Here is a 57,671-nt window from a genome sequence, read left to right as displayed (position 1 = left end):
GGCAATGCGATCTGCTCCCAGTAAGTGGACAGCGGCATGGGCTCGCTGCGATAGGGAAAGAGGGCTTGATTCGAACCCAACCAGTCGGCAAGTACCGCGAGGCCGGCAAGCCGCCAGGTGTGGGCTTTCAGCGCGGGGGCCTGTTTGCGGGTAGGTACCGGCAGTTCGTCCGGAAGCCAGAGGCGGGCAGCTTCACTGGTGAAGGCGCAGGCGGCATCGACATCGTCGGTCGTGAAGTCCTGATGGGCTTCCAGGATGGTGAGCCCGCCGTTGCCGGCTTCCATCGGAGGCTTGCCGTGGTGGCCCACCGCGCTGCCAATCCAGATCTGCCAGAAGGATGACGTCGATGCCGGCAGATGATTCTCGAGGCGCTCCGCGAGCCTGTCCACCCAGAGTGTCCTGCCCAGGGTGTCGTGCCGGTACTTGTATACCTTGCCCTTGTGGTTCTGGACCAGTTCCGGCGAGAGTCCGGGCGCCAAACCTTGAAAGCTGGAGGCGAACTTGCCGAGATCGTGCTGACCGAGAAAATATGTCGCCAAGGCCTCGATCACGGCGAGCGGCCAGCCCAGGTCTTCGGCCAGCCGGTGCAGCGAAAACTGCGGGAGCTGCAGCAGGAGTTGGCCGCAGGCGGCGACGTCCAGGCTGTGGAAGGCAAGCTGATGATAGCGCGGCCCGTCCAGACAGTCTGGGCGTGCCTTGCCCCAATAGCGAAAATAGGACGGTACTGAGGCTTCGGACATGTGTATGGCGTTGCGCTGCTTGAGAAGCGGACTCGCGATCGATTTCTTCGCTGATACCGTTCGGTGTGATGTGGGATTGTCATTTATCACGCACCTGCGGAGTGTTGTCATTCCGCGTAGTGACACTCATTGACGAGTTTCGCATCTTTTGTGACACTTGGATTCATTCGGCATCATTGCTGTCTGATCAACGGGATGTTTCTCGATGACTTTTGTTTCGATGCTGTTCCCTGCCCAAGCGGCATATTCCACAGGAATTGTCGCCATGGCACGGAGGCTGTGAGTGAATCTCATCACCAGTTCTTGGATACCCGTCGTTCGAAAAAACGGCACCGCCTCCCTAATGTCGGCGCTGGAGATCACCCGGCCCGAACACCTCGACATCGCCGCACCCCGCCCGGACTTCCAGGGCGCGATCTACCAGCTCCTGATCGGCGTATTGCAGCTCGCGTTCGCCCCCGAGGATGTCGAAGAGTGGCGCGAATACCTCAAAGACCCTCCCGATGCCCAAGCGCTCGCGCAACGCCTGGGCCCCTGGCTGAGCGCGTTCGAACTCGAAGGGGACGCTGCCGCCTTCATGCAGGACATGGCGCTGCCGGCTGATGCGAATCACCTGAGCGTGCTCGATCTATTGATCGACGCCGGGTCGGAGAGCAACCGGTTCTTCAACAAGCCGTCCGACGAGCCGGGGTTCTGTGAGTCCTGCGCAGCGCAGGCGCTGTTCACGCTGCAGATCAACGCGCCCTCCGGCGGTCGTGGTGTACGAACTTCGCTGCGCGGCGGTGGGCCGATGACGACCTTGCTGCTGCCGCGCGACGAGGACGCCAGCCTGTGGCAACGCCTGTGGTTGAACGTCATGCCTGCGCCCGCGCTGGCGTATCCGCCCGTCGAAAAACCAGGTTCGGTCTTGCCCTGGCTGGTACCGACACGCACTAGCGACGGCGCGCAGGCGCGGGAAACTCTGCCCCAGCTCGGCGTGCCCAGCCCTGACACCGTGCATCCTCTGCAAGCCTACTGGAGCATGCCCCGGCGCATCCGGCTGGACGCCGCGACGGCCTGCGAAGGCCAGTGTGCGATCTGTGGGGCGGATGGCGTGCGGCTGTTCCGGCATTACCGCACTCGCCATGGCGGAACTAACTATACGGGGCCGTGGGTACATCCGCTGACGCCCTACAGCCTGGATCCAAAAGGTGAATCGCCCCCGTTGTCCGTCAAGGGGCAACCGGGAGGTATCGGATACCGGCACTGGCTGGGGCTCACCATGGGGCGGCCGAACGCCCAGCCCAGGGCAGCCACGACGGTGGCTCACTACCACGCCAAGGTTCGTCGCCCGCAGACGCGTTTGTGGTGCTTCGGCTTCGACATGAACAACATGAAGGCCAGGTGCTGGTATGACAGCACATTGCCTGTGCATACCGTACCCACGGAGATGCACAACACCTTCATCGGGCATGTGCATCTGATGATCGACGTTGCCGCCGATGCCGCCTTCGTATTGCACAGGAACGTCAAGGCAGCATGGTTCAAGGTGCCCGGCGATGCAGCACCCGAGCCCGCGATACCGCAAAGCTTCTGGGAGGCGTCCGAACCCGAGTTCTACCGCTGCATCGATGCGCTCGCTCAGTGCGATCTGGAGGATAACGGGCAGGTCGCCGCGGTGATCCTGCGGTGGCTGCGTGCCGTGCGCGCTGTTGCCATGTCGCGTTTCGAGCACTGGACGCAGAGAGGGCCGGTCGAGGACCGTAACCTCAAACGTGTCGTCGGGGCTCAGGTGCAGTTGAGCAAGGATCTGAACAACGGTAAAGCAGCCAAGGAGGCATGGACGTTCGTGAACAGCCAGAACAAGGAAGCGGCATGAAGGGGCGCACACCGTACCTGACGCCACAGCAGAGCAAGACCGTCCGCGATTGGTGGGAAGCATTGCAGCCCCGGGACATCGATCAGCCCAAGCCTTCAGCCGGGCGCTTTTCGTTCGATCGGGGCGACCGGGCGCGGCTGCGAAGGGGGACGAACCCGGACGACCTGATGCTCGCTCGGGCGGCGTACGTGCTTGCGCGAGAGCTGGATCGCAGCAGTGTCGATTCGGACGGTGCCCTGGCCGACATGGCGGAGTACGAGCGGGTGGCGATCGCCGCCGGGGTGCTGGCTCAAGTGCGCGAAGACGCCAAGGACGGCAAGACATTGCTCTGGCACCTCGGGCTCGCCGCGACCAAGGGCGCGGACGCGCAGCCGCTGCTGAACGAGATCCGCTTCAAGCGTTTGCTCAAGGCGTCCTCTCCCGCGGATGCGCACATGCAGCTCGTGCGGGCCGTGAAGATCGCCGGCAATAAAATCGATGTGGCTCAGTTGGCCAACGACGTACTCGCCCTGCTGGATCAGATGGGAAGTGTGACGGTCGCGCCGGCGCGCAATGTCAAGCTGCACTGGGCACATGACTATTACCTGACCGCCAAGGACCAGAAAGCCTTGGCAACCGTACAAGACAAGGAACCGACGGCATGACCCGCTTCATTCAACTGCACCTGCTGGTGTCGTATCCGCCCGCCAACCTGAATCGCGACGATCTGGGCCAGCCCAAGACAGCGCGCATGGGCGGCGTGGATCGCCTGCGGGTCTCGTCGCAGAGCCTGAAGCGCGCGTGGCGCACGTCCGAGCTGTTTCAGCAGCAGCTCGCCGGCCAGGTCGGCACGCGCACAAAGCGCCTCGGCAAGGAAGCCTATGATGCGTTGATCGCGGCCGGGGTGGCCGAAAAGTCGGCCAGGGAATGGGCCGGGCAGATCGCCAAAGTCTACGGCGCCGTCAAGAAGGACAATCCGCTCGAGATCGAGCAACTGGTGCATGTCGCGCCGCAGGAGCGTGCGACCCTGGATGCCTTGGTGGCGCGCCTGGCCGAAGAAAAGCGTGCGCCTACGGACGAGGAACTGGACGCTCTGCTGCATCGCCAGACCGCGGTGGACGTAGCCATGTTCGGGCGCATGCTGGCCTCCAAACCTGAGCACAACACCGAAGCCGCGGTGCAGGTGGCGCACGCGCTCGGCGTACATGCCACTGTCATCGAAGACGACTATTTCACGGCGGTGGACGACCTGAACCAGGACGATCCCGGCGCCGCGCATATCGGAGAGACCGGTTTCGCGGCTGCGGTCTTCTACCAGTACGTCTGCATCGACCGTGAACTGCTCAAGCGCAACCTGGGCGGGGATGAGGCACTCACCGAAGCTGCCTTGCGCGCCTTGATCGAAGCCGCGCACAAGGTAGGGCCGAGCGGCAAGCAGAACTCCTTCGCAAGCCGTGCGTATGCCCACTATTGCCTAGTGGAGAAGGGCGATCACCAGCCGCGCTCGTTGTCGCTCGCGTTCCTCAAGCCGGTCGGCGGTGCCGATTACGCGAGCGATGCGGTGGCGGCGCTCGAACGTGTGCGCGAGAACATGAACCGGGTGTATGACGCCGAAACGCTGTCCCTGAGCCTCGACGTCATGAAGGGCGAAGGCAGCCTGAAGGCCTTGATCGATTTCGCTGTGGCGGAGTGAGGTATGGCGAGCTACCTCGTGCTGCGCTTGTACGGGCCGCTGGCGAGCTGGGGTGAAATCGCCGTCGGGGAGGCGCGCCCGTCTGCCGTCCACCCTTCACGATCCGCACTGATCGGGCTGCTGGCGGCGGCCCTGGGCATCGCGCGCGATGACGAGACGGCGCAGAGCGCCTTGGCGCAGGGCTACCGTTTCGGCGTGAAGCTTGCCGGGGTCGGCTTCCCATTGCGGGACTACCACACCGTGCAGACAGGCGTTCCCGCGCGCAAAGCGCGTTTCCGCACCCGCCGGCAGTCGCTGCTGGATGCGCACAAGCTGGAGACCTTGCTGTCCGCGCGAGAGTACCGCTGCGACAGCTTGGCGATCGTCGCTGTCGAAGCCCTGGCCGCAGCTCCTTACGATCTGGACGTGCTGGGTGCTGCGCTGGCGCGTCCGCGCTACACCCTTTATCTCGGCCGCAAATCCTGCCCGTTGGCTGCGCCGGTAGGCGCCAGGGTGGTCGAGGCCGAGACGGTCCGCCAGGCCCTCGACGGGACGCCGATGCAGTCCCTGGCAGGGCTGGCGCAGAAGGGTTCGCCGGGGGACAGTCGGGAGGACCGGCGGATCTTCGATGTTGCCCCTGCCCGCTATTATTGGGACGAGGGCATGGCCGCCGGCATGTCGGCGAGCTTTACGACCGTGCGCCATGATCAGCCGCTGTCGCGGCGACGCTGGCAGTTCAGGACGCGCAAGGAACATGTGCACGTGTCCGGGGGCGGCGCATGACGACGCACTATTTCTCGCGCGCCCGCCTGGTTGGAACGATGCGCACCGAGCCGCAGTTGCAACGCTGGGCCCGCCAGGGGGAGGCATATCGCGATCACAGGTTGGTCTGGCAGTTGTTCGCCAGCGATCCGGCCGAACGCGACTTTCTCTTCCGCTCCGAGCGATTGCCCGGCGGGGAGCTCGTTTACTACGTGGTTTCCGCGCGTGCGCCGCAAGGCGCTCCTGGGCTGTTCTCGGTCCAGACCAAGCCGTATACCCCCGTTTTGCGCAGCGGGGAATGGCTGCGTTTCGATCTGCGCGCCAATCCTGTCGTCAGCCGCAAGAGCGAGAACGGCAGGGCGGTGAGGCACGATGTCCTGATGGATGCGAAGCATCGATCCGACCCGCAGTCTCGGCACGAGGCCATGGAGGCCGCCGGGCTGAACTGGCTGATGACGCGGGCCGAACGGTGGGGTTTGAGTATCGACCCAGGCACCGTCATTCAGTCCGGGTATCTCCAGCATCGTTTCGAGCGCAAGGGAGAACGCCTGAGTTTTTCTTCCCTCGATTATCAGGGATTGGCGAGGGTCGAGGATGCCGATGCGCTGGCGCGGACGCTTCTGCATGGCGTCGGCAGGGCCAAGGGATTCGGCTGCGGCCTCTTGCTGGTGAAGCGGGTGAGCTGATGCTCCCGCCGTTGAAACCCTTGCCGATGAAGGACCGGGTGTCGATGGTCTTCGTCCAGTACGGTCAGATCGACGTGCAGGACGGCGCTTTCGTTGTCGTCGATCAGACGGGCGTGCGCACCCATATTCCCGTGGGCTCGGTCGCCTGCATTATGCTCGAACCCGGTACGCGAGTCTCGCATGCCGCCGTGCATCTCGCTTCGGTGGTGGGAACGCTGCTCGTCTGGGTGGGCGAAGCGGGTGTTCGCTTGTATGCCAGTGGCCAGCCGGGCGGTGCGCGTGCCGATCGTCTGCTGTATCAGGCCAAGCTGGCACTGGACGACGATCTGCGGCTGCTCGTCGTCCGCAAGATGTACGAGCTGCGCTTCGGCGAAGCCGCTCCGGCGCGCCGCAGTGTCGAGCAATTGCGCGGGATCGAGGGCGCCCGGGTTCGGGAAACGTACAAGCTGCTGGCCCGGCAGCATCGGGTGGATTGGCAGGCGCGCAACTACGATCGGCAGCAATGGGACGCGGCCGATGTCCCCAACCGGTGCTTGTCTGCCGCGACCTCTTGTCTATACGGGATAACCGAGGCCGCCGTGTTGGCGGCGGGGTATGCGCCCGCGGTGGGCTTCATCCATACGGGAAAGCCCCTGTCATTCGTGTATGACGTGGCGGATCTCTTCAAGTTCGAAACCGTCGTGCCGCTGGCCTTCCATATCGCGGCAAAGAACCCACCGCAACCCGAGCGCGCGGTGCGCCTGGCCTGTCGCGACCTGTTCCGCTCGAGCAAGCTGCTTGCGCGCATCATCCCGACCATCGAGGAGGTCCTGGCCTCAGGTGGTATCGACCCGCCGGAGGCCCCACCGGAATCCGTGCCGCCCGCCATCCCGAACCCCGAAAGCATCGGCGATGCCGGGCACAGGGCGCAGTGATGGCGTTTCTCGCTGTCGTCACGGAGAACGTCCCGCCGCGCCTGCGCGGTCGCATGGCGATCTGGCTGCTGGAGGTTCGAGCGGGTGTCTATATCGGCGACGTGTCCCGACGTACCCGCGAGATGATCTGGGAACAGTTGTCCGAAGGCCACGAGGACGGTAGCGTGGTGATGGCCTGGGCGAGTTCGCACGAGTCGGGCTACGAATTCCAGACCTTGGGCGAGAATCGTCGAGAGCCCGTGGAGTTCGACGGACTTCGGTTGGTGGCGTTTCGCCCGCTGGAGGGCGGCGACAGTTGAAGGCCTGGACAGGGCGGGCTGTAGCGTATCGCTAGCTGGTGCGCCCAAGCATCGCAGCCAGCGCCTCTGCCCACCTACAGGCTGTCGCGGTACCAGCCGAATGCAGAGCCTCGTCAGCAGCGCGCGCAGGCACCGAGGCTGCGCGGCCAACCAGCCTGCCAGCTCGCGTGTCCAATCCGCCCGGCTGTGCCACGGTAGCTTGCGGCGAGCATCGGTCCAGGAGCTTGTCGGCGATGGGCGCGCCTGACAGGTTGACCACCGCGCCCCAGGGCGGCGTGCCGTCGAGTTTGCGTAGCCGGCCGATGCTTCTGGCTCCTCTGTAGCGTGAAGGAGCTTGTTGCCGACGACGGCTCTTCCTGTTCATGCCGGTGTTGGCACAGGGCGCAGCCAACCAGATAGGCACCGCCAGTGAGCGGAATATGCATGGACAGTCCTCAGTTGACGGACGGGTGACGCGCCCCGGGCAAGGCTGCACCCATCGCGGGCTGAAAAGTATCGACTCCCTCGACGTTGTGTTGATGTTCGTGCGCTTGTGGCTCTACGTGGCGAGACATGTTCTAGTCATGTATACGCGGGCAGATTTTCGATGCCGTAGTGGACGCAGAGGGGATGGCCTTTGCAGGGCCAGGATATGGACGGCGATCCAGCCGATGCATGTCGCCCGGTGGTACGCTTTTTCTTCGCCTCGGTGCTGGATTGCTGCAGTGCAGCAATCGGTGGAAATTTAGGGGTCGATTTTTTCTTTTAAAATCAAACTGTTGCATTAAGAGTGTTCCCCGCGCATGCGGGGATGAACCGGACCGGATGGAGGCCGAGGCATCGCAGAACGTGTGTTCCCCCCGCATGCGGGGATGAACCGACGATCAGAGTTCCCCCGCCCTCGCGCAGTCGGTGTTCCCCGCGCACGCGGGGATGAACCGAACATCCCCCGGAACATGGTGGGGCGCGAGAAGTGTTCCCCGCTCATGCGGGGATGAACCGCTGAAATTAGGGACGGTTCTCGGCCGGATATGGTGTTCCCCGCGCCTGCGGCGATCAACCGCCAGCGTTCGTCACGATCAGTGATTCGACGCTGTGTGTCCGGCGTATGCGGTGCCGTGCCGAGTTCCTTGCCGGAGCGCCAGCTACCTGGCGCCACGGTCGCCAGCCGTGATGGGATAGCGGCGGTGCGCGGCTCTGCGCATGCGCAGGCGTGCCATCAGCGCATCGCGAAACGGCGAGGGCCGTCGTCGACGAATTTCACGTTCGGTCACGCGGTCAAGTACCACAACGCGCCAGAGGACACACCTATCTTGAACAGGCCGTGCCCGTCCTAGCCGCAGAAGGCCGGCTCGATGTGTCCCCGCGCGGTGCGCGGGGCGGCTGATCCCCTCCGGCGCATGCCGTCAATCGGCCTTGACGCCGGCCTCTTTCACCACTTGCGGCCAGCGCGCTACGTCCTGCGCCACCAGTGCGCGGAAATCGGCCGGGCCGCGGTAGACCACCGCGTTGCCGCCGGCGGTCAGGCGCTCGCGCACGCTCGGGTCTTGCAGCGCTTTTTCGATCTCGGCGCTCAGTTTGGCCACGATGGCGTGGGGCGTGCCGGCCGGTACGAAGAAGCCGCCCCAGATCGGCAAGTCCATGCCGGACACGCCTTGTTCCCCGGCTGTCGGGACGTCGGGCAGCGCGGCTGAGCGCTGCGTGTCGAGCACCGCCAGCGGTACGATCTGGCCCGCCTGGATGTAGCTGGCGGCCGTGGGCACCGTCAGCAGCGAAAGCTGGATCTGGCCGGCCACCAGGTCGGTGAGCACGTTGGCGCCGCCGCGATAGGGGATGTGCTGCATCTTCAAGCCCAGGCGCGAGTTCAGCGTCTCGACGGTCAGGTGCTGCACCGAGCCCGTGCCGTTCGTCCCGTAGTCCAGTTCCCTGGCCTTGGCGGCCTTCACGAGTTCGTCCAGGTTGCGCACGCCCAGGCTGGGATGCGCGACCAGCACCATCGGCATGGCGGCGGCCTGCGCCACGGGAATCAGGTCGCGCAGCGTCTCGAACGAGGTCGATTCGTACACGGCGGGCGCGACGGCCAGGCCGCCGGGTTCGCCGAACAAGACGGTGTAGCCGTCCGGGGCAGACTTGATGACGGCTTCGGCGGCGATCCGGCCGGCCGCCCCGGTGCGGTTCTCCACCACCACGGCCACACCCAGGTTGTCGGCCAGCTTTTGCGCGACGGTGCGGGTGATCTGGTCGGTAGCTGCGCCCGGCGAGAAAGGCGCCACGACCTGTAGCGGCCGCTGCGGCCAGGCGTCGGTGCTCTGGGCCGCGGCCAGGCCGGCGACGGACAGGGCCAGGGCGCCAGCCGCGGCACGGCAGACGGGCAGCAGGGCGCGCAGGCCACTCGCGCGGTGTTGGGGATCGAAGGTCGGGGTCATGAGTGTCTCCAGGGTGTTATTGGTTCATACGCGTGCGGACCCGGCGTGAGCCGGAGGCCGGGGCGGCCCGCCGCCGGTCGGTAGCCGATCGGTGGGCTGCGGGAGAATCAGGCCCGCCGGGTGCTCGACAGGCTGCGGTACAGCGCCAGCAACGGATCTAGGGTCTCCCATCCTTGGCCAACGGTGCCGGCCTCCAGGGCTTTCACGGCCTGCAGGACCCAGGCGTTGAGCGGTGCGGCCCGCCCCTGCGCGATCGCCTCGGCGACGACATAGCCGTTGATGTGTTCGACCTCGGTGCGGCCGCGCGCTTCGAAGTCGGCGGTCATGGACAGGCGGCGCGGCCCCAGGGCTTCGCCGTGCGCGAGCAGGCGTGCGTGCAGCTCGGTGTCTTCGCCGGCGTAGGGAGCCAGCCATTGACGGGTGGGCGCGCCCAGCACGGGCTCGACCTCGATGCCTGCGCCGGTCGCAGTGGCGAGAATTTCACCGGCCAGTGCGATGATCGCCCGGCGAACCTCGGCCGACTCGTGCAGGCTGGCTGCGGTCTGGCCGGAAAGCAGCAGGAGCGGATTGCCGGTGGCATTGAGCACCAGCTTCATCCAGCGATAGCCGAGCAGGTTCTGCGTGACGGTGGCCGTGCCGCAGGCCGAGAGCAATTCGGCCAGGCGGATGACGCGTTCGCTTCGGCTGCCGTCCAGCTCGCCGATGCGCAGGGTGTCGGCGCCTTCCAGCACACGAACCTGGCCGGGTCCGGTCAGGCGGGCACCCATGACCATGGAGCAGCCCAGCGTGCGCTGCGCGCCGACCGCCTGCGCGATCGCACCCTCGTTGATGCCGTTCTGGCACGACACCACGCAGCCGTCCGCCGCGAGCAGGCGGCGCACCAGGGGCAGCATCGCTGCGGTCGCATCGCTGCGCACGGCGAGCAGCACCAGGTCGAAGGTTTCGTCGGGCGGTGCATCGGCTGCGAAGGCGCGCACGGGCCAATGCTGCACGACGCCGTCGCGTTCGAACGCCAGCCCCAGGCTGGACAGCGCCCGCACGTGCTCGGGCCAGGCGTCGAACAGCGTGGTGGTAGTGCCGCGTTGTGCCAGGTGGGCCGCGATACGGCAGCCGATGGCACCGGCACCGACGATGGCGATGCGCATATCGGGGGTGTGCATGGGGTCTCCTCGCGAAAGGCGCTACGATACGTCGCCACAGGCTGCCGTTCTGCATGGATTTCAGATACCGGTATGCCGCACCCGCATGACCGGGCCGCGACATGGAATTGAGACAACTGCGCTATCTGCTGGAAGTGGTGGCCGCCGGCAGCATCAGCCGCGCTGCCGAGCGGCTGCACATCGCGCAGTCGGCGGTCAGCCGCCAGATCGCCGACCTCGAAGACGAACTGGGCACGCCGCTGCTGCAGCGCCGGCGCGGCGGCGTGCAGCCGACCGAGCAGGGCCTGCGTTTCGTCGAGACGGCCGGCGCCATCCTGCGCGACGTGGCCGCGCTCAAGCAGCAGATGTCCGCCGCGACTGCCGAGCCCCTCACCGTACGGCTCGGCCTGCCGCCCACCGTCAGCCCGATGTTCCTCGAGACTGTCACGCGCCACTTGCCGGCCGCGCCGATTCCCATGCGCGCCAGCATCGTCGAGGCATCCAGTTATTGGCTGCAGCAGCGCCTGTACGCCGGCGACCTGGATTGCGCGGTGCTCACCAACCCCTCGCCCACGCGGGTGCTGCACATCGAGCCGCTGTGGACCGAAACGCTCTGCGTGATCGGCTCGGCCGATTCGCCGCTGCGCGGCATGGCCACCTGCACGGTGGCACAGATCGCCGATCTGCCGTTGACGCAGACGCCGTTGCCGGACAATAGCCGGCAGGCGATCGAGGCGGCCTTCGAGGCTGCCGGGCTGTCGCTCAACGTACGCCAGGAACACGAGGCGCTGCAGTTCCTGAAAGCCCAGGTGCTCGAAGGCGAGCATTCGATCCTGCCCCGCACCGTGGCGCGCTCATTGGCCGCGGCCAGGCAATACGTGGCCGTACCCTTGCCTGAGGTGACCATCCAGCGCGCCTTTGCCGCGCGTCGCGGTGCGATTCCTTCGGATGCCATCGTGTGCCTGGCCGGGGCGCTGCGAGAATGCGCGCGCACGGGCTTCGCCGGCGACCCCTGGATTCGCGTCGCCTGATTCGGCGTCGGCAAGCGCGGGCCATGGGGCTCGCGCCCTCGTCCGCCACCACGGGCAGCCCCGTCGCGTGGGCCGATTCGCGCGAGACCGGGAACGGCGTCCGCTACACGACAGGACGGGAAATGTACAGGGGCCGGGCTACAATCGGCGTAATTTCCCACAAGGTTTCCCCCATGGCTCTGCAATGCGGCATCGTCGGCCTGCCCAACGTCGGCAAGTCCACGCTCTTCAACGCGCTTACCAAGGCCGGCATCGCGGCCGAGAACTATCCGTTCTGCACCATCGAACCCAACGTCGGGGTCGTGGAAGTGCCCGACCCTCGCCTGGACAAGCTCGCCGAGATCGTCAAGCCCGAGCGTGTCGTGCCGGCCGTGGTCGAATTCGTCGACATCGCCGGCCTGGTGGCCGGCGCGAGCAAGGGTGAAGGCCTGGGCAACCAGTTCCTCGCGCACATCCGCGAGACCGATGCCATCGTGAACGTCGTGCGCTGCTTCGAGGATGAGAACGTCATCCACGTCGCCGGCAAAGTGGACCCGATCTCCGACATTGAGGTCATCACGACCGAGCTGGCCCTCGCCGATCTGCAGACGGTCGAGAAAGCCATCCATCGCCACAGCAAGACCGCGCGCTCGGGCGACAAGGAGGCCGCCAAGCTGGTCGCCCTGCTCGAGAAAGTCCAGGCCGGCCTGAACGAAGGCAAGCCCATTCGCGTCCTCGGGCTGGACGCCGACGAGCTGGCGGCCCTCAAGCCGCTCGGCCTGATCACCGCCAAGCCGGCCATGTACGTCGCCAACGTCAGCGACAACGGGTTCGAGAACAACCCGCTGCTTGACCGGCTCACGGAATATGCCGACTCGCAGAACGCGCCCGTGGTGGCGATCTGCGCCGCCATCGAGGCCGAGATCGCCGAACTGTCCGACGAGGATCGTTCCGCCTTCCTCGCCGACATGGGCATGGAAGAGCCCGGGCTGGACCGCCTGATCCGCGCCGGCTATCGCCTGCTCGGCCTGCAGACCTATTTCACCGCGGGCGTCAAGGAAGTGCGCGCCTGGACCGTGCGCGTCGGCGCGACGGCTCCCCAGGCCGCGGGCGTGATCCACACCGACTTCGAGCGCGGCTTCATCCGCGCCCAGACCATTGCCTACGACGACTTCATCCAATTCAAGGGCGAGGCGGGGGCCAAGGAAGCGGGGAAGATGCGGGCGGAAGGCAAGGAATACATCGTGCAGGACGGGGATGTGATGAATTTCTTGTTCAACGTCTGACGATTTTGGCTGGATCTCGGTGGCGCTTGGTAGCGCTTGGTAGACAGATTGTCCCTTTGTAAATCAATGGGTTGCGTAAACAATACGGTCTGCTGAGCGTTCCTATTGTTCATCGAGGTCCAGAAAATTCGGGGGTAGCGTTGGGGGTACTCGTGTTCAACCGTGGGGGTACTTTTCCCCGCAGTGGAGTCCAACGATGCCCGAAAACCTACTCACCGACCTCAAGGTCAGGTCGGCCAAACCGACTGGTCGAGACTGGAAACTTTCAGACGGCGGGGGCTTGTTCCTGCTGGTCAAACCCACCGGCGGCAAGCTGTGGCGGTGGAAGTACCGCCTGCAAGGCAAGGAGAACCTCTTTGCCATTGGCGGCTTTCCTCAAGTAAGCCTCGCAGAGGCACGTGCGGCCCGAGAGAAGGCGCGCGCGTTGGTCAAGCAAGGCATCCATCCTGCCCATGAGCGGCAGCAGGTCAAGCAGCGCAATCTGGAAGCGCTGGAGGAGCGCAAGCGCGCTCGTGAAAGCTCATTCGCCAAGGTTGCGAAAGCGTATCTGGCCGAGATCAAGCCAGTCTTCGCACAGAGTTCCTACCGGACGAAAGAGTCCCGCATCAGGAAGTACCTGTCACCCAAGTTCGATGGAATGCCGATGAGCGACATTGGCGTGAAGCAGATTCGCCCGCTGCTGGAGGATTGCAAGGCCCATGGTGCGTGGGCGGCCATCCATGTCAAAGGTGATCTTTCGGCCATCTTCGAATTCGCGGTAGTGCGTGGCTTGGCGGAGGCCAATCCGATCCCCAGTCTTCGCGGGCTGCTGCGCATGCCAGCCAGCGAAAGCAAGGCGGCGATGACGCGAGAGCAAATCCAGAAGTTCTATCAGGAGTTGCGCAGCTACCGGGGCTATCCGGAAACCTCGTTGTGCTTGCGGCTGATTGCGCTGACCGCCTGCCGTCCAGGGGAAGCGGCGGATGCCGAGTGGGACGAGTTCGACTTTGAGGATGCACTGTGGCGTCGGCCTGCGGCGAAGATGAAAGCGCGGCGCGACCATGTCAGCCCGTTGTCCACGCAGGCCGTAGCAGTGCTGAAAGACTTGCAGCGCATCACGAGTGGCGGGCGCTATCTGTTCCCGCACCGAAGCGGAAAGGGCTTCACTACGCCCAATCGGCTCACCTACGCGATGCGCGACATGAACCTGGGCCGGGGTACGACGCCGCATTGCTGGCGGACGACCTTTTCGACCTGGGCCAATGAGAACGGGTACCGGCCTGATGCGATTGAACGGCAGCTTGCCCACGTGGAAAGCAACAAGGTGCGGGCGACGTACAACAAGGCGTTGCTGCTGGATCAGCGAAGGGCTCTGTTGCAAGACTGGGCGGACTACCTGAGTGCTGCGGAGGGCAGCGGCACGGCATAGGGAAGAGTTGGCTGGGTGTTGCAGAACCAATGGACAGGGCGGCCTTTTCCTTTTCTGGATAGGGCCGTTGTCCCTTGAGTGCCGTTCCCTTGCCATTTGCCTTTGCCCAAAGTTGGGCCTGGGCCTGGGAATGGGAATGGGGTAGTCAGACACTGGTAATGAGGTATTTTTAGAGACAATACCCCATTTGTCGGCTATGATTACCCTATTTAGATCGTCTAGGTTTACATTTTCATGCACTCGCTCACGCCTGAGTACCTTGCCGCGCTTCGCTTCGATGGCACCCAGGCCGCCACGTTGCGCACACTGGGCGAGTACCAGGGGAAGCAGCAACTCTTCGCCGCGCAGGCGCCCGAAGCCCTCAAGGGGCTACGCCAGATCGCGGTGGTGGAGTCCACGGAGTCATCCAACCGGCTGGAAGGTGTTGTCGTAGCGCCCTCGCGGTTGAAGTCTCTGGTCTTCCGCAACACAACGCCAAAGAGCCGTTCTGAACAGGAGATCGCCGGCTACCGTGATGCCCTGGCGCTGATCCACGAATCGGCCGCGCACATGCCCTTCAGCGAAGGCGTAGTGCTGCAACTGCACACCCTGCTGTACCGCTACATGCCGCAGGCGGGTGGGCGCTGGAAAGCCACCAACAACGACATCATCGAGCGTCACCCGGATGGCACTTCGCGCTTGCGCTTCCAGCCGGTGGCTACGCATCTCACGCCGATGGCCATGGCTGATCTGACAGGGCGCTACGCGACCGCACTGGATCAGCACCTGGCCGACCCCCTGGTATTGGTGCCGCTGGCGATGCTCGACTTTCTGTGCATCCACCCCTTCCCCGACAGCAACGGTCGCATGTCCCGCTTGTTGACCTTGCTGCTGCTCTACCACTTCGACTATGCCGTGGGTCGCTACATCAGTCTGGAACGCACCTTCGAGGACACTAAGGAAGGTTATTACGAGACGCTGGAAGCCAGTTCGCAGGGATGGCACCAGGGGCAGCACGACGTAAAGCCCTGGCTTGATTACTTCTGGGGCGCCTTGCTGCGGGCCTGCCGTGAGTTTGAGGAGCGTGTCGGCACCGTCCAGCGGGGGCGTGGCAGCAAAGGCGACCGGGTGCGGGCGGAAGTCCTAGGGCGCACTCTGCCGTTTTCGATTTCCGAGGTTGAAGAAGCTTGCCCAAGTGTGAGTCGGGACATGGTGCGATTGGTGCTGCGAGCGATGAAAGCAGAGGGTTTGATCGAATCAACGGGCAAGGGACGCGGGGCGAAATGGATCCATCTCGTCGACGTACAGGACGCCACAGAAAACAGAGGGCCGGTATCCAAACAAGCAGGCCGGCAACAATGATGGATATTGAAGTGACAAGCACCGAACAGAAGACTGACCGCTTTATCAGCAAGCTCGAAGCCGTGGGAGGTTCCGCTGGGAATCAGCGGCTCCGAGAGGCGTTGGGGTGGCAAGAATCCACCTATGACAGCATCAAGCAGCAACTGATCGAGGAGGGGCGGATCATTCCCGGTCGAGGGCGCGGCGGTTCGGTTGCCCTGGCTACGACAGCCTATACGGCCAACAAAGAATCAGCGACATCGTTGGAAGTAAGCGAAGCCCCCGTGCCGTACCTGAAGACGAAGACGAAGACGAAGACGAAGACGAAAGCAGATTCGTCATCGCGGGACCGAGCGACTGCTACCCCAGCCGCCAAGACGCTTACTCCACGCAACGGTGTGGTCAAGAAATCCGACCTCTACAGCTCCATCTGGGCCTCCTGCGATGAACTACGCGGTGGCATGGACGCAAGCCAGTACAAGGACTACGTGCTGTTCATGCTGTTCATCAAGTACATCAGTGATAAGTACGGCAACAGCGACGACTTCGCCCCGCCGGTGGTCATCCCGCCCGGCGCGTCATTCAAGGACATGGTGGCGCTCAAGGGCAAGGACGACATTGGCGACAAAATCAACACTCAGGTCATCCAGAAACTGATCGATCACAACACCAAACTGGCGCGCAGCGACTTTCCGGACTTCAACGACCCCAACAAGCTCGGCGAAGGCGCGGCGATGGTCGAGCGTCTTGGCAATCTGATTGCCATCTTCGAAAAACCCGAGCTGAACTTCGCCAATAACCGCGCCGACAACGACGATCTGCTCGGCGATGCCTACGAATACCTGATGCGCCATTTCGCGCAGGATTCCGGCAAGAGCAAGGGCCAGTTCTACACACCCTCCGAAGTCAGCAGCATCATCGCCCAGGTGATCGGCATCTCGTACGCTAATACCCGGGGTTCTACCACCGCCTACGATCCGACCTGCGGCTCGGGCTCACTGCTGCTGAAAGTGGCCGCCGAGGCAGGTCGGCAGATCACCCTGGAGGGGCAGGAAAAGGACGTGACCACCGCCGGCCTCGCGCGGATGAACATGATCCTGCACGACTTCCCCAGCGCCACCATCCTCAGCGGCGACACGCTGGTGAACCCCAAGTTCAAGGATGGCGATCGCTCAGGCAAAGAGCAGTTGCGCGCCTACGACTACGTGGTCGCCAATCCGCCGTTTTCCGACAAAAAGTGGTCCACCGGTCTCAACCCGGCCAACGACCCCTACCAGCGCTTCACCTGGGGCGAACCACCCGCCAAGCAGGGCGACTATGCCTACCTGCTGCACGTCATCCGCAGCATGAAAGCCACCACCGGCAAGGGCGCCGTCATCCTGCCGCACGGCGTGCTGTTCCGTGGCAATGCGGAGGCTCACATCCGCAGGCAACTGGTGCGCTCCGGTATGCTCAAGGGCATCATCGGCCTGCCGGCCAACCTGTTCTACGGCACCGGCATCCCCGCCTGCATCCTGGTGCTGGACAAGGAAAACGCCAGCGCTCGCAAGGGCATCTTCATGATCGACGCCAGCAAAGGCTTCATCAAGGACGGCCCCAAGAACCGCCTGCGCGAGCAGGACATCCACCGCATCGTCGATGCCTTCCGCCGTAGCGCGGACGAGCCGCGCTATGCCCGCATGGTGCCGCTGGACGAAATCGCCAGCGAAAAGAACGACTACAACCTCAACCTGCCGCGCTACATCGACAGCAGTGAGCCGGAAGACCTGCACGACATTGATGCCCACCTCAACGGTGGCATCCCCGAGCGCGACATCGACGCCTTCGCCGCCGACTGGCAGGAAATGCCCGCCCTGCGCCATGCGCTGTTCGAGGCCGAGCGTCCCGGTTATGCGCGGCTGCGCCAGCCGATGGCCGAAGTGCGTTCCATCATCCTCGCCCACCCGCAGTTCCAGCAATTCCGCAGCAAGGTGGAAACCCTGTTCGGCAAATGGCAGCAGGCCGTCATGCCGCTGCTCACCGGCATCCAGCCCGGCGACAAACCCAAGGCGCTGATCGCGCAGGTCTCCGAAACCCTGCTCACCACCTTCCACGCTGCACCGCTGCTCGACTCCTACGACATTTACCAGCACCTGATGGACTACTGGGCCGAGGCCATGCAGGACGACGCCTACCTGATCGCTGCCGATGGCTGGGTGGCGCTGCCCCGGCGCATCGTTGAAACCGACAAGAAGGGCAAGGCCAAGGACAAGGGCTGGACTTGCGACCTGCTGCCCAAGCCCTACATCGTCGCCCGCTACTTTGCGGCCGAACAGGCCGAACTGGAGGCAAAGCAGGCCGAACTGGATGGCGTTACCAGCCAGATTGCCGAACTAGAGGAAGAACACGGTCGAGAAGACGGTGCCTTCGCAGGTTTCGACAAGATCAATGCTGCGCAGGTGAAAGATCGCCTCGCCGAAATTGTCGATGACGCCGACAGCGCCGACGAACGCGCCGTGCTCAAGCAGTGGCAGCAACTCAGCGCCCGCGAAGCCGCACTGAAGAAGACCGTCAAAACGCTGGAGGTGGAACTCGACCGGCAAGCCCACGACCACTACGCCACCCTCAGCGAAGCCGAGGTTAAGAAGCTGGTGGTGGAAGACAAATGGCTGGCTCGTCTGCAAGCCGACGTGCAACAGGAGCTGGGCCGCATCTCGCAAACCCTCGCCCAGCGCATCCGCGAACTGGCCGAACGCTACGACACTCCATTGCCGAGGCTGGAAGATGAAGTGGTTGCCCTTAGCGCCAAGGTGGAAGCACACCTGAAGAAGATGGGGGCGACATGGAAATGAAGCCGGGGTACAAGCGGACGGAAGTGGGGGTGATTCCGGAGGATTGGGAGACTTTCCGTCTGGGTGACATCTCAGAAGTTTCAGCGGGAGGAACGCCCAGTCGCGCCAATCCAAGCTACTGGAATGGAGACATCCCTTGGGTTACTACGTCGGAAGTTGATTTTTGCACCATAAGTAGCGCTACACAGTCTATAACTGCGGAAGGGTTGAAAAATTCGGCAGCAAAGCTTTTTTCACCCAGCACACTACTTATGGCTCTTTACGGTCAAGGGAAAACACGCGGAAAAGTGGCAGTATTAGGTATTGAGGCTGCGACAAATCAAGCTTGTGCTGCAATCTCATTGCATAGCACGGACTCACATAAATTCTTGTTTCATTATCTTGTCGGTCAGTATGAATCAATAAGAAGCTTGAGCAATAATGGGAATCAGGAAAACCTAAACTCGTCATTAGTTCGTTCTATCTGCGTCCCATATCCCAAGCCGAGAGAGCAATGCGCCATCACCACCGCCCTCAGCGACATGGACGCGCTGCTGGACGGACTGAATCGCCTGATCGCCAAAAAGCGCGCTATCAAACAAGCTTCCATGCAGCAACTCCTCATCGGCCAAACCCGATTGCCGGGGTTCAGTGGAGAGTGGGTAACGCAAAAACTTGGCAACGATGCCATCTTGAAAGCCAGAATAGGCTGGCAAGGATTAACAACGGCAGAGTATCTGGATGATGGCGATTACTTTCTTGTGGCTGGTACAGATTTTCTTAATGGTCGGATTGATTGGAGAAACTGCCATTTCGTAACACAGCATCGCTACAGTCAAGACCCCTTCATACAGGTTCGTCCGCGTGATGTCTTAGTCACGAAGGATGGCACCATCGGTAAAGTTGCGCTCATCGATGCGATGGAAAAACCAGCCGCACTAAATAGCGGTGTGTTTGTTATTCGTCCTAAGGCAGATAAATTCGTACCAGAGTTTTTCTACTTTCTGCTTGCGTCAAAAGTGTTTGAGGAGTTTTTGGCCCAACTTAGCGCCGGATCCACAATTAATCATCTTTATCAAAAGGACTTCGTAGGATTCGCCTATCAAATACCGCCGACAACAGAAGAACAAACCGCCATTGCTGAAGTCCTCAGCGATATGGACGACGAAATCACCGCCCTCGAAACCCGCCGCGCCAAGACCCGAGCCCTCAAGCAGGCCATGATGCAGGAACTGCTGACCGGCAGGACGCGGCTGGTAGCGCCTAGCGCTAATACGGCTGACAAGGCGGAGTCGCAAACAGAAGGGCGCAAAGCAAACGTCTATTTCCTGAGAAGCGTGCTGGCTGCCGAAATTATCGACCAGTTGCACGACCAACCGACCTTCGGCCACGTAAAGTTCGAGAAGATGATGTTCCTTGCCGAGCATCTGTGTCAGGTGGATACCGGCTCCACCTACCACCGCAAGGCGGCCGGCCCCTATGACAATCGTGCCCTTCGCTCCATAGACAGCCAGTTGCAGAAGCAACAATGGTTCGAGCCGCGCAAGCAAGACGGGCGTTACCAGTACATGCCACTGGCGAAACGTGGTGGTCACAAACCGTACTTCGAGCGGCATTTCTCCGGAATTGGCGAAACTCTTGAGAAGATTCTGAGCACCTTCAAGACTGCCAAAACGGAGCAGTGCGAAATCGTCGCCACGCTGCTGGCTGCTTGGAGCGATTTGCTTCGTGAGCATGAAGCAGTTTCGGATGAAATGATCGTGCACGAGGTGCTGCACAATTGGCACGAAGCAAAGCAGCGGATACCTGAGGATCGCTGGCTGATGGCTCTTGGCTGGATGCGAGAGAAAGGTCTTGTGCCGAAGGGAGCGACATTGCCATGACTGACAAGCCCGCCTCACTAATTCCAGCCCCACAAGGCTACGCCGACTGGCTGGCCGACCTGAAGGGGCGCATTCACACCGCGCAGCAGCGTGCGGCGCTGGCGGTCAATCGGGAACTGGTGGGACTGTACTGGCAGATCGGCCGCGACATCCTGGCGCGGCAGGCAGAGCAGGGTTGGGGCGCGAAGGTGATCGAGCGGCTGGCGCATGACCTGCGTGCCGCCTTCCCGGAGATGAAGGGCTTTTCGCCACGCAACCTCAAGTACATGCGGGCGTTTGCCGAGGCCTGGCCGGACGCCGAAATTGTGCAGCAGGCTGCTGCACAATTGCCCTGGGGTCACAACCTGGTATTGCTGGATCGCCTGAAAGCGTCAACGGAGCGCCTGGCCTATGCCCGCGCCGCCATCGCACATGGCTGGTCGCGCAATGTGTTGAACATCCACATCGAAACCCGCCTGCTTGAACGCACGGGCAAGGCCGTTACCAACTTCGGGCAGCGCCTGCCCGCACCGCAGTCCGACCTGGCCATCGAGTCGTTAAAAGATCCGTACCGCTTCGATTTCCTCGGCCTGGGCGAGGAAGCACAGGAACGCGAGATCGAGAATGCGTTGGTGCAGCACGTCACCGATTTCCTGCTGGAGCTGGGTGCGGGCTTTGCTTTCGTCGGGCGACAGGTGCTGCTGGACGTGGGCGGCGAGGAGTTCTTCATCGACTTGTTGTTCTACCACCTCAAGCTGCGCTGCTACGTGGTGATCGAACTGAAGGCGGGCAAGTTCAAGCCCGAGCATCTGGGGCAACTGGGCTTTTACCTGACGGCGGTGGATCGGCAGGTGAAGCACGCGCAGGACAACCCGAGCATCGGCCTGCTGCTCTGCAAGAGCAAGAACAAGGTGGTGGCCGAGTACGCCCTGGGAGACAAGTCGCAACCCATGGGCATTGCCGAGTACAAGCTGGTGGAATCCCTGCCGCAAGAGCTGCAAACCAGCCTGCCGACGATCGAACAGATCGAGCGGGAGTTGGGCAACCCCACGGATGATGGCGCCGAGGAATGATGCGATGACCCAACCCATGCCGCGCTCCGAGCGCAACAGCCAGAACCGCGTGGCGCGCCTGTTCACCACCCCGGTGACCGAGGGCGGCCTGGGCTACAAGCACCTGGGTAACTGGAGCAAGCGCGACCACAACCGCGCCATCGAAGTCGATCTGCTGCGCGCCAATCTGGCTGTGCGCGGTTACTCGCCGGCCCATATCAGCGCTGCCTTGCAGAAGCTAGAAGTCGCCGTGGATGTCACCGGCATCACGCCCTATCAGGCCAACCTGCGCACCTACCAATTGCTGCGCTATGGCGTGCCGGTGCAGATCGCGGCGGGCCAGTCGCACGAGACGGTGCAGTTGATCGACTGGGCACAGCCGGAGCGCAATCACTTCGCGCTGGCCGAGGAGGTCACGTTGAAAGGCGGGAGCACCCGCCGGCCGGACATCGTGCTGTACATCAACGGCCTGGCGGTGGCGGTGATCGAACTCAAGCGCAGTTCGGTGGATGTGGGCGACGGCATTCGCCAGTTGCGTAGCAATCAGGAGGAAACTTTCAACCAGGGCTTCTTCAGCACCGTGCAATTGTTGCTGGCGGGCAGCGATGCGCAAGGCCTGCGCTACGGCACCACCGGCACACCGGAACAGTTCTTCGTGCAGTGGAAAGACGAACAACAGCAAGCCACGGCAACCGCCGGCGCCCTGCTGGATCGCCCGCTGGGACAGATGTGCGGCAAGGCGCGGCTGCTGGACTTGATCCGCAACTTCGTTATCTTCGATGCGGGCTTCAAGAAGGTGCCCCGGCAGCACCAGTACCAAGGCATCAAGGCTGCCCAGGAACGCATTGCCAGACGCGAAGGCGGCGTGATCTGGCACACCCAGGGCAGCGGCAAAAGCATTCTGATGGCGCTGCTGGCCAAGTGGCTGCTGGAGCACGACCCGCAGGCACGGGTGCTGGTGGTGACCGATCGCGACGAGTTGGACAAGCAGATCGAAGGCGTGATGCGCAACGCCGGGGTGATCGGCGAGGGATCGGCTCCCCCGCGCATCACTTCACGCGCAGACTTCGTGCAAAAACTCATTGCCACCACACCGCGCTTGTTGTGCGCGCTGATCCACAAATTCGATGCGGCCGATCTCAAGGGCGAGCCACCGCCCATCCATGGGCGTTTCTACGTGTTCGTGGACGAGTGCCATCGCACCCAGGGCGGCAACATGAACAAGCAGATGAAGCGCTGGCTAGCCGATGCCATCTTCATCGGATTCACCGGCACGCCACTGCTGCGTAAGGACAGGCAAACCACTCGCGATGTGTTCGGCACCTACATCCACACCTACAAGTTCCACGAAGCCGTGGCCGACAAGGTGGTGCTGGACCTGAAATACGAGGCACGCGATGTGCCGCAGCGGCTGACCTCACGCAAGGCCATCGATGCCTGGTTCGAGAAGAAAACGCGCGGGCTGAACAACTTCCAGAAATCCATCCTGCGCAAGCGCTGGGCCACGATGGAAGAGCTGATGAGCGCCAAGGAGCGCAAGGACCGCATCGTTGCCAACATCATTGAGGATTTCAGTCTCAAGCCACGCCTGGACAATGACCGCGGCACGGCGATTCTGGTGGCCGCCTCGATCTACGATGCGTGTCATTATTTCCGGCTGTTCCAGAACACGCATTTCGGCCCCTATGTGGGCATCATCACCTCGTACGAACCCAACCCGGTTGCCATCTCGAAAGAATCGGCCGGCAGCGACGAGCGCTACAAGTTCGACACCTACAAACAGCATGTGTTGCGTACTGGCCAGACCACCAAGCAGTACGAAGACGAAACCAAGCGCCGCTTCATCGAGGAACCGGCCAACATGAAGCTGCTGATCGTGGTCAGCAAGCTGCTTACCGGCTTTGATGCTCCCAGTTGCACCTACATCTATCTGGACAACGAACTGCACGACCATAACCTGTTCCAGGCCATCTGCCGTACCAACCGGCTCGACGGTGACGACAAGAACTATGGCCATATCGTCGATTACAAGGAGCTTTTCGGTGACGTGCAGCAAGCCATTGCGGTTTACAGCTCCGACGAGTTGGACATCGATGCGGGCAATGGCGGCGACAACAACGTCCATCTGAAAAATTGGCTGGAGGAAGGCCGCAAGCAACTGGACGAGGCCCGTGAAGCGCTGCATTACCTGTGCGAGCCGGTGCCGCAGCCGCGTGAGCTGGAGCAGTTCATCCACTATTTCTGCGGCCACGCTGGTGATCCGGAGGCGCTGCTGGAAAGCGAGGCGCTGCGTATTGCCTTCTACAAGGCGGTGGCGACCTATCTGCGTGCCTTCGCGGACATCGCCCAGAACCTGACCGAGGCGGGTTACTCAGACAGCGAAGCCGACACTTTGCGGCGGGAAACCGAGTTCTATGCCGAGGTGCGTTCGGCCATCAAGCATTACAGCGGCGAAGAGCTGGACATCAAGCCCTATGAGGCCGACATGCGCCACCTCATCAACACCTATATCCAGGCCGAGCCAGCGCAGGCGTTGGGCGAGTTGGCCGAACTGTCGCTGACCGAGCTGATTATCGAGACCGGCATCCACGACGCCATCGCCAAGAAACTCAATGAGAAGGGCAAGCTGTCGAAGAACGCCATTGCGGAAACCATCATCAATAACGTCCGCAAGACCATCATCCGAGATCGCCTGACCGATCCGCGCTTTTATGAGCAGATGTCCAAGCTGCTCGATGACCTGATCCAGCAAAGCCGTGAAGGCACCGAGGCCTACGAATCATTCCTGAGCAAGGCGGAAGACATACTGAAGAAGCACCGCGCGAAACAACACGACCTTGATGAGCCTGCCATGTTGCACGGCAATGCAGGTGCGCTGGTGATTTATCGCAATCTGCCTGACATCATTTCCGGCGATGTGCTGCCCGATACGGATGGTGTAGTCAAAGAGCCACAGGCCGAATACGGAGACCCGTTGGCCTTGTTGGCGCTGAAGATTGATCGTGTGATGCGTGACGAAGCACCGGCAGGATGGCGTGGCGACGAAGCCAAGGAGCGCATCGTGCAGAATTTCCTGCACCCGTTGACCGGACGCAACCGTGAGGCCACGCTCAAACTATTCGATTTGCTGAGAAATCAGCCGGGCTACTGATGGTGCAGACGCACATACGTCTGGGGGAACTGGACATCGCCATCACGTTCAAGGCCGTGAAGAATGTCCATCTTTCCGTGCATCCGCCCGGGGGGGCGGTGACGCTGGTGGCCCCGATGGGCACGAGGCTGGAAGTCGCGCGTGCTTATGCCGTTTCCAAGCTGCGTTGGATTCGCCAGCAACAGGCGCAATTGCAGGCACAGTCCCGCGAAACTCCTCGCCAGTTCGTCACCAGGGAAAGCCATTACGTCTGGGGACGCCGCTATCTGCTCTCGGTGCTGGAGCGCGATGCCCCGCCCACGGTGAAGATGGATCACCGTCGCATTACCTTGTCTGTGCGACCCGGCTCCGATGCAGCCAAGCGCGAATCCATCTATCAACGCTGGCAACGCGGTTTGCTACACCAGGCCATTGCGCCCCTGATCGAATACTGGGAGCCACGTATCGGCGTGAAGGTCAATGGCTACTTCCTGCAACGGATGAAGACCAAATGGGGTAGTTGCAACCATCGCCAGGCTCACATTCGGCTCAACACGGAACTGGCCAAGAAGCCTCGTGACTTGCTTGAATATGTGATCGTGCATGAAATGATCCATCTGATCGAACCGACGCACAATGAGCGGTTCATATCGTTGCTGGCCCAACACTATCCTGCCTGGCGGGATGCTCGTGCGGAACTGAATGCGCTGCCGCTGGGACAGACGGTTTGAATATTGCTACCGGCCAAGATAAATCGAGACTACACCGACTCGCTCATGTCCTAGTTCAAGACTGATATGCAGTCGGACCTGGTGGTCTTGTAGGCGTTGTTCAGCAGACATGGCCGAATAATGAATTCCCCCGGCCACAGGCGCCTTCCACCCCATCAGCATCTCATACCGCATCTGCGCATACCGATGCCGCAGTCCGTGCATGTTGCTCAAACCCGCCGCCTTGCACTGGCCGTCGTAAACATGCCGCTGCTGGATGTAGGTCTTGTGCGCTGGGATCAGCGAGCCCGACCCGGCCAGCCAATGTGCTTCGTCCAGCACCGCACGCTGCTCCGGCGTCGTGATCGGCACTGTGCGGTCGCGTCCGCCCTTGGCCCATGAACCCTTGATGGCGATGTGGTCGCCACCGTCAGCGTGACGGGGCTGGAACTTGATGGATTCTTCCCGCCGCAGACCGAAGGCGGCCTGCAAGCGTAGACTTACACGGACGTGGGGATCAGTGATCCTGGCCAGCCTGTCATCCGGTTCGCGAGCCTTGCTGATATTGGTCACATAGCGACGCTCGGGCACACCAAGCTGTGTGTTGTCCGAGGGCAGGATGCCGGCCTTGCCGATCTTCTCCGCCCACCAGCGCAGGTGGGAAAGCCGATTTTTGATAGTGCCAGACGACAAACCTTCGCCTTGCCAGCGGTCCAGCAACGCCTGGACGTGCTTGCCCTTGAGCGACGAAGCCTTCATCTGCCGGAAACCGGCCTCGCGTAGTTGTCGCGCAGCCAGCGCGAGAGAACGCATCCGGTCGGCCTGTGTGTTGTAGCTGCCGTCACGGTTGCGCTGGCAGAGCTGCCGCAGGGTGTAGGTCAAGTCGTCCATCTTCCGGCCTCCACGCAAAGCGCCGTACTGCGTTGTCCTGAAATTCAGTGGTTAGTGTTGGTGCCAACTCGCCAAGGCGAGATCCCGTGAGGGCAAGGGCATGGTGTTCAGGAGACACCAGGGCCTCGAATGAGGCGTCCGTCTTGCTCCCTGCTGGAAGCTCGGACGGAGGTACTACAAGACGAGAGTGATGTGAACGTGGACGAGTCCTCCTATGAAGTGAGTGAGATGAGAAATGCAGCGGGAGCCCTGTACGTTGCACAGGGGCAATTGCCGCAAAGGACAGTGCGCCAGGCGGCACGGTAGGGATGAGTTCAAACAGACGAAGAAGGCTCCGCCCTGGGGAGGGCCGGTATGCGGTCGGAGCCTGGGCATACCTGGGGTGGTTCCGCCCTGTCGGGCCAGCGCTTGCAGGAACCTGCGCTGTTGGGGCTGCCGATGTACGAAGCCCATCGGTCTTGGCAACTGCCCGGGCAGTTTAGGGCGGCCATCATCATGTATGCCGCACGCAATAGGAACTGGCTTTCGCCCGCATTGTTGGCGGTGTTGCGCGGGTCGTCACTGCGGCGTGCCGTGACGACCGCGTTTTGCGGCAGCATTTGCTACGCAGGGTGCGGCTGCCATCCCCTGGCCTGCATTGCCTGCGCTGCGATGTCCCCAGCATTCGTCGGAGCGTTCAGCATCTTGCGGATGTTGGCGATGTGCGCGAGGGCAGTTTCACGCGATGCCGGTGGAGCATTCGGTTCCGGGCGGGCTTCGGTGCGCGGCGGAGCTGCAGGCCGATTCTCGGCAGTCCGTGGGATGGCAGACGTCTCCTTGCGACCTGCCCACAGGCGGAATTCGCCAGCAAGTACGCACTTCACCAAGGCGAAGAAGTAGGCCACGATATTGCGCACGGTGCCGCTCTGGCTGCGTGCCTGCAACTCGTCGAGCACTTCCTGACGATGCTGCGGCGGCAGCCGCCGCAAGGCGGCCTGCACGTCTTTTTGCTGATCTGCCTGGGCATTGCTCAGGCAAGGCGGCAAGCTCACCGACTGCGATGCCGAATGGCCGTCGCCTTCGCGCGCGCGGTACGTACGTTCTTTTTTATACATATACGTCTCATACGTACTGTCCTGCTCAGCCGTCATGTGGCGAGCGTGTTCGGTCTGTTGCGGAACAAGCGTGCTGCCAGCGGAATCGCCAGACAATGGCTGTGGGTCGGCTGCCTCGCTCGCTTGCGACGGCGGCGTAGGGGGCAAATCATCGTCATCGTGGCGTTGATCGTGGGTCGCAATGGAGGCGGCTTCAGGTGCCTGCGCCAGCGCTGTCTGAATGTGGACGGCAACCCGATCCACCTGGTTGTTTTCGTGGCCGATAGAAGATTGCAGAAGCGCGGGCAGGCTGGCATCGAGCGTGCGCCTGTTGGAAATCGAGGGCGCTTTCGTGAACCTGATACAGCTCGCTGAGCACATGCCCCGTCAGAGGGTCGCGTTGCTGGCCGCCCAGACTGATCCACCCCGTCAGCCGAAGCACGACGAGAACGCGCCGGGCCGTCTCGTACCCGGCCCGCTGCCCCAGCGGGGTAGAGGTGAGATAGCGACGCAACTGCCCCAGGTTGGCCAGCGGACTGATGCCCTCCGCAGAGCGCAGCATGCGCAGCACCTGCCAGCCATTGCGCTCCAGCGGCGTGAGGCGAGCATCGAGCATGAGCGAGGCGGGCGTGCTGAACAGGGCATCTTGCCCCAGCGGGTTGTGGCGGGTGTGATGGTCTGCCATGAGAGTTCTCCGAGGTCTGGGCCCCAGCGGCCCGTTCCCTTGCATCTCATCGCGTACCGTTCCAGGCGTCAGCCAACAATGCGGTCTGCGCCATACCCGTTTTATCCGGCAGGCGCAGCGCTGGCACCGGCATCCAGACTGATCTATCATCCCGATACCCCTATGGGGGTACAACTGGGGGTACTTCCAGCGATTCCCGCAAAGGCCGTGGCCCGATTTCCCCGCGAAACCTAGTGTTCACAAGCCTTTGCCGACCGATCAACGTTTAAACGTGTGATCAACGTCTGACGGTTCCTGGCCGATATCTTCGACTACATCGAGGTCTTCTACGAGCGCAATCGACGCCACAGCCATCTGGGTGGCGTCAGCCCGGAGGCGTCTGGACACGCCGCCGCGTGAGGTGCCTAGCTGTTCACCATCTCGGGGGGAGTCCACAGAGGCGCCCGTCCGGCGTGGCTGTGGATCGGTCAGCGAGATCCGCCGAGCCAGCGCTTGCTCGAGCACTGCGTGGTCGAGTGCTTCGAGGTACTCGACCACGGCACGGGTCCCGAGTGCGGGTGCGACCAGTCAGCAGCATCGCTGGCAGGCACACAGCTTTGGCGGCTGCCGATCCACATGCTCTGCCTCGCGGATATGACAAAACCTGCGCCGGCCAAGCGATCGCGCTAACCGGTCAGAGATTCGTGCGCCACCCTACCTGCGAGAAACGCGGGCGATGGTTTGCTCACATGCGCCCCTCACACACGATGACGACCACAACCATCGCCGCCAGTTCGACAGCGGCAGCGTTACGCTTTTGATTCCGCCAAGCGAAACCGAGGGATGGTGATGTCCGGTGTCACGCGATCGAACACCGCTTCAAGGCGATCTCCCACCTTTACAGCGTCATTGGGAACACCCACGACGTTACTGTACATCCGGGGTCCCTCATCCAATTGCACAAGCGCTACGTTGTAGGGAACATCCTGTGCGAATGCCCTGTTGTAGACCTGATGGAACACAACGTAGGAGAAAACCGTGCCCTTGCCACTGAGACGCTGCCAGTGAAAATCGGTGCTTAGGCAGCGCGGGCAGCAATGGCTGATTGGAAAGCGGATATGGTTGCAGCTATCGCACTGCTGCATGGCAAGATGCTGATCGCGGCATGCTTCCCAGAAAGGACGGTTGTCATCGCTGATGGTGGGTAGTGGCTTTGTATATTCGTTAGTCGCGCTCATGTTCAGCCTTTGGTGAGGATCGTTGCGTTGGCACAGTTCAGTGCCTGTCCGCGGCCGGTGACCAGGCAGACTTCAGCACCTGGAACTTGCCGCACACCGCATTCGCCACGCATCTGGCGAACACCTTCAACGATATGCAGCCACCCTTCCATATAGGATTCGGACAGGTTGCCCCCTGCGGTATTGATAGGAAGCTCGCCTCCCAGTTGAATACGCCCGCCCTCCACAAAAGCGCCGGCCTCTCCAACTTTGCAGAATCCTGCATGTTCGAACCAAACCAGTACGCTGCTGGTGAAGTTGTCGTAGAGTTGGCACACATCAATGTCGGCCGGCCCTACATCCGCCATGGCGTATGCGTCGGAAACGGCAAGCTTCTGATGAGGCACATACCACCAATCTTCCCGCTCCATGTTCTCGGTCGTATAGGCCTGCCCCATGCCCGAGATATTCACCACCGGCTGCTTGAGGTCTCGAGCCCGCTCCGGCGTAGTGACAATGATGCACACCGCACCATCGGAGATCAGGCAGCAATCCAGAAGATGCAATGGCTCCACGATAAAGCGCGAACTCTGATGGTCTTCGATGGTGATGGGCGTACGCATTACCGCCTCCGGATTCATCGAAGCGTGTTTACGGCAAGCCACCGCGATTTCGCCCAATTGGCGGCTGGTTGTTCCGTAGAGCGCCATATGCCGCGATGCAGTGATCGCACTGTTGGCCGCTGCCGCCATGAAGCCCCAAATGCCCCAGGAATCGCCCCAGCCAGATGCACGATTGAACTTGTTGCCGCCCGTGGCGGCACAGTCGCTGAAAATACACGCGACATAGTTGGCAAATCCGCCATTGACGGCTAGCGCGGCCTCGTGGAGCAGTGCTCCCGCAGTGCCGCCACCCATGTTCTTGCTGCCGGTGTACCGTGGATTGATCCCGAATGTTTCGCCCAGGCGCAAGTAATTCAGCGCGGCTTCCGGCGACACGGTACCGGGCATGGTCAGGAGACCGTCGATCTGGTTTTTTTGCAAGCCGCAATCATCTAGAGCGCGCTTGAACGCCTCTGTGGCCAGGGTCACAGGCGTTTCATCGGGTAGTTTGCCCTGCCGGCTAGCCCCGACCCCAGCGATGGCGGTTTTATCTTTAAGTGGATGCATGGAGGATAACGTAGAAGAAAAAATGATTCAGCGGCCTGAAAATTGCGGCGTACGCTTCTCGGCGAAGGCTTTACGGCCTTCGATACGGTCCTCGCTGTTATAGAGAAGACCAAAGGCGTTGCGTTCGGCATCCATGGCGGCATCGAGAGGCATATCCTGCCCCTGCAGCACCATCCGCTTGACCGCCCGCACCGACAAAGGCGCGTTACCGGCGATCTGTTGAGCAAGCGCCTGGGCTGCTTCACTCAGTTCTGCCTGCGCATGGACTCGGCTGACCAGCCCGACGCGCAGTGCTTCAGCCGCGTCGACGCGCTCACCCGTGAGCAGCATCATCATGGCGTCGGAACGGCCAATGTAACGGGGCAGGCGAACGGTGCCTCCCGCACCGGGCATGCTTCCCACACGAACCTCCGACAACGCGAACTGTGCGTTTTCCGAGCAAATTCGGATATCGCAGGCCAGGGCCAGCTCCATGCCGCCGCCCATGGCATAGCCGTTGATGGCCGCGATCATGGGTTTGTCGGTACGCAGATTGGCGATGAGAGAACCGGCCCCCCGCACATCCCCATAGACCTGCTGGGCCGGCGTGTCCGAAGTGGGCATGGTGCGCTTCAGGTCCGAGCCCACGCAAAACGCCTTCTCGCCAGCGCCCGTCACCACCGCGACGCGTATCTGCGGATCGGTACGGATACGATCCCAGGCCGCATGCAGTTCGACCCGCATCGCCGGATCGACCGCATTCATTGAGTCCGGTCTGTTGAGAACTATGGTGGCAACGTGGCCATCCAACGTGATTTCTACGCTCGCCATCCGACTTTCCTATGTTGATATGTGATCTTCGAACCGGTGCTCAACTCAGCGCACCTTCCTGAGTCAGGACTTCGATTTCGTTCTCATCGAGTCCGAGCAGTTCACGACAGACCTCGCGTGTGTGCTGGCCCAACAGCGGCGCCGGCTGCTTGACGTTCGACGGAGCACGCTTCATGCGAAAAGGCTGAGCGTTGTAGAGCGAAGGCCCCATTTCCGGATGGTTCAAGGTAAGCCAGTGGCCTCGGTGCACCAACTGAGGGTCGACGATCACGTCTGCAGCGGTGTTGACCACTGCAGCGGCTATACCGCAGGCCTGCAGGGCTTGCATCAATTCCGTTGCGTCGCGCTGCAACGTCACGGAAGAGATCAGTTCGCGCAAAGGTTCCGCATGTTTGCGACGGCCTGCGGCGGTTGCAAAGCGTGAATCGTCCATCCATGCAGGCTGGCCGAGCGCGCCTGCCAAGGCTTTCCATTGCGTTTCGGAATGGATGCCAATGGTGATCCAACGGTCCTCGCCCGCACATGGAAAAGCGTCGTACGGCGCAGCCTGGTCCGCACTGGCATTGCCGCTGGGCGAGCCTTTCACGCCGTTGACGGTGTAATCAAGCACAGCCGGCCCCAACAGCGCAATCGTCGGCTCGGTCTGGGCTAGATCGATATACTGACCTTGGCCCGTGCGGCGCCGGTGACGCAAAGCGGCCAGCACCGCGAACGTGGCGTGGCATGGATTGGGAAGATGATCCGGGTAATTGGTGCCAGTGCCCGCCGGCTCTCGACCCGGCAAGCCAGTCATGTATTGCATGCCGGTGACAGCCGCCATGGTGGCGCCGTAGCCGAGGTAATCTTTTTCCGGGCCGCTCGAGCCTTGCATCGACATGGCCAGGTAGATGATGTCGGGCTTGATGGCTCGCACGGTCTCGTAGCCAAGCCCGAAGCGTTCCATGACGCCGGGCGTGAAGTTGTTGGCGATGACATCGCTCTGCTGTATCAGGCGCGTCACCAGCCCCAGCGCACGTGGGTGCTTCATGTTGAGTGTCAGACTGCGCTTGCCGGAATTGCGATCGGCGAAATAGCCGCTGCGATTGACGCCCTTGATGCCATCTTTGTAGGGTGCAGCCAGTCGCAACGAATCGATGCGCTCCGTGCTCTCGATTTTCACCACGTCGGCACCTGAATCGGACAGCATTTTGGTGGTGTATGAACCTGCGCCTATCCATGTGAAATCAGTCACCCGAATGCCGGCCAACGGTGGGGCGGAATGGTTTGTGTCGCTCACAGCGGGTGATACTCCGATGTTGGACGTTCTGCTGCCGTCTGCGATGGCAGCCCCAGTTCGGCCAATATGGCGTCATTGTCTTGCCCCAAGGTGGGCGCCGGCCCCTTCAGGTGCCAAGGTGTCGCGGCCAGACGATAAGGTGCGCCAGGCATGCGCAGCGCCTTGGATGTCGCCGGATGCTGAACATCCACAAAATAGCCTCGAGTCGCCAATTGCTCACTGGCCACCAGATCGGCTGGCGTCTGAATCGCTGCCACCGGCACATGCCTGCGCTGACCTTCGGCATACAGCCATGCCTTGGATTTCCCAAGCGCCCATTTCCCAAACACTTCCATGAAGGTCCTCTTGGCCTCTTCCGATTCCAGATATTCGGTGCTTGTCCATTCTTCGCCCAGCAATCGCTCCAAACCCGGAACGGACTCATCCTTCAGCCACTGCAACGTGAGTGTCCAGAAACGGTTGGCTCCGATGCCGCCCGCCATCATGTAGATATGGCCATCCACGCAGGCATACACGCCGGTGCCGGCGAAGCGTTGACGACCAGCGCTGCGTTTGCGCACCACACCCTGCAAGTCATAGAACTGCACTGCGTTTTCCATCGCGAGCACCATGCACTCCTGCATGGACACGTCAACGTGATCTCCTTTGCCGGTGAGTTCGGCCCGTGTCAGCGCAAGCATCGACGACACCGCACCGAACATGCTGGCGCCGGCATAGCCTTGCTGCGCACACGCGCCCACAGGTTGCGAATCAGGATAGCCACCCAAATACAAGAACCCTCCCGACGCGATGCCCGCGAGGTCATCAGCCTCGTGCTGGGCATAGGGGCCATCCTGGCCAAAAGGAGTGATGCTTGTCATCACCAATTGAGGGCGCCCTTTCGTCAAAACATCAAAGCCACATCCCACACTATCGAGATAGCCTGGGCGCTCGCCCTCGATGACCAAGTCCGACGTTGCCACAAGGCGGCGAAACGTGGCGGCGCCTTCGGGAGCACTCAGATCCAACGTGATGCCGCGCTTACTGGTGTTCAGATAGTTGAAGGTGAGGCTATGCGATGCATTGTCCGTGGCACCAGGCCGGCCGCCGATAAAAGGACCAAAGCCTCGGCTTTTGGCACCATGGGGCGGCTCAACCAGGATCACCTCGGCACCAAGCTCTGCAAACATCTTGCCGCAATAGTGCCCAAGCGGGCTGGCAAGCTCGATGACTCGCAACCCTTCGAGCGCGCCAGCCGGCAGCTCAGCGGAAGTGGATGACTGGAACATATTGATCTCTTGGGCTTTCATCGACACATCATGGTCGGAACCGGCATGCTGCCAGTCGGCATGCGAACAAAAAAAATTTCACGATTTCAGGCCCTCATGCAAGTTCACAAAGTGGAACGTTAAGAATCTATGAGAGACTTTATTCCCAAGTCTCCTGGGTTCAAATAGCTCAGGTTAAAATTCGGTTCCATATAATGGGAAATCCATGCGAACGACAAGCGGCGTGCCAGGCACGCAAATCATCCGGCGCATCACCGTGCTCTTGAGATTGCTGGGCGCGCACAATCGGCATGGCGCGCGACTGACCGAGCTGTGCAGAGATGCAGGGCTCGAACGCTCAACCGTTCACCGCATCCTGCAAGGTTTGGCGGCCGAGGGAATGGTGATGCAGGACCATAAGAGCAAACGTTACTTTCTAGGCCAAGCCGTCTACGAGCTGGGCTTGGCAGCCGCCCCGAAGGTGCAGTTGCGTGACATTGCCCAGCCGTTTCTGATGGCGGTCGCCGAGCAAACCGGGGACACGGTTTTTCTGAGCGAAAGGGCGGGCTTCGACGGTGTCTGTCTGGACCGCAAGGAGGGCGGCTTCCCCATCAAAGCGTTCGTGCTCGAACCGGGTAAGCGCCGCCCTCTGTCCGTTGGCTGCGGCAACCTGTCGATGCTCAGCGCGCTACCCGACGACGAGGTTGCACGCATATGCCTGGCGAACGCATCGCGCATGGCCGAAAAATACCCCCGCATCACGCCAGAGGTGCTGCGTTCGCGCATCTCGGTCACACGCCAGCAAGGTTACGCACACACTGAAGTGGTCGAAACGGTAGGCGTGAGCTCAATAGCTGTGTGCGTACGGGATGAGAACAAAATGCCTGTGGCAGCCATCAGCGTTTCCAGCGTCAGCTACCGACTCGAGGGTCAGCGCGTGTTTGAAGCGCTGGCATTCCTTCAACATGCCGTACGCGAGATTGAAGCGCTGATGCCTAATGTCGCCGGTTCGCGTTTCACTATCCGCTGAAAACGCCGATCTCCGCGTCGTTCTCATTCAGTGACGCAATTCCGTGACCGTGCCAGAGAAGTTCCGCCCTTCGAGAAAGGCCCAGGCAACGCAACTCGGTCTGGACCTTGATCGATTTTCACCACGCCGGCGCACTAGATCCCAGCTTGGGCGCGGGCTTGTCCCAACAACCTTGCGTTTCCGACAGGCGTAGAACCGGAGCAAGGTGTTTCAACTCGCCATATCCGGTATTGGAAACCATGGATATTGACTCGACTTCCGCCTCGGAAAGGGCGGCGGTCAAGTCGTAGGCCACCTTGCCCATCCGGTAGAGGAACATGCCGGATTGACATAGTGATACGCGCACATGGTAAGAGCCGCCTTCGCGGGCCCGTCGCGCCAGTGCCAACAGCGCACCGTAGGCGGCGAGGTTGCCGGTCGTGTAATCACAAACTGCCGCAGGAGCCAGCTTGGGTTTGTCCATGCCGCTGTCCAGCACGATACCGGTTGTGGCCTGGCTGATTTGCTCCCAGCCTCGCCGGGAAGAAAGAGGCCCTCCATATCCGAAGCAACTGATCGAGATATAGACAATTCCGGGACGCATTTCATGGAGTTGCTCAGGGCTCAGACCATAGTGGTCCATGACCCCGGACCGGTATCCCTGACTGAAGACGTCCGTGCTCTTGATGAGTTGCCGGATGGTCGCAAGATCTTCGCTCTTGTCGAAATCCAGGAAACAACTGCGCTTGCCGTGACTTGTATCCAGGACGTGCTCGGGCACCTGTGGCAGCCGCTCAGCCGCTACCATCAGGACATCGGCCCCGTGCTCTGCCAGCGTCCTGGCTGCCATCGGGCCGGCCAGAATGCGCGTCAGATCAAGGACTCGAATACCCGACAGGGGGCGACCGTCCGGGTTGAACGGCATAGGATCGGAATCCCCGATTTTGGTGACTTCCAATACCGGGCGCTTGGCCAGCATGGCGCCATGGGGGTGCCGGAGCCACTCCGCATTGGATCGGACGACGGAGCCGCAGGCACCCGCCTCGGCAATGGCCTCCTCGAGATCGAGCGAGTCCCATTCCGAGATGGCCTTGGATACCGACTCTGCGTTCGACTCACACTTCAGCACTTCGATCACTCGATCGTGCAGGTGAGGCAAATTGAAATGCGGCATGAACCAGCGCCCGTCCTTGCAAAGCCAAGGATGAGTCAGCGTTCGCATGTGGTTCATCTCTCGAGTAGAGAAAAGGTCCCAGCTTCCGGATGGCCCGCGGGTCCGTATCAGCTTCGAACCGATGCAGGTCGCCGCGGCATGGCGCACATCGACCTCCACGTTCTGGCGCCGACCGGTTTTCATTTCTTGGATGTCGGTGACCGCCACCCCCACCGCAGCGATCGCGTTGGCAGTAGCCTCGCCGATCTTGAACGGATTCGGAAAGACCGGATCCTGCCCCTTGATGGTGACTTCGCCGGGCTCCGGCATCCCCAGGCCGCGAACCTGCATGATCTCTTCAAATGAAGTGCTCATCATTTACCTTGACCCGAACTTCAAGTGTTATTGATCAAATTTGATGCTGGAGTTGCGGACGATGTCTTTCCATCGCGCGATGTCCTCCGACACAACCTTGCGAAACTCTTCCGGACTGCTTCCCACAGCGGTGACGCCTTGAGTATCCATTGCTGCCTTGACTGAAGGTGTCTTCAGAACTTCCTTCAGCGCCTCGTTCAGGCGTCGGATGATGGGTTCCGGCGTACCCGCCGGCGCGAAGATTCCGAACCAGTTTTCCAGCGCCAACCCTTCGATCCCCAACTCCCCGACTGTTGGAACGTCCGGCAGAAGCTTGGCTCGCTCACTACTGAGCACAGCCAACGCATGCAGCGTCCCCGACTGTATCAGTGGGGCTGCGAATGGGACGGCAGCCGAAGTGACGTCAATCTGACTTGCCTGCAATGCCGTGAACATGGACCCTGCGCCCTTGTACGGAACATAGGTCACCGTGCTGTTGGTCTTGGAATTCATCCATTCGCCGGTCAGGTGAGTGATATCACCCATGCCATTGGTGCCGTAGTTCACCTTGCCCGGATTGGCGTGAGTGTAGGCCAGATATTCTTGGTACGTCTTGAATGGCGCGTTGGGAGAAGCCACGATTACCGACGCCCGGCGACTGATTTGAGAAACCGGTATGAGATCCTTCTCGATATCGAAACGCAATCCCTTGTAGTAAGACGGCAGCGTGGTCAATGTGCCGGAATTCGCCAGTAGCGTGTAGCCGTCGGGCTTCGCCCTGGCAACATAGTCACTGCCGATGGAGGTACCGCCTCCCGCCCTGTAGTCAATGACGACGGGCTGTCCCAAAATTTCACCAAGCCTGACGGAGTAGTTTCGGGCTTCGGTATCTACCGGCCCTCCCGCCGAGAATGGAACAATCAGGGTGATGGGGCGATTGGGATAATCCGCATCGGACGCCGCGAAACTAGGCGTCAGGGTAAACGCCGTCAGTACCGAGGCAATGGACATCAGAACACGTGCGGGTTTCATAATTATGTGTCTCCTGAATGGATTTGCTTACTGGCTGAGAGCCTCAAGCGAATCGATGACTTTCTTGTCAAACACCAGCCCCTGAGTCAGACGCTGGCGCCGCTCGCGAAATGCACGCTCGGACGGGACACGGATTTCGTCCACACCAGGCTGACGCCTGACCGACTTGAGGTGGTTGATGAGGTCTGTGGCCTGCGCCTCGAACTCACCCCCCGGCTGCAGCGTGCGCGGATCAATCACCAGGAAGACAAATCCGTAGTCTGCCGGCATGTTGCGAGGCAGCGAGGATCCAGCCAACAGTCCGAGCGCCTGCACAGCCAGCGACAAGCCGTAACCCTTGTGGCCGCCAAACGGAACGACACCCCCTTCGAGGACTGCGGCAGCGTCGGTAGAAGGCTTTCCGTTTGCATCGACGCCGATACCCTCCGGCAGCGGTAAACCCAGATGGGCATGAAGGCCCACATCACCCCACATCATCGAGGCAGTCCCGATGTCGATGATCAGCGGGTCCTTGGTCGTGGGAAACCCCAGGCACATTGGATTCGTTCCCAGCGCCACCTGGGCACCACCCGGAGGAACCACGCGAGGCATGGCGCTCGCGACATGGACACAAACAAAGCCTTCCTTCACGACCAGTTCGGTGTAATACGCGTTGCGGCCGCTGAAGTAGCTATTGTTCACCCCGACGATCGCAAAGCCCGATGCCTTGGCCTTCTTGATAGCCAACTGGGCAGCGTGATAAACCGAAACGTAACCAACGTTATTACCGCCATCCATCAAGGCGGACAACGGTGTCTCGTGCACAATCTTCACTGGCGCGCGATGCTCGATCCGCTTGTTTTCCGCGATGGCGAGAATGCGCGGCAAGCTGGTGAAGCGGTATCCGCACAGCGCATTGTCGATAAGCTGGTCAACGGTAATTTTGGCGTCCTCTTCGGAGAAGCCGAGAGCACGAAGCGCTTTCATTCCCACCGCTTCTGCGTCGGGAATGCTCATGCGCACGGTATCTGGCCCATCCTTGTCCAGCAGCGATGTGGACTGGGGGTCTAGTAGATTGGTCGTCATATCTGTCTCATGTCGTGGAAGTAGGGAAATCCCTACACTGACGGGACGCTCAAGTCCGCGGGGACAGCGGCTGACGCGAACAACACATGTTCTTCGGCCGTTCACGCCGTCCTTGGGTCGCAATGATGGCTTGCAGAACTTCCGCTGGCTACGGGCAAGGGCACGAAATCGTTCCATAACGTGGCATTCGCGGTTCAGACATCGAGCGTGTCAAAGGTTCGACGCAATAATGGGCTAAGTCCAAATGCGTCGATAAGGAGAACCGCCATGAACCCTTACCTGGAAGAACTCATGCGCATCCGTGGTCGTGAATTACCCGCGGACGAGATCACAATCAAGGGACAAGACCCTGTCCTGCCGACACGCATCAAGATCGGGGAAGCGGCAGCCGACGTACTGGCGGGCATCGGGATTGCAGTCACGGATATTCATGAGCTCCGGACGGGCAGGCGCCAACAGATATCGATCGACGTACGCCACGCAGCCGCAGCCTGCCTGAGCACTCGACTGATGCGCAAAGCCGAAGCGGACGGCAGTTGGACAAAAGATCCGTTCATGACGCCGGCCATGAGACATATGAGAACGTTGTCCCAGCCTTGGCAGTGCAAGGACGGGCGATGGTTTTATCCTCAATTCAATCTGCAGCATCTGCACGATCGCGTGATCGGGGTATTGGGTTGCGAGTCCACCGCCGAAGCCGTTGCCAGCGCCATCGCGAAGTGGGATTCGGATGACCTGGAGCAAGCCATTGCGGCCGCCGCTGCCTGTGGCGCGGTCGTTCGCTCCAATGCCGAATGGCTGGAGCATCCGCAGGGGCGCGCACTGGCCGGCAAACCCGTGGTCGAAATCACAAAAATCGGCGAATCCGACCCTGTCCCGTTTCCTGAAGGGCCGAGGCCCCTATCAGGCATAAGGGCACTTGACCTGACTCGCATTCTCGCCGGGCCGATCACCTCGCGTACGCTGGCCGAGCACGGTGCGGATGTGCTCATGGTCACCGCCTCCGACCTCCCCCAAGTGCTTGAACATGTGGTGGACACCAGCCACGGCAAACGCAGCACTTATCTGGATGTCAGGAAGGTCGACGATCTCTCCACATTGAAAGGCCTGGTGCGCGACGCGGATGTGTTCAGCCAAGGGTACCGGCCTGGCGCTCTTGTCAAATATGGCCTCGGACCGGAAGAGCTGGCGAAAGAGCGCCCCGGAATTGTCTATGTGTCCATCAGTTGCTACGGTGATGGCGGCCCGTTCTCCGACCGCCGTGGATGGGAGCAGATGGCGCAGTCCTGCACCGGCCTCTGCCTCGAAAGTGCAGGCCCGAGGCCCAAGCTGGCTCCGGCCGCAGTCTGCGACTACACAACCGGCTACAACGGAGCGTATGGCGTACTGCTGGCATTGGCTCGACGCGCGCGGGAGGGGGGCTCCTATCACGTGAAGGTTTCGCTATGCCAGTCCGGCATGTTCGTCTACCGCCACGGCCTTCTCGACCATCCGGGTTCGGAGGTGGGGCTATCCGACGACGAAGTGGGCCGAATCATGATGGAAGGCCGCGGAAGCTACGGCACCCTCAGGAATTTGGCGCCAGTGCTGCGTTTGTCTGAAACGTCGCCGGGGTGGAGTACGAAATTTCCCGTACTTGGCTCCAGTCCGGCAGAGTGGGTAGGCCCGGATCGCCGCCCGTAAAGTCACGGCAAGTTCAGGTGGTGCCAACATGGGCGCACTCCTGCGGGTGCAAGTCCCGGCTGGTGGCCATTCGGACTTCCGCTTCAACGTTTGACGATCCTGCTGCACCGAGCGGAGCCTGATGGCGTTCGGTGGACTAAGAAGATCGTGGCATCAAGAGGCCACGAAAAACACGTCTACCGAGTGCCTGGCCCTGTCGCGCTTGCACCTACAATCGGAAGTTTGCCGATTCTCTGTCCGGCTCTTTAGTTCCGGCCTTCCGGACCGGCTGCCGCAGCGCTCTCGGCAGTGGCCGGGCCCAACGTGCCCCTGTCGCGAAACTGCCGGATCTGCGCCGCACTGTAGCCTGCCTGCTGCAGGATCTCGTCCGTATGCTGGCCGAGCAGCGGGGCGCAGGTCTCTAGGGTCGGCGTCTTGTCCTGCCATTGAAAACCGGCACCGGCCATTCGAAATTCTCCTTTGGGCGTCTTCACGGTTTGCAGTACGGCCCGATGCTCGAGTTGCGGATGCTGGATGATCTCGTCCAGCCGGCGGACCATTCCGCAGGGGATGTCGGCTGCCGTGAGCGTCTGCTCCCAGTAGCTCGCGTTGTGGGGCGCCATCGCGGTTTCGATCATGCCTCGCAGGGCCGGCTCATGTTCCGTGCGCGTGAACCAGTCGGTGAAACGGGGGTCGTCCAGGGCTTGCGGAATGCCCAATGTCACCATCAGCTTGGCGAAATGTTTTTCGTTCAGGACGGCAAGGACGATGTCTCCGTCGCCGGTCCTGAATCGGTTCGCGGTGACTTTGCGGCTGACCGAGAGGTTGCCCATCTGCGTATGTTTGACTCCGCCCATCGTGGCCTCGCAGACTTGCGATGCGAGAAAGACCAAGGCCGAATCGAGCATGGATACGTCGAGAAAGCCGCCTTGCCCGGTGTTTTCCCGTTCGTACAGCGCGCTTGAGATGGCGAAGGCGCCGGTCATTCCGGCAATGAGGTCACACACGGCAAAGCCGGTGCGCATGGGGCCGCCCGCGGGGTCTCCCGTCATGGCCATCATGCCCGACATCGCCTGGATCTTGCCGTCGAACGCCGCCGTATATTGCTCCGGCCCGGAATGGCCGAACCCTGAGATGGAACAATAGATCAGGCGGGGATTCAGCGCTTTCAAGGCGTCGTAGCCCAGTCCCAGGCGCTTCATGACGCCGGGGCGGAAGTTTTCGCAGACGACGTCCACGTCCTTGATCAGGCTGCGAATGATGGAGACGCCTTCGGGGGAATTCAAGTCGAGCGCAAGGCTGCGCTTGTTGGGGTTCATTGCCAGGAACGTCGGCGACATTTTTGCATCGGCCAGTGCTCTGTCTATCGTCGTCTTGCGCGTTGGATCCCCTTCCAGGGACTCGACCTTGATGACGTCCGCACCCAGAACGGCGAACTGGAAGGTCGCGAACGGCCCTGCAAGGTACCGCGTAAAGTCGAGAATCTTGACCTGGCTGAACGGCATACTCATCGATGTCTCCTGATCCGTGGCGTGCCGGCCGTCTGGCCGGCATCGAAAGCGATGCCTTATTGGCTCGTCCCCAGGCCTATCGTGGGCAGGAAGGCGCGATTGAATTCGAGATCCGCCTCCAGGGCGCGGCGAAAGTCCGCGGCGTTGGTCCAGTCCGAGGTCAGGCTGAGCGCCACTGCCTTGGTGTGAAATTCGGGGTCGTTGGTGACACTTTCCAAGGCGTCCTGCAGCTTTGCCATGATGCCGGGCGCGACGCCTTTGGGCGCAAACACGCCGAACGTAGGCCCGGTCGGCAGGCGCACCGGCACGCCGGCTTCTTCCGCGGTCGGCACGTCGGGCAATTCTTCATGCCGGCTCTTATAGAACGCAGCCAATGGCACCACACGGCCGGACTTGGCGGCGGCTACCGTTACCCCGTCGATCAGGACGTCGATCTGGCCCCCCATCAGTGCAGTAACACTCTGGTTCGACCCTTTGAAGGGCACATGCAGCATATCGATCCCGGCAGCGTGTTGCAGGATCTCGCCATTGATGTGTGACGAGGCGCCTACGCCTACCGACCCGAACGTCAGCTTCCCAGGATCGCCCTTCGCGAGCGCGATCAATTCCTCCAGCGTCGCTACATTGAGCTGCTTGCTCACCGCAAGCACAGGGACATATCCCGCGACCCCGCCCACCACGTCGATGATATCCAGCGGCTCGGGAGACATCTTGGACAGCACGGGCAGCGTAGCGAAGGTGGAATAGGTGCCCAACAGCAAGGTGTAGCCATCGGGTTCGGCGCGGGCGACGGCCTCGGTGCCTACCATGCCCGTGCCGCCCGGCCTGTTCTCAACGACGAAATTCGCCTGCAGCTTGCGCGACAGCCCGTCCCCCACCAGCCTGGCCAAGCCATCGGCATTGCCGCCGGGTGGATAGGGGACGATGATGCGCACTGCGTGTGTCGGCCAATCCTCCGCCCGGGCGGGCGCGCCGAGCAAGGACGCGGCGCAGAGCAAGAGCGCAGAGACTTTGAGTAGGTTGGCCAGTCCTGCATTGCGCATGTTTGTCTCCTCATTTGAGTTATCGAATGCGCTGCGTTGCATCTGCCCTTGGGTTCAAAGGGTCTTCTGCATTAAATAGTCGTTCAAATAGTTTGTCAAACGTTCTAATATATTGAACGTTGTGGGTAGGCCATGGCAATGAGATCACCATGGTTCCAATAGCCAGCCGTTCTCGTTCGCCAGCAGGCGGTCGGTCAGATCGAGGTTGTCCATGAACGCATCGTCGTGCGAAACCACGATCAAGGCGCCCCGATAGCTGCGCAGCATGGCTTCCAGCGCCTGGGCGGAGGGAAGGTCGAGGTGGTTGCTCGGTTCATCCAGCAATAGCAGTTGTGGGGGCGGATCGGCATAGAGCACGCGTGCCAGCGCCGCCTTCAGGTGCTCGCCACCGCTGAGCGATCCGCTGGCTGCCACGATCTTCTGCGCGTCCAGGCCGAGCTGCGCAAGCCGCATGCGCCGTTTGCCTTCGGTCGCCGTCTGGTTGGCCGCCCGCAGTTGATCGAGCGCTGTCAGGCTCGGGTCCAGGCTGGCCAGCCGCTGGTCGAGATAGACGCTCCCGGGCGTGACCTTGCAGGTCCCGGCCAGGGGGCCGAGCTGCCCGGCCAGTACCTTGAGCAAGGTGGATTTGCCGCAGCCGTTCGGGCCGATCACGCCCACGCGCTGCCGGCCACTCAGCGTCAGGCTGATGCGGCGGGTGGCTCCCGTGACGAAAGGCAGTTCCACCTCGTCCAGTTCCACCACGCGCCGCTGTGCCGCCTGCGCGATCGGCAGCGCGTGCAGGACGATGGGCGCCTCGTTCTCCACCTGCTGTGCCGCCTCGCGCACGCGCTGGGCAAGCTGCTGCTGGGCCAAGGCGTGCTGCTGGCGCAGCTTGCCTGCCGAAGCTTCGCTGCGCTCTTTCTGGCGATCGAGCAGGATCTTTGCCTGGTTGGCTTCCTTCCCATGCCGGCTGCCTCGGGCCAGCCTTCGCTCCTGGCGCTCGCGTTGCTCGCGCATGGCCTGCTCCTCGCGCTGGCGCTCGAGCTTGCGCTGTTCGAGTTGCTGGAGGGCGGTTTGCCGCTCCTGCGCCTTGCTCTGGACATAGAACGTGTAGTTGCCGCCATAGCTGCGCAGCCCCAGCGAGGAGAGGTCCACGATGCGCGCCAGGCTTTCCAGCAGTTGCCGGTCATGGCTGACGACCAGCAGCCCGCGCGGCCAATCGTGCAATTGTTCGATCAATGCCTGTCGGTTCGGACGGTCGAGATGGTTGCTGGGCTCGTCCAGGATCAGGAAGTCCGCATCCGACAGCATGGCGCCGATCAGGGCGACACGCATGGCCTCGCCACCACTGAGCGTATCCGCCGGCGTCGTGGCATCGAGAGGGTCCAGGCCATTGCGCTCGAGCGCTTGCCGAAGCCGCTGGCGAATGTCCCAGTCATCGCCCACCGCATCGAAATCCTCGGGCGCACTGCTGCCGGCCTCTATGCGCGCGAGTGCGTCCAGCGTGTGCCGCATGCCCGCTAGATCGGCCACGGTGGAACCTTCCGGAGGAGACACCTGCTGTGCGAGGTAACGCACGCTGCCGGCGCGCAGACAGCGTCCGGTGGTGGGCTGTATCTGCCCGGCCAGCATGCGGGCCAGAACGGTCTTGCCTGCGCCATTGCGTCCGACCAGCCCGGTGGGGCGCTGGTCGAAGGTTTCGTTCAGATCGGAGAACAGCGTCCTGCCGTCCGACAGGACATAGGAAACGCCTTTCAGCGTGAGATAGGGATTCGTCATGCTTCATTCCAAGGATGCCAGGAGCTCCCCCGCTTCAGGGGGCCGGTGGAGACTGGCCGTCATGCCGACGGCGGCATCAATGGCGCATGGGACGAATACCTCGGGGATGGGTGATGAGGCTCTTACTATAAAAGGACATGTGGAGATTGACAAAAGCGGGCGGGCGAGGTGCAGCGCTTCGCTGGGATTGCCGCTTTCGATCTGCTGAATAGCGTGCGCACATGGCATCGCTACGTTGTCGGAGGGCCGGCTGCACGTCGAGCATGCATGCGGTTGGAAATGTCGTCGACATGCGTTCGGCTCCGCCGAGGGCAACGCGCGGCAATACCTCCAGGGTGTCGCAACCGCAAGGATGGCCTCGCAACGAGATTCACCAATGCGCGGGAATGGTCGAGGGTGGAGCCGATGTGCCCATCTACGTAGCGATGGGACTGCAGCATCGCCATCGACGCCTATCCATGGGTGTCTTTTGTGGGCGTCTTTTGGATACCATCGTCACGTTCTTGATGCTCGGTCGGGGATGTGAGTCCCTTGTCTTAGCTGGGTTAAATTCGGTAGAATTTTAGGGTTGGTTTTTTTCTTTAAAAATCAATGGGTTGTTCTAAGGGTGTTCCCCGCGCATGCGGGGATGAACCGCCCCGGATATTGACCTGGTGATCGATCCGGCCATGTTCCCCGCAGATGCGGGGATGAACCGGGCCAGTGCTTCGCGCTGCTGCAGGGCGGGCAGTGTTCCCCGCGCTGCGGGGATGCCGAATATCGCCCTGCGTACTACCGTGCCGAAGCATGCTCATGCTATGCAGACAAACGGCTCCTGCTGCATGGCGGCATCCTCGGAAGAGCCTGGCGGGCGGATACTGTTGCCGGGCATGACATTGCAGCACCCTTCGCCATTGCCGAGCAGAGGCACGATGGTGGCGGGTTCTTCTCCTATGTGATATTGCTCCCGCCCAGGAAATATTACAAATGTCCCAGCAATAGAAGGATTCCATGTTGAGCGGGTTGAACTGGCCTTTTCCTTTATGGCTAAGTCTTTACCATTTGTTCCTGCAAAGATAATTGCAGAGACCCGGGACAGGTTCGGCATCTTCTCCGTAGGATAGCCTCGACGAGGCCACGCGCGGTACTAGGATCATCAGGTTTCTCCGGGATCACGGCATATCCTGCGCAGCGGTACAAGTGCGCTGTGCCGCAGGTCGACGACGTTGGGCAGACATGGCTGGCTTTTGAATGAGCGGACAAGCTACTCCCACAGCGCCTCAAGCGTTCTACTTCCCAGTGCGATGGAGCACGTCCGCGAGCGCCTCATCCAACCGAGGATGACGAAACGGGTACCCTGCTTCCAGTGCGCGGCGAGGTGCCAGGCGTTGACCGCCCAGCAGCAGCACCGACATGTCGCCGAGCGCGAGGCGCAAGGCCCATGCCGGTACGGGTAAGACCGCGGGGCGCCGCAGCGCTTGGGCCAGCGCTTGGGTGAACTCGACATTGCGAACCTGCTGTGGCGCGCAGGCGTTGTAAGGGTCGACGCAATCTTCACGCTGCAACAGAAAGTCGATCAGGCCGACCTCGTCCTCCAGGTGGATCCAGGGCATCCATTGCTCGCCACGGCCGAGGCGCCCACCCAGCCCCAGGCTGAACGGCAGGCGCAGCCGCGCCAGGAACCCGCCTTGGGGAGCGAGCACGGGAGCGGTGCGTATCAGCACGACGCGCATGTCGAGCTGCCGCGCGCGCTCGGCTTCCTGCTCCCAGGCGACGCACAGTTTGCTGCCGAAGTCGGCCCGGCTTGCCGGGCTGTTCTCATCCAGGTGTCGCTGCTCTCCGTCGCCGTACCAGCCGACGGCGGAGCCGGACAGGAGTACGGCAGGGCGGCTTGGCTGGTCGCCGAGCCAGGCCACGAGTTCCCGCGTCAGATCCACCCGACTGCTCCACAACACCTTGCGGCGTGAGGCGGTCCAGGGCCTGCCGGCGATCGATGCGCCGGCCAGATTGACGACGGCGTCCAGCGGAGCCGCCCCGTCGAGATCCCGCAGCCGGCCTATCCCGCGCGCACCGCTGCAAAGTGAGGGCACGCGTTGGGGGCTGCGGCTCCAGACGATGAGTTCGTGCCCCTGTTCATGCCAGTGACGGCATAGGGCACGGCCGATCAGGCCGGTTCCACCGGTGAGCAGGATGCGCATGGCCAACTCCTGGAGAGGGTTCGGACGTATCGACAAGTCGGAGATTGTCCATCATAGGCCGGAGTATGGGTTGTCTTCGCTAGGGAATGCTGAATTCCGGCGCGCGTCGTGTCAGGCCGCGACGAAGGGCATTTGATAGCTTGTGTCTATATGCACTCTGAATCGGAATTCGACGGTTGGCTGGAGGACCTGTTTTGCTTCGCTCTGACGCTTTGGACGTTGGGCTGTTGCTGTTTCGGTCGGGGAAATTTCTGCTGGATAATGCCGGAATTGTTGCGGTGCAGCATTCGGTAGAAATTTAAGGTGCGGTTTTTTCTTTTAAAATCAGAAGCTTGTGTTAAGAGTGTTCCCCGCGCATGCGGGGATGAACCGCCGCCATGGACGCGGCGATCGAGGAGGGCACGGTGTTCCCCGCGCATGCGGGGATGAACCGAAGGTGCAGGTCGTTCGCGCCCAAAAAGCAGAAGTGTTCCCCGCGCATGCGGGGATGAACCGGGGCCGAGCCCGGCGACCCGAGCGAGCGGGATGTGTTCCCCGCGTATGCGGGGATGAACCAGGTGGCCGACCTTCCGAGGCACGTCCTGCTGACCTGCCCCACGTAAAACTCCACGGTTAGTGTCGGCGACCACTCGCCAGGCGAGATCCCGTGAGGGCAATAGCAGAAGGCCTTAAACGGCGGTGAAAGCCCGCAGCCGCAGGCCAGGCGCGGGCCGCAGGTGGCCGTCGTGCCCCGTCTCCTCGACGAAGGCGGAACGCGCCAGGAATGCGGCATCGCTCAGTGCTTCGTCCATCGTGGACACCGGGGTGACGCATGCGTCCACGCCGGCGAACTCGCGCGTCCATTCGTCGCGGCTGCGCGTGCGAACGATGGCGGCGACTTCCTCTCGTATGCGGGGCCACGACGCCGGATCTTCGCTGTCGCGTGCAAACTCGGCCGGCAACCCGATGGTGGTGAAGAACGCTTCCCGGAAGACGGGCTCCATGGCGCCGACCGCGATGTGCCGCCCGTCGCGCGTTTCATAGACGCCATACCAGGGTGCGCCGCCGTCCAGAAAGTTGCCGCCGCGCCCGCCTTGCCAGTCGCCGCGGGCGCGGATGGCGAACAGCGATGTCATCAAGCTCAGCACGCCTTCGGCCATCGAGATGTCGATGACGCAGCCGCGGCCCGAGCGTTCGCGCTCCAGCAGCGCGGCGCAGATGCCGTACGCGGCCTGCAGGGAACCGCCCGCGAAGTCGGCCAGCAGGTTCAACGGGGGAACCGGGCCGCTGTCTGCCGTGCCGATTGCGTCCAGCGCGCCGGTGGCGGCGAGGTAGTTGATGTCGTGGCCCGCCAGTTGCGAGCGCGGGCCGTCCTGGCCCCAGCCGGTGATGCGCGCGTACACCAGGCGCGGGTTGACTGCCATGCAATCGGCCGGACCGAGGCCCAGCCGTTCCATCGCGCCCGGGCGAAAGCCCTCGACCAGCACATCGGCCGACGCGATGAGGTCTTGCGCGCGGGCGCGGTCGGCGTCCTGCTTGAGATTCAGCGACAAGGCGGATTTGGCGCGGTCGGTGTAGCGCCAGCGTGGATCGCCGCGCTTGCCGGCGACCTCGCGTTCGACTTGCACGACCTCGGCTCCCATGTCCGCAAGCATCATGGTGCAGAGCGGAACCGGTCCTTTGGCATGGAATTCGACCACCCGCATGCCGCGCAGGGGCTTGAGCGCAACCGTGCCGGGTTCCTCGCCGCGATCGGCGCTGGATGGGGTGTCTTTCATTGCGTGGTTTCCCTGGGGTGGTGTGCAAGGCGCAGAGAGGGTCAGTCGGTGCGGCGTGGCGCGGTCGCATCGAAGCCATAGAGGCCCTGGCCCTTGCGCAATTGATCGTCGCGCGAGAAGCGGCTGCGCAGAAACAGCCTGGCATTGCGGCGCCAGGCGTCCAGTGCGCCGCTGCGATGCATGGACTCGCCCTGTGCGCGCGCCGCCAGTTGCAGCCGGGAGGTGCGCCCGACCCGCGCGCTCTCGTAGCGGCGCAGGGCCTGGGCCGTGTCGGCCTGGGTGGCGAGCGCGTCCGCCAGGACGCAGGCGTCCTCGATCGCCATGACCGCGCCTTGCGCGAGAAACGGCAGCATCGGGTGCGCCGCGTCGCCCAGCAGGGTGATGCGGCCGCGGCCCCAGGCGCTCAGCGGATCGCGATCGTACAAGGCCCAGCGATTGCACTGCCCGGCGCGGCCGAGCACGTCGAGCAACGATCGGTTCCAGCCGCGAAAGCAGTCGACCAGCTCGGCCACCTGCGCAGGCTGCGTCCAGGACTCGTCGGTCCATCGGTCGGTTTCGTACACCGCCACGATATTCAGGAGCCGCGCGGAACGGACGAAGTAATGCACGACGTGGCCACCGGGCCCCATCCAGATGGTGGCGTCGCGCTCGACACGGCGGCGCAGCGCGTCGTCGGCGGGCACCAGGGCGCGGAAGGCGACGTTGCCGGTGAAGCGCGGCGCCTGGTCTGCATGGAGCGCGCGCCGGACCACCGAGTGGATGCCGTCGGCACCGATGACTGCGTCGAATCGCTCGGCACCCGACGCGGTGCGCACCAGCGCGCCCTCTCCGTCGTCCTCGACGCTCAGCACGGCGCAGCCGGTGCGCAGCGTGGCGCCCACGGCCGCCTGTCCAAGCATGGCGAGCAGGTCCGCCCGGTGCACGTGGTAATAGGGCGCGCCATAGGCGCGCTCGAAATCGCCGTCGATGCCGGTGCTCGAGACGACCAGGCCCGTCTTCCAGTCGCGCATCGTGAGGCGGCGGGGTCGTACGCCCGCAAGCTCGAGTGCCTCGCCCAGGCCGACGGTACGCAGCACCTTGACCCCGTTGGGGCTGATCTGCAGGCCGGCGCCGATCTCGCCCAGCGCGGTGGCCTGCTCGAACACCTCGACCTGGAATCCGCGACGCACGAGCAGGGCTGCCGCGCACAGTCCCCCGATGCCGGCACCGACGACGGCGATGCGGCGTGCTTGCGCTGTGCTCATGGCTCGCGGGCGAAGCCGTACTTGGTGAGGAGAGCGCGTTCCTCGACGGCGGCGCGCGCGGCGAACTCGGTGTATTCGGCTGCGTCCTTGTAGCGGCTGCCCTGGCCGGCGCGGGCCAGCGCGATCTTCACCTCGGGTGTGTCCAGGCTCTTGCGGAACGCGTCCTGGACGGTCTGCACGACCGCGGCCGGCAGCCCCTTGGGGCCGCCGAGACCCCAGGGCGAGTCGATCGACATGCGATAGCCGAGCTCCCTGGTGGTCGGCACATCGCTCCATTTGGGCGATCGCTCCTCGCTGGCCACCGCCAATAGCCGGGCCTTGCCGGCATCCACCAGCGGGCCGAAGCCGCCGCTGCCGTCCACGGTGAAGTCGACATCCCCGGACAGCAGGGCGAGCGCGGTGTCGGCGCTGCCCTTGTAGGGAATAGCGTGCCACTTGATGCGTTCCTGCCCGGTGATCTCCTCGACCAGCAGGTGTGCGCTGTTGCCCAGCCCGGCAGGCACGCCGTAGTTCACTTTGCCCGGGTCGGCGCGGCCATGGGCCAGCAGGTCGGCCCAGGTCTGGAACGGCGAGTCCGCGCGCACCACGATACCGAAGGGAACATGCGAGAGGCACACGATGTAGGTGATGTCCGCTATCGGGTCATAGGCCACCGTTTCCGTCACCGGCGCCCTGAACACGCCCATGGTGATGAGGCCCAGCGTATAGCCGTCGGGCGTGGCGTTCTTCATCTGCACGATGCTCACGGTGCCGCCTGCTCCCGGCTTGTTCTCGACGATCACGGACTGACCGAGGAAGGGCTCGGCGTTCTTCGCCATGACCCGGAAGACCACGTCGATCGAACCGCCGGCGGGGAATCCGAGCAGGACGCGAACCGGCCGGGCGGGCCACTGGGGCTGGGCGAGGACGCGGCGAGGCGCGAGGGCGGGCAGCCCGCCCGCCGCCGCGCCGGCGATGGCTCCGAGCAGCGTGCGGCGACGCCGCGATGCGGGCGGTGAGTCGTTCGGGGTTGGTTCGCTCATGGCTTGTCTCCGATGTGGTTGTTGTGGGCGGGAGCGGAAGCTGATGATCAGATGCGGCGCGAGTGCCCCGCCCAATAGGGATCGGACAGCCGCCGCTTGTAGATCTTGCCGTTGTCCTGGCGAGGCAGGGACGATTCGAAGCGCAGGATGGCGGGCACCTTGAAGCGCGGAAGCATGCGTTCAAGTTCGGCGCGGATGGCCTCGGGCGTGAGCGCCGCGCCAGGTTCGAGTTCGATGTGCGCGGCCAGCGTCTCGCCCCACTCCTCGTGCGGCACACCGAAGACCGCGCAGTCGCGCACGCCGGCGATCTCGATCAGCACGGCCTCGATCTCGGCCGGGTAGATGTTCACGCCGCCCGAGATCACCATGTCCTTGACGCGGTCGCAGATGAAGACGAAGCCGTCGGCGTCGACGTAGCCGACGTCGCCGGTGGCGATCAATCCGCCTTCGCGCTCCAGTTCAAGGCGCTCCTGCGTCCGGTTGCGATAAGTGAAATCGGGATAGGTGCTGTTGCGGCAGCAGATCTCGCCGATTTCGCCCGGCGGCAGCGGCCGTCCCCGGGCGTCATGGACTTCCAGGCGCACGGTCTCCTGCTTGCGTCCGACGGTGCCGGGACGCTCGCGACTGTCGGCCGGTCCGGCGACCGTCACCGGACCGGTCTCGGTCGTGCCATAGAACTCGTAGATCACCTCGCCCAGCCAGTCCATCATCGCGGCCTTGACCGCCGCCGGACAGGGCGCCGCGGTATGCACGATGTGGCGCACGCTCGACAGGTCGTAGCGCCGCCGCACCTCGGCCGGCAGCCTGAGCATGCGGACGAACATGGTGGGCACCATGAAGAGGTGCGAGATGCGCTCGCGCTCGATCAGCTCCAGGAGTTCCTCGGCGTCGAACTTCGAGCGCATCAGCACCGTGCCGCTTTCGCGGGTCGCGGCGTAGGCGGCGCGCCAGTACGCGCCGGGGCCGCCGTGATAGAGCGGGCCGACGATGGCGGCGTTCATGCCCGGCCGCGTGCCGAAAGCGTGATGCAGCGTGCGCAGGTTGCCCTGCTGCGCCTGCAGGTCGGTATAGGGTTCGCGCTGCACGCCCTTGGGTTTGCCGGTGGTGCCGGAGGTGTAGATGATCGCGCCGCGCGGCCGTGTGCTGCTTCGTTCGAGCGGCTGCTGCGCGGCGAGCCAGTCCGACCAGTCGCGCCATTCCGCCTTCATCGGCGGGCTCGGCGGCACGCCATGTCGCCGGGCGATCGCTTGCGGCGTGGGGACGGCGATGACTCTGCGGCCGGCCAGGCAGTCGGCGGGCAGCGCCCCGAGCAGGTCGGTGTGGCCCACGAGCAGGCGCGCGCCGCAATCGTCCAGGATGTAGCGGATCTCGTCGGCCTTGCCGTGCCAGTTGAGGGGAACGGAATAGACGCCTGCGGCGTCGGCGCCGATCATGGCCTGGGCCAGCGGCGCATCGTTGCGCAGCAGCAAGGCGACCGACTCGCCCTCGGCCAGCCCTTCGGCGCGCAGGCCGCCGGCGAACCGGCGTACCCCGTCGTCGAATTCCGAACGGGTAAGCTCACCGCTCTCGCTACGGAAGAAGTGCGTCATGTCGGTCATGGGGCGCTGGCGGGATGGGCGACGCCGATGGTGGGGACGGCGATGTCGCGCGCGACCTGCGTCACGTCGTGCGCATAGATCCATTCGGCCTGGTGCGAGGTGGCGGCCGGGTCGCGCAAGGCCTGGAGCTTGAAGCCCAGGTTGCGGCGGAACCTGGCCCACGACGAGGCGAGGTGGACGGTCTTGCCGCGCGCCCGGGCGCCCAGTTGGATGCGCGCGGTGCGGCCGCGCCTCTCGGACTCGTAGGCGGACAGGGCGGCGACGGGATCGGCGGGCGATGCCGAGAGCCAGGCTGCGAGCGCGAATGCGTCCTCGATCGCCTGTGCCGCGCCTTGCGCGAGGAAGGGCAGCATCGGATGGGCGGCGTCGCCCAGCAGCGTGACCCGCCCCCGGCTCCAGAAGGGCAGGGGTTCGCGGTCGAACAGGCCCCAGCGAAACAGCTCTCCCGCCCGATCGAACAAGACCTGCAGCCGCGGATGCCAGCCTGCGAACGCGCGCTTGAGATCGGCCACGCTGCTCGGCTCGGTCCACGACTCCGAGGTCCATACGCGGGTCTCGAGCACCGCGACGAAGTTGACGAGCTCGCCACCACGCACGTAGTAGTGCACCACGTGCCCGTGCGGCCCGAGCCAGTTCGAGGCCGTCGGTGGCACCAGCCCTTCAGGCAGATCCCCGGCGGCGACCATGCCGCGCCAGCACATGTTGCCGGTGAAGCGCGGCGAGGCTTCGCCGTGCAGATGGCGACGCACCGCCGAATGGATGCCGTCGGCGCCGACGACCACGTCGGCCGCCAGTTCTGTGCCGTCGGCCAGCCTGGCGAGCACGCGGTCGCCTTCTTCGCGCAAGGACTCGACGCGCGCGCCGAGGCGCAGCGTAGCTGCCGGCACGCGCGAGGCGAGCAGGCGGTGCAGGTCGGCACGGTGGATATGGAAGTAGGGCGCGCCGTACTTTGCCTCGTAGACGCCGCGGATGGGTGTGCGATAGAGCGCCTTGCCGGACCTCCAGTCCCAGCCGGTGAACGCCTCGGGCGCAAAGGCGACGTCGCGCAGTTCCTCCTCCAGGCCGAGTGCGCGCAACACCTTGACGGCGTTCGGACTGAGCTGCACGCCCGCGCCGATCTCGCCGATGCTGGCGGTCTGTTCGCACACGACGACGTCCCAACCCTGACGGACCAGCAGCGCGGCCAGTGCGAGGCCGCCGATGCCGGCCCCGGCAACCAGCACGCGCGGCGGGGATGCGGCGGTCGCGCTCATGCCGGCAGCCCGAAGGTGGCGACAGCGGACGCGACTTCCTTGCCGGACCCGGCCAGCACGATGTCCACCCGCGCGAAGGCCAGCGTCTTGCCCGAGCGTATCAACTGGGCCCGCGCGAGAAGATCCTCGCCGCCCGCGCCGCGCAGGTAGGTCACGTGCAGATCCACCGTGGCCACCGGCCGCCGCCCGCGCCCGTCCATCCAGACGGCGAAGCACATCGACGTGTCGGCCAGGGCGGCGAGCGCCTGGCCCGAAAAAATGCCGCCTTCCCGGCATGCCATGTCCGAGTACGGCATGCGCAGCGTGGCGTGCCCGTCTTCCAGCTTTTCGACGGTCAGGTTCAGGCCGCGCACGCAGCCGGGCATGGTGTCGGCCAGCACGTGTGCGGCCGTATCGAGCGTGAAGGGAGTCATGCTGGGGCGTCCTCGTGGTCGGGCGCGTCAGTGCGCGTGGAAGGTGGCGCCGGCGGCGGCGCGCTCGCGCAGCGACGGGGGCGGGACGAAACGCTCGCCGTGGCGAGCGGCCAGACCCTCGCACTGGCGGACGAACTCGGCGAGGCCGACGTCGTCGACATGGGCCAGCACCCCGCCGCGCCAGGCCGGATAGCTCCAGCCCAGCACCGAGGCGAGGTCGATCTCCAGCGGGTCCTGCGTGATGCCTTCATCCATCGCGTGGAGGGTCTCGAGCGACTGCACATGCAACAGGCGTTGCACCACCGCCTCCACGGCGGGCTGTTCCTTCAGCGGAGGGAAGAGACCATCCAGCCCTGGCCAGAGCGCCTTGCCTGACCCGGGGTAGTCGTAGACCCCGCCCGCGCCCTTGCGTCCGACCCGACCCGCGGCGACCAGGCGCTGCGCGGCCCGCAGGGCAGGCATCGACTCGCGCGCGGTGCCGCGTCCCTCGCGCGCGAGGCTGCCGATGATGTCGGCCAGCAGGTCGTAGGATGTGAGATCGGCCATCGCGAGCGGGCCGATGGGCATGCCCGCGGCCAGTGCGGCGTTGTCGATGAGCGCGGGGGATACGCCTTCATGCAGCATGGTGAGCGCCTCGCGGGTATAGGCGCCGACCACCCGCGAGGTGTAGAAGCCCGGCCCGTCGTTGACCACGATAGGGGTCTTGCCCAGGCGCTTGAGGAAGTCGAGCGCCTGGGCGTGCGTGCGCGGCGAGGTGTCGCGGCCCAGGATCACCTCGACCAGCGCCATCCGGTCCACGGGAGCGAAGAAGTGCAACCCGATGAAGCGCCCGGGATCGGCCAGCGGCGCGGCGAGCGATGTGATGGACAGGGTGGAGGTGTTCGACGCGATGATGGCCTGTGGGCCGGCCGCCTGCGCGATGCGTGCGAACACCTCGCCCTTGATCCCGGCGGATTCGACCACGGCCTCGACGACCAGCTCGCAGCCGGCCAGCGCGGCCATGTCGGCGCCGGGATGGATGCGTTGCAGAATCTCGTCGCGCGAGTTCGCGTCCATCAGGCCGCGCTGGAGCGCGCCGTCGAGGGTCTTGGCGATGCGCGCCTTGCCGCGCGCGGCGGCTTCGTCGTCCGCGTCGATGAGCACCGTCTCCAGGCCGGCCCGGGCGCAGACCAGGGCGATGCCGCCGCCCATCAGGCCGGCGCCCACCACGCCCACGCGTCGCGGCTCGAAGGCGGGCTCGCCGGCCGGCCGGCGCGTCTGCTTCCGGGCGGCGCCGGCGGCAATGAACTGTGTGCGGATGCGGTTCTTGGCCGACGGGGATGCCGCGACCAGGCCAAAGTAGCGCGACTCGATGGCCAGCCCCGCGTCGATGCCGCGCTCCAGCCCCTGGGCCAGCACATGCAGCAGGGCGCCCGGGGCGAGATCCTCGGGCGGCGACTTGCGGCGCAGCGCCGGCCAGGCATAGAAGAAGAACCACCGACCCTCGCGCGACTGCGGTTCGAAATCCCGGTAGCGAAAGCCCTTGACGTCCCAGGGTTGCCGCGCCTCGGGGTGCTCGAGCACCCAACGGCGCGCGGCTTCCAGCAGGTTCTCGGCAGGCACGACTGCGTCAACCAGGCCGAGCGCGCGCGCGGCGGCCACGTCCACCGGCTTGCCGTCCTGCATCATGCGGGTGGCGGCCTTGATGCCGATCAGGCGCGGCAGGCGCTGAGTGCCGCCCGCGCCCGGGATCAGACCCAGCGTGGATTCGGGCAGGCCCAGGCGCAGGCGAGCGTCCTCGGCGGCCACGCGATGATGGCAGGCCAGCGCCACCTCCAGGCCGCCGCCCAGCGCCGAACCGTTGAGCGCAGCGACGAACGGCTTGCCGCTGCGCTCCATGCGCCGCAGGCAGGCGCCGACCTCGCGCACGTTGGCGATCGCCGCCTGCGGCGTGCGGGCGGCGTAGACGGCGTCGATGTCGCCGCCGGCCAGAAAGTCGCGCTTGGCCGAGCCGATCACCGCACCCTTGACGGCAGGGTCGGCGATGGCGCGGTCGACCGCGGCCACGAAAGCCGCCATCGACGCGGCGTTCTTGATGTTGACGGGGCCGTCGGGGTTGTTCCAGACGATGTAGGCGACGCCCTCGGCGTCGGTGGAATAGTCGATCACGGTACTGGCTTCTCTATGGCTGTATTCGGGAGCGGCTTCAGACGCGCTCGATGAGGGTGGCCACGGCCATGCCGAGGCCGGTGCACATCACGATGAGCGCGCGCTCGAGATCGCGCCGCTCCAGTTCGTCCAGCGCGGTACCGACCAGCATGCCGCCGGTGGCGCCCACCGGGTGGCCGAGCGCGATCGCGCCGCCGGCGACGTTGATCCGGTCGTGCGGCACGCCGAGGTGGCGCATGAAGTGCAGCGGCACGGCGGCGAAGGCCTCGTTCACCTCGAAGAGGTCGATGTCGTTCACCGTCAGCCCGGCTCGGGCCAGGCATCGCCGCGCCGCGGGCACGGTGGCGGTAAGCATGATGCAGGGGTCGTCGGCGGCGCTGGCGGTGGCGATGATGCGCGCCCGCGGCCGCAAGCCCAGGGTGCCGGCGGCAGCGCGATCGCCGACCAGCACGGCGGAAGCGCCGTCGGCGATGCCCGACGAGTTGCCGGCGTGGTGGACGTGGTCGATGCGATCGACCTGCGGATAGCGCAGGCGCACGGTGGCGTCGAAGCCCATTTTTTCGCCGCTTTCGACGAAGGAGGCGGCCAGCTTGCCCAGGCTCTGCGGCGTAGTGTCGGCGCGCACCAGTTCGTCGCACTCGAGCAGGGTCTCCCCCAGGCGATCGTGGACCGCCACCAGCGAGCGCTCGAACGCGCCGGCGGCCTGCGCCTGCGCGGCGCGCTGGTGGGATGCTGCGGCAAAGGCATCGACGTCAGCCCGCGAGAACCCCTCCAGCGTGGCGATCAGATCGGCGGCCACGCCTTGCGGCGTCTGCATGACGCGATCGTTGAAGAAGACATCGCTCACGGACGGCCCGCCGGTGCCCACCAGCATCGGCACGAGCGAGTTCATCTCCACGCCGCCGGCGACCACGCACCCGGCCTGCCCGCTCATGACCTTGGCGGCCGCGGCGTTGACCGCGTCCAATGCCGAGCCGCAGAAGCGCGCCACCATGAAGCCCGGGACCTTGTCTCCCCATCCGGCTTCGAGCACGGCCGAGCGGGCCAGGTTGGCGCCCTGGTCGTCCACCGCTTCCACGCAGCCGAAGATGACTTCGTCCACGGCCGTGGGATCGAATCCGCCACGCTCGGGCAGGGCACGCAGCACGGTGGCGCCCAGTTCCAGCGGCGAAACCGTGTGCAGGGCTCCGTTGGGCTTGCCGCGGCCGCGGGGAGTGCGCAACGCGTCGTAGATGAATGCTTCCAAGATGGCCTTCCTTGTCGTATCGAGTCGTGCGAACGGAACTCAGCGGCGCGGCCAGAGGGTGCGCGCGATGATTTCCTTCATGATTTCGGAGCTGCCGCCGGCGATGCGCTCCACGCGCGCGTCGGCGTACACGCGCGAAACCGGGTATTCGGTCATGTAGCCCCAGCCGCCGTGCACCTGCAGGCAGGTGTCGGCCGCGCGGCCCAGGGCCTCGGACACCCACAGCTTGGCGGCCGCCGCGCTCGAGGCGTCGAGCGCACCGTCGACGTATTCCTGGAGCAGACGGTCGACCAGCGCGCGGCCGGCGATCAGATCGGCCTTGACCGCGCCGAGCACAAAGCGGGTGTTCTGCAGCTCGCTCAGCGGCTGACCGAAGACTTTGCGATCGGCGGCGTAGGCGACGGTGTCGCGCAGCACGGCTTCGGCGCGCGCCTGGCAGCTCACGCAGATGGTCAGGCGTTCGCGTGCGAGACCCTTCATCAGGTAGCGAAAGCCCTGGCCCTGCTCGCCCAGCAGGGCGCCGGCCGGCAGGGCGACGTCGTCGAAGAAGATCTCGGAGGTGTCCTGCGCGTGATGGCCGAGCTTGTCCAGATTGCGGCCGCGCCGCACGCCGGGCAGGGCGGCGTCCACCAGGAACAGCGAGATCGCCTCGTCGCCCGCGATCCTGGCCGCGACGATGAAGAGATCAGCGAGTTGCCCGTTGGAGATGAATACCTTCTGCCCCGACAGGCGAAAGCCCTCGCCGTCGCGCCGGGCCTGCGCCTGCATGGCGTGCAGGTCGCTGCCGGCCGACGGCTCCGTCATGGCGATGCCCGCGATGCTGCGACCGCTCACCAG

46 protein-coding genes (2 of these 46 only partly in view) are annotated in these 57,671 nt (G+C 63.4%); 18 read left to right on the top strand and 28 right to left on the bottom strand.

The window, feature by feature from the left end; all coding sequences use genetic code 11:
* Positions 1–740: the 5' portion of a CRISPR-associated helicase Cas3' gene (gene cas3, locus FOZ76_RS01160; RefSeq protein ID WP_170235245.1), read on the bottom strand. 2,008 nt of this gene lie to the left of the window's left edge; 740 of the gene's 2,748 nt are visible here — the first part of the coding sequence; its start codon is at positions 738–740; its stop codon lies beyond the left edge, outside the window.
* A 283-nt stretch (positions 741–1,023) separates the two neighbouring features.
* On the opposite strand from cas3, the gene casA reads away from it, so the two are divergent.
* Genes casA through cas2e form a run of 7 tightly spaced genes read left to right on the top strand, consistent with a single transcriptional unit; the run spans position 1,024 to position 6,910 of the window.
* Positions 1,024–2,598 (top strand): type I-E CRISPR-associated protein Cse1/CasA, encoded by a 1,575-nt coding sequence (gene casA, locus FOZ76_RS01155; protein ID WP_143946285.1) that lies wholly within the window; start codon positions 1,024–1,026, stop codon positions 2,596–2,598.
* Positions 2,559–3,242, top strand: coding sequence for a type I-E CRISPR-associated protein Cse2/CasB (casB, locus tag FOZ76_RS01150; RefSeq protein ID WP_143946284.1), 684 nt, complete (start codon positions 2,559–2,561; stop codon positions 3,240–3,242). Before casA ends, casB begins: the two co-directional genes overlap by 40 nt.
* Positions 3,239–4,270: a type I-E CRISPR-associated protein Cas7/Cse4/CasC gene (gene cas7e, locus FOZ76_RS01145; RefSeq protein WP_143946283.1), complete on the top strand. Its 1,032-nt coding sequence runs from the start codon at positions 3,239–3,241 to the stop codon at positions 4,268–4,270. The genes casB and cas7e overlap by 4 nt, the downstream gene beginning before the upstream one ends.
* A 3-nt stretch (positions 4,271–4,273) precedes the next feature.
* Positions 4,274–5,032, top strand: coding sequence for a type I-E CRISPR-associated protein Cas5/CasD (gene cas5e / locus FOZ76_RS01140; RefSeq protein ID WP_143946282.1), 759 nt, complete (start codon positions 4,274–4,276; stop codon positions 5,030–5,032).
* Positions 5,029–5,697, top strand: coding sequence for a type I-E CRISPR-associated protein Cas6/Cse3/CasE (gene cas6e / locus FOZ76_RS01135; RefSeq protein ID WP_143946281.1), 669 nt, complete (start codon positions 5,029–5,031; stop codon positions 5,695–5,697). The genes cas5e and cas6e overlap by 4 nt, the downstream gene beginning before the upstream one ends.
* The gene (gene cas1e, locus FOZ76_RS01130; RefSeq protein ID WP_211365916.1) at positions 5,697–6,611 is read left to right on the top strand and encodes a type I-E CRISPR-associated endonuclease Cas1e; all 915 of its coding nucleotides are present in this window, start codon (positions 5,697–5,699) and stop codon (positions 6,609–6,611) included. Before cas6e ends, cas1e begins: the two co-directional genes overlap by 1 nt.
* The gene (gene cas2e, locus FOZ76_RS01125) at positions 6,611–6,910 is read left to right on the top strand and encodes a type I-E CRISPR-associated endoribonuclease Cas2e (protein ID WP_143946280.1); all 300 of its coding nucleotides are present in this window, start codon (positions 6,611–6,613) and stop codon (positions 6,908–6,910) included. The genes cas1e and cas2e overlap by 1 nt, the downstream gene beginning before the upstream one ends.
* Positions 6,911–8,295: 1,385 nt before the next feature.
* Here cas2e and FOZ76_RS01120 read toward each other — a convergent pair.
* Positions 8,296–9,315, bottom strand: a complete 1,020-nt coding sequence (locus FOZ76_RS01120) for a Bug family tripartite tricarboxylate transporter substrate binding protein (RefSeq protein WP_143946279.1) — start codon at positions 9,313–9,315, stop codon at positions 8,296–8,298.
* A gap of 107 nt (positions 9,316–9,422) precedes the next feature.
* Complete coding sequence (locus FOZ76_RS01115) at positions 9,423–10,475, bottom strand: ketopantoate reductase family protein (RefSeq protein WP_143946278.1); 1,053 nt, start codon at positions 10,473–10,475, stop codon at positions 9,423–9,425.
* Between the two features lie 101 nt (positions 10,476–10,576).
* Between FOZ76_RS01115 and FOZ76_RS01110 the strand changes: the two genes are divergently transcribed.
* The 9 genes from FOZ76_RS01110 to FOZ76_RS01070 all read left to right on the top strand — a co-directional run bounded on the left by FOZ76_RS01110 (position 10,577) and on the right by FOZ76_RS01070 (position 25,063).
* Positions 10,577–11,485, top strand: a complete 909-nt coding sequence (locus tag FOZ76_RS01110; RefSeq protein ID WP_143946277.1) for a LysR family transcriptional regulator — start codon at positions 10,577–10,579, stop codon at positions 11,483–11,485.
* Between the two features lie 173 nt (positions 11,486–11,658).
* Positions 11,659–12,750, top strand: coding sequence for a redox-regulated ATPase YchF (gene ychF / locus FOZ76_RS01105; RefSeq protein WP_143946276.1), 1,092 nt, complete (start codon positions 11,659–11,661; stop codon positions 12,748–12,750).
* A gap of 196 nt (positions 12,751–12,946) precedes the next feature.
* Positions 12,947–14,158: a tyrosine-type recombinase/integrase gene (locus FOZ76_RS01100; protein WP_143946275.1), complete on the top strand. Its 1,212-nt coding sequence runs from the start codon at positions 12,947–12,949 to the stop codon at positions 14,156–14,158.
* Positions 14,159–14,392: 234 nt separating this feature from the next.
* Positions 14,393–15,499, top strand: a complete 1,107-nt coding sequence (locus FOZ76_RS01095; protein WP_246129240.1) for a Fic family protein — start codon at positions 14,393–14,395, stop codon at positions 15,497–15,499.
* Positions 15,496–18,309, top strand: a complete 2,814-nt coding sequence (locus tag FOZ76_RS01090; RefSeq protein ID WP_246129239.1) for a type I restriction-modification system subunit M — start codon at positions 15,496–15,498, stop codon at positions 18,307–18,309. The genes FOZ76_RS01095 and FOZ76_RS01090 overlap by 4 nt, the downstream gene beginning before the upstream one ends.
* Positions 18,300–20,171, top strand: a complete 1,872-nt coding sequence (locus FOZ76_RS01085; protein ID WP_143946274.1) for a restriction endonuclease subunit S — start codon at positions 18,300–18,302, stop codon at positions 20,169–20,171. Before FOZ76_RS01090 ends, FOZ76_RS01085 begins: the two co-directional genes overlap by 10 nt.
* The gene (locus FOZ76_RS01080; protein ID WP_143946273.1) at positions 20,168–21,223 is read left to right on the top strand and encodes a PDDEXK nuclease domain-containing protein; all 1,056 of its coding nucleotides are present in this window, start codon (positions 20,168–20,170) and stop codon (positions 21,221–21,223) included. Before FOZ76_RS01085 ends, FOZ76_RS01080 begins: the two co-directional genes overlap by 4 nt.
* A 4-nt stretch (positions 21,224–21,227) precedes the next feature.
* Complete coding sequence (locus FOZ76_RS01075) at positions 21,228–24,353, top strand: type I restriction endonuclease subunit R (protein WP_143946272.1); 3,126 nt, start codon at positions 21,228–21,230, stop codon at positions 24,351–24,353.
* On the top strand, positions 24,353–25,063 hold the full coding sequence (locus FOZ76_RS01070; RefSeq protein ID WP_143946271.1) for a M48 family metallopeptidase: 711 nt from the start codon (positions 24,353–24,355) through the stop codon (positions 25,061–25,063). The genes FOZ76_RS01075 and FOZ76_RS01070 overlap by 1 nt, the downstream gene beginning before the upstream one ends.
* Positions 25,064–25,069: 6 nt before the next feature.
* On the opposite strand, the gene FOZ76_RS01065 is transcribed toward FOZ76_RS01070, so the two are convergent.
* The 8 genes from FOZ76_RS01065 to FOZ76_RS01030 form a co-directional block, all read right to left on the bottom strand.
* Positions 25,070–25,933, bottom strand: a complete 864-nt coding sequence (locus FOZ76_RS01065; RefSeq protein WP_143946270.1) for a phage integrase N-terminal domain-containing protein — start codon at positions 25,931–25,933, stop codon at positions 25,070–25,072.
* A gap of 602 nt (positions 25,934–26,535) precedes the next feature.
* Positions 26,536–27,027 carry a hypothetical protein gene (locus FOZ76_RS27795; protein ID WP_246129238.1) on the bottom strand — a complete coding sequence of 164 codons (492 nt, stop codon included), beginning with the start codon at positions 27,025–27,027 and terminating at the stop codon, positions 26,536–26,538.
* A gap of 193 nt (positions 27,028–27,220) precedes the next feature.
* A complete protein-coding gene (locus tag FOZ76_RS27790; protein WP_246129237.1) occupies positions 27,221–27,691 on the bottom strand; it encodes an STY4528 family pathogenicity island replication protein in 471 nt (156 codons plus the stop codon).
* 788 nt (positions 27,692–28,479) lie between these two features.
* On the bottom strand, positions 28,480–28,908 hold the full coding sequence (locus FOZ76_RS01050; protein WP_143946268.1) for a Zn-ribbon domain-containing OB-fold protein: 429 nt from the start codon (positions 28,906–28,908) through the stop codon (positions 28,480–28,482).
* 2 nt (positions 28,909–28,910) lie between these two features.
* Entirely contained in the window at positions 28,911–30,056 is a 1,146-nt protein-coding gene (locus FOZ76_RS01045) for a thiolase family protein (protein WP_143946267.1), read from the bottom strand.
* A gap of 27 nt (positions 30,057–30,083) precedes the next feature.
* Complete coding sequence (locus tag FOZ76_RS01040) at positions 30,084–30,866, bottom strand: enoyl-CoA hydratase/isomerase family protein (RefSeq protein WP_143946266.1); 783 nt, start codon at positions 30,864–30,866, stop codon at positions 30,084–30,086.
* A gap of 40 nt (positions 30,867–30,906) precedes the next feature.
* Positions 30,907–32,142, bottom strand: coding sequence for a CaiB/BaiF CoA transferase family protein (locus tag FOZ76_RS01035; RefSeq protein WP_143946265.1), 1,236 nt, complete (start codon positions 32,140–32,142; stop codon positions 30,907–30,909).
* Positions 32,139–33,431, bottom strand: a complete 1,293-nt coding sequence (locus FOZ76_RS01030) for a CaiB/BaiF CoA transferase family protein (protein ID WP_143946264.1) — start codon at positions 33,429–33,431, stop codon at positions 32,139–32,141. The genes FOZ76_RS01035 and FOZ76_RS01030 overlap by 4 nt, the downstream gene beginning before the upstream one ends.
* Before the next feature lie 184 nt (positions 33,432–33,615).
* On the opposite strand from FOZ76_RS01030, the gene FOZ76_RS01025 reads away from it, so the two are divergent.
* Positions 33,616–34,419: an IclR family transcriptional regulator gene (locus tag FOZ76_RS01025; RefSeq protein ID WP_143946263.1), complete on the top strand. Its 804-nt coding sequence runs from the start codon at positions 33,616–33,618 to the stop codon at positions 34,417–34,419.
* Positions 34,420–34,537: 118 nt separating this feature from the next.
* On the opposite strand, the gene FOZ76_RS01020 is transcribed toward FOZ76_RS01025, so the two are convergent.
* Genes FOZ76_RS01020 through FOZ76_RS01010 form a run of 3 tightly spaced genes read right to left on the bottom strand, consistent with a single transcriptional unit; the run spans position 34,538 to position 38,002 of the window.
* Positions 34,538–35,929, bottom strand: a complete 1,392-nt coding sequence (locus FOZ76_RS01020; RefSeq protein WP_143946262.1) for a CoA transferase — start codon at positions 35,927–35,929, stop codon at positions 34,538–34,540.
* A gap of 24 nt (positions 35,930–35,953) precedes the next feature.
* Entirely contained in the window at positions 35,954–36,937 is a 984-nt protein-coding gene (locus tag FOZ76_RS01015) for a Bug family tripartite tricarboxylate transporter substrate binding protein (RefSeq protein WP_143946261.1), read from the bottom strand.
* 27 nt (positions 36,938–36,964) lie between these two features.
* Positions 36,965–38,002: an Ldh family oxidoreductase gene (locus FOZ76_RS01010; RefSeq protein ID WP_170235244.1), complete on the bottom strand. Its 1,038-nt coding sequence runs from the start codon at positions 38,000–38,002 to the stop codon at positions 36,965–36,967.
* 267 nt (positions 38,003–38,269) lie between these two features.
* Here FOZ76_RS01010 and FOZ76_RS01005 point away from each other — a divergent pair, with 267 nt between their 5' ends.
* Complete coding sequence (locus tag FOZ76_RS01005; protein WP_211365914.1) at positions 38,270–39,685, top strand: CoA transferase; 1,416 nt, start codon at positions 38,270–38,272, stop codon at positions 39,683–39,685.
* Between the two features lie 245 nt (positions 39,686–39,930).
* On the opposite strand, the gene FOZ76_RS01000 is transcribed toward FOZ76_RS01005, so the two are convergent.
* The 14 genes from FOZ76_RS01000 to FOZ76_RS00935 form a co-directional block, all read right to left on the bottom strand.
* Positions 39,931–41,175 carry a CaiB/BaiF CoA transferase family protein gene (locus tag FOZ76_RS01000; protein ID WP_143946259.1) on the bottom strand — a complete coding sequence of 415 codons (1,245 nt, stop codon included), beginning with the start codon at positions 41,173–41,175 and terminating at the stop codon, positions 39,931–39,933.
* A gap of 56 nt (positions 41,176–41,231) precedes the next feature.
* The gene (locus tag FOZ76_RS00995; RefSeq protein WP_170235243.1) at positions 41,232–42,218 is read right to left on the bottom strand and encodes a Bug family tripartite tricarboxylate transporter substrate binding protein; all 987 of its coding nucleotides are present in this window, start codon (positions 42,216–42,218) and stop codon (positions 41,232–41,234) included.
* Between the two features lie 144 nt (positions 42,219–42,362).
* Positions 42,363–43,976 (bottom strand): ABC-F family ATP-binding cassette domain-containing protein, encoded by a 1,614-nt coding sequence (locus FOZ76_RS00990; protein WP_143946257.1) that lies wholly within the window; start codon positions 43,974–43,976, stop codon positions 42,363–42,365.
* 790 nt (positions 43,977–44,766) lie between these two features.
* A complete protein-coding gene (locus tag FOZ76_RS00985) occupies positions 44,767–45,063 on the bottom strand; it encodes a hypothetical protein (protein ID WP_143946256.1) in 297 nt (98 codons plus the stop codon).
* Positions 45,064–45,244: 181 nt separating this feature from the next.
* Entirely contained in the window at positions 45,245–46,153 is a 909-nt protein-coding gene (locus FOZ76_RS00980) for a TIGR01777 family oxidoreductase (protein WP_143946255.1), read from the bottom strand.
* Positions 46,154–46,821: 668 nt separating this feature from the next.
* A complete protein-coding gene (locus FOZ76_RS00975) occupies positions 46,822–47,910 on the bottom strand; it encodes a CaiB/BaiF CoA transferase family protein (RefSeq protein ID WP_143946254.1) in 1,089 nt (362 codons plus the stop codon).
* Between the two features lie 41 nt (positions 47,911–47,951).
* On the bottom strand, positions 47,952–49,154 hold the full coding sequence (locus tag FOZ76_RS00970) for an FAD-dependent monooxygenase (protein WP_143946253.1): 1,203 nt from the start codon (positions 49,152–49,154) through the stop codon (positions 47,952–47,954).
* A complete protein-coding gene (locus tag FOZ76_RS00965) occupies positions 49,151–50,176 on the bottom strand; it encodes a tripartite tricarboxylate transporter substrate binding protein (protein WP_143946252.1) in 1,026 nt (341 codons plus the stop codon). The genes FOZ76_RS00970 and FOZ76_RS00965 overlap by 4 nt, the downstream gene beginning before the upstream one ends.
* Before the next feature lie 47 nt (positions 50,177–50,223).
* Complete coding sequence (locus FOZ76_RS00960; RefSeq protein ID WP_143946251.1) at positions 50,224–51,774, bottom strand: AMP-binding protein; 1,551 nt, start codon at positions 51,772–51,774, stop codon at positions 50,224–50,226.
* Entirely contained in the window at positions 51,771–53,027 is a 1,257-nt protein-coding gene (locus FOZ76_RS00955; protein WP_143946250.1) for an FAD-dependent monooxygenase, read from the bottom strand. The genes FOZ76_RS00960 and FOZ76_RS00955 overlap by 4 nt, the downstream gene beginning before the upstream one ends.
* Positions 53,024–53,440 carry a PaaI family thioesterase gene (locus tag FOZ76_RS00950; RefSeq protein WP_143946249.1) on the bottom strand — a complete coding sequence of 139 codons (417 nt, stop codon included), beginning with the start codon at positions 53,438–53,440 and terminating at the stop codon, positions 53,024–53,026. Before FOZ76_RS00950 ends, FOZ76_RS00955 begins: the two co-directional genes overlap by 4 nt.
* Positions 53,441–53,467: 27 nt before the next feature.
* Positions 53,468–55,588, bottom strand: a complete 2,121-nt coding sequence (locus tag FOZ76_RS00945; protein ID WP_143946248.1) for a 3-hydroxyacyl-CoA dehydrogenase NAD-binding domain-containing protein — start codon at positions 55,586–55,588, stop codon at positions 53,468–53,470.
* Positions 55,589–55,625: 37 nt separating this feature from the next.
* A complete protein-coding gene (locus FOZ76_RS00940; RefSeq protein ID WP_342781853.1) occupies positions 55,626–56,834 on the bottom strand; it encodes an acetyl-CoA C-acetyltransferase in 1,209 nt (402 codons plus the stop codon).
* Between the two features lie 39 nt (positions 56,835–56,873).
* On the bottom strand, positions 56,874–57,671 hold the 3' portion of the coding sequence (locus FOZ76_RS00935) for an acyl-CoA dehydrogenase family protein (protein ID WP_143946246.1). The gene runs 360 nt beyond the window's last position; 798 of the gene's 1,158 nt are visible here — the last part of the coding sequence; its start codon lies off the right edge, out of view — the gene reads right to left on this strand; the stop codon is at positions 56,874–56,876.

This window comes from Verticiella sediminum (assembly GCF_007558815.1).
Lineage (GTDB): Bacteria > Pseudomonadota > Gammaproteobacteria > Burkholderiales > Burkholderiaceae_B > Verticiella > Verticiella sediminum.
The sequence above is the reverse complement of the archived record's forward strand: the minus strand, read 5'-3'. Positions and strand labels throughout refer to the sequence as shown.

Bases quoted from the DNA above. Each gene is read 5' to 3' on its own strand.
- casB (WP_143946284.1), top strand. From the start codon at position 2,559: ATGGACGTTCGTGAACAGCCAGAACAAGGAAGCGGCATGAAGGGGCGC.
- cas7e (WP_143946283.1), top strand. From the start codon at position 3,239: ATGACCCGCTTCATTCAACTGCACCTGCTGGTGTCGTATCCGCCCGCC.
- cas5e (WP_143946282.1), top strand. From the start codon at position 4,274: ATGGCGAGCTACCTCGTGCTGCGCTTGTACGGGCCGCTGGCGAGCTGG.
- cas6e (WP_143946281.1), top strand. From the start codon at position 5,029: ATGACGACGCACTATTTCTCGCGCGCCCGCCTGGTTGGAACGATGCGC.
- cas1e (WP_211365916.1), top strand. From the start codon at position 5,697: ATGCTCCCGCCGTTGAAACCCTTGCCGATGAAGGACCGGGTGTCGATG.
- cas2e (WP_143946280.1), top strand. From the start codon at position 6,611: ATGGCGTTTCTCGCTGTCGTCACGGAGAACGTCCCGCCGCGCCTGCGC.
- FOZ76_RS01120 (WP_143946279.1), bottom strand. From the start codon at position 9,315: ATGACCCCGACCTTCGATCCCCAACACCGCGCGAGTGGCCTGCGCGCC.
- FOZ76_RS01115 (WP_143946278.1), bottom strand. From the start codon at position 10,475: ATGCACACCCCCGATATGCGCATCGCCATCGTCGGTGCCGGTGCCATC.
- FOZ76_RS01110 (WP_143946277.1), top strand. From the start codon at position 10,577: ATGGAATTGAGACAACTGCGCTATCTGCTGGAAGTGGTGGCCGCCGGC.
- ychF (WP_143946276.1), top strand. From the start codon at position 11,659: ATGGCTCTGCAATGCGGCATCGTCGGCCTGCCCAACGTCGGCAAGTCC.
- FOZ76_RS01100 (WP_143946275.1), top strand. From the start codon at position 12,947: ATGCCCGAAAACCTACTCACCGACCTCAAGGTCAGGTCGGCCAAACCG.
- FOZ76_RS01095 (WP_246129240.1), top strand. From the start codon at position 14,393: ATGCACTCGCTCACGCCTGAGTACCTTGCCGCGCTTCGCTTCGATGGC.
- FOZ76_RS01090 (WP_246129239.1), top strand. From the start codon at position 15,496: ATGATGGATATTGAAGTGACAAGCACCGAACAGAAGACTGACCGCTTT.
- FOZ76_RS01085 (WP_143946274.1), top strand. From the start codon at position 18,300: ATGGAAATGAAGCCGGGGTACAAGCGGACGGAAGTGGGGGTGATTCCG.
- FOZ76_RS01080 (WP_143946273.1), top strand. From the start codon at position 20,168: ATGACTGACAAGCCCGCCTCACTAATTCCAGCCCCACAAGGCTACGCC.
- FOZ76_RS01075 (WP_143946272.1), top strand. From the start codon at position 21,228: ATGACCCAACCCATGCCGCGCTCCGAGCGCAACAGCCAGAACCGCGTG.
- FOZ76_RS01070 (WP_143946271.1), top strand. From the start codon at position 24,353: ATGGTGCAGACGCACATACGTCTGGGGGAACTGGACATCGCCATCACG.
- FOZ76_RS01065 (WP_143946270.1), bottom strand. From the start codon at position 25,933: ATGGACGACTTGACCTACACCCTGCGGCAGCTCTGCCAGCGCAACCGT.
- FOZ76_RS27795 (WP_246129238.1), bottom strand. From the start codon at position 27,027: ATGTATAAAAAAGAACGTACGTACCGCGCGCGCGAAGGCGACGGCCAT.
- FOZ76_RS27790 (WP_246129237.1), bottom strand. From the start codon at position 27,691: ATGGCAGACCATCACACCCGCCACAACCCGCTGGGGCAAGATGCCCTG.
- FOZ76_RS01050 (WP_143946268.1), bottom strand. From the start codon at position 28,908: ATGAGCGCGACTAACGAATATACAAAGCCACTACCCACCATCAGCGAT.
- FOZ76_RS01045 (WP_143946267.1), bottom strand. From the start codon at position 30,056: ATGCATCCACTTAAAGATAAAACCGCCATCGCTGGGGTCGGGGCTAGC.
- FOZ76_RS01040 (WP_143946266.1), bottom strand. From the start codon at position 30,866: ATGGCGAGCGTAGAAATCACGTTGGATGGCCACGTTGCCACCATAGTT.
- FOZ76_RS01030 (WP_143946264.1), bottom strand. From the start codon at position 33,431: ATGAAAGCCCAAGAGATCAATATGTTCCAGTCATCCACTTCCGCTGAG.
- FOZ76_RS01025 (WP_143946263.1), top strand. From the start codon at position 33,616: ATGCGAACGACAAGCGGCGTGCCAGGCACGCAAATCATCCGGCGCATC.
- FOZ76_RS01020 (WP_143946262.1), bottom strand. From the start codon at position 35,929: ATGATGAGCACTTCATTTGAAGAGATCATGCAGGTTCGCGGCCTGGGG.
- FOZ76_RS01015 (WP_143946261.1), bottom strand. From the start codon at position 36,937: ATGAAACCCGCACGTGTTCTGATGTCCATTGCCTCGGTACTGACGGCG.
- FOZ76_RS01010 (WP_170235244.1), bottom strand. From the start codon at position 38,002: ATGACGACCAATCTACTAGACCCCCAGTCCACATCGCTGCTGGACAAG.
- FOZ76_RS01005 (WP_211365914.1), top strand. From the start codon at position 38,270: ATGAACCCTTACCTGGAAGAACTCATGCGCATCCGTGGTCGTGAATTA.
- FOZ76_RS01000 (WP_143946259.1), bottom strand. From the start codon at position 41,175: ATGAGTATGCCGTTCAGCCAGGTCAAGATTCTCGACTTTACGCGGTAC.
- FOZ76_RS00995 (WP_170235243.1), bottom strand. From the start codon at position 42,218: ATGCGCAATGCAGGACTGGCCAACCTACTCAAAGTCTCTGCGCTCTTG.
- FOZ76_RS00990 (WP_143946257.1), bottom strand. From the start codon at position 43,976: ATGACGAATCCCTATCTCACGCTGAAAGGCGTTTCCTATGTCCTGTCG.
- FOZ76_RS00985 (WP_143946256.1), bottom strand. From the start codon at position 45,063: ATGCCGAACCTGTCCCGGGTCTCTGCAATTATCTTTGCAGGAACAAAT.
- FOZ76_RS00980 (WP_143946255.1), bottom strand. From the start codon at position 46,153: ATGCGCATCCTGCTCACCGGTGGAACCGGCCTGATCGGCCGTGCCCTA.
- FOZ76_RS00975 (WP_143946254.1), bottom strand. From the start codon at position 47,910: ATGAAAGACACCCCATCCAGCGCCGATCGCGGCGAGGAACCCGGCACG.
- FOZ76_RS00970 (WP_143946253.1), bottom strand. From the start codon at position 49,154: ATGAGCACAGCGCAAGCACGCCGCATCGCCGTCGTCGGTGCCGGCATC.
- FOZ76_RS00965 (WP_143946252.1), bottom strand. From the start codon at position 50,176: ATGAGCGAACCAACCCCGAACGACTCACCGCCCGCATCGCGGCGTCGC.
- FOZ76_RS00960 (WP_143946251.1), bottom strand. From the start codon at position 51,774: ATGACCGACATGACGCACTTCTTCCGTAGCGAGAGCGGTGAGCTTACC.
- FOZ76_RS00955 (WP_143946250.1), bottom strand. From the start codon at position 53,027: ATGAGCGCGACCGCCGCATCCCCGCCGCGCGTGCTGGTTGCCGGGGCC.
- FOZ76_RS00950 (WP_143946249.1), bottom strand. From the start codon at position 53,440: ATGACTCCCTTCACGCTCGATACGGCCGCACACGTGCTGGCCGACACC.